This is a genomic window from Acrocarpospora corrugata, assembly GCF_009687845.1.
Lineage (GTDB): Bacteria > Actinomycetota > Actinomycetes > Streptosporangiales > Streptosporangiaceae > Acrocarpospora > Acrocarpospora corrugata.
On sequence record NZ_BLAD01000077.1, the window covers coordinates 30,699 to 73,679 of the forward strand.

Genomic DNA, 42,981 nt, shown 5'->3' on the forward strand with positions numbered 1-42,981 from the left:
AGCTGGCTGAGCGGGAGGGGCGGCGGCTGGTCAGTCCGGCGGATGAGCCGGACATCATCGCGGGGGTGGGGACGCTCTACTACGAGATGCTGACGCGGCAGCCTGAGCTGGATGTGATCGTGGTTCCGGTGGGGAGCGGGACGGGGGCGGCGGCGGCCTGTGTGGTGGCGCGGGCGTTGGCGCCGCGGTGCCGGGTGATCGGGGTGCAGTCGGCGCAGGCGCCGGCGGCGCATGACTCGTGGCGGCTGGGGGAGCTGGTCCGGCGGCCGATGAAGACGACGGTGGACGGGCTGGCCACGGGGTCGGCGTTCGCGTTGCCGCAGCGCATCATGCGGGGTGGGCTGAGCGATTTCGTGCTGGTCTCCGATGACGACTGCCGGGCGGCGCAGCGGGTGCTGGCCGCCGACGCGCACACCCTCGCGGAGGGCGCGGGAGCCGCGGCCCTGGCGGTGCTGCTGACGCGGCCCGCGGAGTTCGAAGGCAAGAAGGTGGGCATCGTGTGCAGCGGCGGCAACGCGGGTCCGGCGGAGATCGCACAGTTGGCCACCGCGCGAAGCTAGCCTGCCGCGCGCGGGCTTGTCGTGCGGGAACAGCTGGCCGCGTGGGAGCAGTCCGGCTGGTGGTTAGAAGTTGGAGATGACTGCCGTGAAGACCTGGTCGATGCTGCCGGATTCGCGGGAGTCGTAGGCGGCGGCGTCGGTGGATTGGGAGATTTGCTGGAGGACGGCGAGGTCGGCGTCTTCGCCGTAGGCGATAGTGAACATGCGGACGGTTTCCTGGCCCTGTTCTTTGCGGAGGTCGGGGAGGAGGTCGTCGAGGGAGAGGGAGGTCTGGTCCTCGTTGCGGCCGTCGGTGAGGAAGACGACGGCGTTGATGGCGTCGTCGGTGTGGCGGGTGAGGACGTGGCGGTAGGAGGCGAGGGCGGTGTCGTACAGGCCGGTGCCGCCGTTGGGGATCAGGTCTCTGATGCGGGCTTTGAGGTCGGACGTGGTGCCACGCTTCATTGGGACGAGTTCGCGGTAGTCGCGGGTGCCCTGCTGTTTGGTGGAGAAGATCCAGAGGCCGACGCGGTCGTTGGGGCCGAACTGGGGGAGGGCGTTGATCGCGGCCTGTTTGGCGAGTTCGAGTTTGGTCTTGCCGGTGCCGGTGACCTCGGCGGACATGGAGCCGGAGACGTCCATGACCATGAGAACGTTGGCGGGTTTGCGGAGGCTGGCCCAGCTTTTCAGGACCTGGTCGAGTACGCCGGGTAACGGCACATTGAGCCGTGTTTTCGGCTGTTTCGGGTCCAGGCCGTTGGCGGCGGTGATCAGCTTGCCGGGGGTGCCCTGGTGGGACCGGAAGGCGAACGAGGCGAATTCCGCCTGCTGGGCGTCCTCATGGAGATATTTCAGGAACCCGGCCGCGGCGGCGCGCTTGGTCTCGTCGGCCCAGGAGAGCACGGCGTAAGGGTTGTCGGAGAAGAGCGTGCCCTCCTTCGGGTAGATCGCCACCAGCGGCACCTTCGGCTTGCGATGCTGCCCCAGCGTCTTCGGGTCACCCGTCGGATTGCCCTGGTTGTAATCCCAGACCGACTTCTCCTCCACGGTGACAGCCGATATGTACGACATCGCCGCCCCCGCGTCATCCGCCCGCTGCAGATTCGACAGGAACGTCAGCGTGGTGTCCCCGTAGTGCACGATCGACCGCTCGACCCCTTGGACGAAGTCCCGCGTCTTCTGATCGCTGACGTTCGCCTTCACCAGATCCCCGGACAACCCGGTCGCCGCGAAGTACGCCCCGATCGTCGCGTTCAGCCCGGACGTCGAGAAGTTGGGATTCGTCTTGCCGAGCCGGAACGCCCCCCATTCCGGATGCCCGTACCGCGCCCACCCCTCCGGATCCGACCCCAGCTCCAGGATGTCCGACCAGCCCAGCTTCTTCTTCGGCCAGCCCATCGCCGCCGCCATCGGCTTCGGCATCGCGATCACCAGCGGCGTACTGGCGATGGAGGGATTGTCCGCCCCCACCGGATCGCGCCCCTTGACCCGCTGCCGGAGCAGCGTGATCCACCCGGACCCGGCCGGGGACCAGACGTCCGGCCGGGGCCCGTCGACCTTCTCGTTCCAGCCCCGCGCCAGCGCCTGCATCACGCCACCGGACGCCTTCGCCTGCACGGTGACATCCACGCAGCCGCCGTTGTACCCGTCCGCGATTTGGCGGAGCAGCTCCGCCTTCTCGCTGGAGACCGCCACCACCAGCTTGACCGGCTCACAACCGCCGTACACGGTACGGAAGACGACTACCACCGCGCCCACCAGAATTACCGCCACGATGACCGGGGCGAATCCGCGCCGACGCCGCTGGTTCAAAGGGCCTCCCGGAAATCTCAGCCTTGCCTCTGAGATTTCCGACGAATGGGGGCTCGTGTTAGTTGCAGATCACTGGGCTCCATACGCGGCGAGGAAGAGCGCCTCGGCGGTGGCCACCCGACGGAACTCCTCTAGATCCACTCGCTCGTTCGGCGCGTGGATCGCCGCGTCGTCGTCCTCGGCGCCGTACAGCAGGATCTCGGCGGCCGGGAACTGCCGGGTCAGCGTGGCGACCAGCGGGATCGACCCGCCCTGCCCGACGTCTCTGGGCGCCCGCCCGAAGGCGCGCTTCATCGCCTCGTTCAGCGCCGCTCGCGCCCGCCCCCCGGCCTCGGCCAGATAACCGGACCCCATCACATGCTGCGAGAACGACACCTGCGCCCCCCACGGCGCGACCTGCCGCAGATAATCCTGAACATCGTTCAGCGCCGTCTTCGGATCCCCCGTCGGAGGGATCCGGATGGTCACCCGGGCCCGCGCCACCGCCTGCACCGCGTTGATCGCCCCGGACACCGTCGGCACGTCCAGCCCGGTCACCGTCACCGCGTACGACGCCCAGAGCCGGTCGGCCAGCGATCCGGACCCGACCAGCGACACGCCGTCCAGCACGCCGGCGGTGACCCGGAAGTCCTCCTCCGACGAGCCCTGGCCGCGGAAGGTCCCGCGCGGCAGGCCCGGCACCCGCAGGTCGCCGTTGTCGTCGTGCAGCGCGGTGAGCATGCGCATCAGCGCGGCCAGCGCGTCCGGCGCGGCCCCGCCGAAGGAGCCGCTGTGCACGGCCTCGCGCAGGGTGCGCACCTCGACGGTGAACGCCGCCATGCCGCGCAGCGTGGTCGTCACCGCGGGGTCGCCGACCCTCGGGTTGCCCGCGTCGGCGACCACGATCGCGTCCGCCCTGACCAGGTCGGGGTTGTGCTCGACGAAGGCTTCCAGACGCTCGCCCGCGTACTCCTCCTGACCTTCCAGGATCACCCGGACGCCTACCGGGAACTCGCCGTTGAAGGCGCGGAGCGCGGCGACGTGGATCATGATGCCCGACTTGTCGTCGGCGGCGCCGCGTCCGTAGAGCGCGCCGTCGATCTCGGTCGGCTCGAAGGCCGGCGTCCGCCACAGCGCCGGGTCGCCGGGGGGCTGCACGTCATAGTGCGCGTACAACAGGACGGTGGGCGCGCCGGGCGGCGCGGGCGCCTCCGCGTACACGGCCGGGAAACTGCCCGCCACCGGGATCTGCCGGACGTCGGGGAGGCCCGCCGAGCGCAGCAACTCCACGGCGAGCGCGGCGGCCGCGCGCACCGCTTCTTCGGGATGTCCGGGAAACGCCACGGACGGGATGGACACCAGCCGTTTGAGGTCTTCTACCGCCTGCGGCAGGCCCGCGCGGACGGCGTTCTCGATTTCCTCAGGTGCCACGTCAATCCCTCACTATCTCAGCATTTGGTCAGCCCATTGCATCACAACGCGCGCCGGGGGGCGTGGATGCCCAAGAATCTCCTCACGGATTTCGTTGCTGTTACATGTCGATGTCGCGGAATCCGAAGTCTTTCCAGATTGGAGCCACGTAATCGCTTGGCAAATGCCAATCTGGCGATGCACACTGTGGAGAGCTCAGAGACCCCGAGGGAAGTATCAGATGACGAACGCCGAAGACCTGCAGAAGGCGGCCCAGGATCACCTCTGGATGCACTTCACCCGGCACGGCTCCTACGCCGACGCCGAAGTGCCGATGATCGTCCGGGGCGAAGGCGCCTACATCTACGACATCCACGGCAAGCGCTACCTGGACGGCCTGGCGGGCCTGTTCGTGGTGCAGGTCGGGCACGGCCGGTCCGAGCTGGCGGAGGCCGCCGCCAAGCAGGCCCAGGAGCTGGCGTTCTTCCCACTCTGGTCGTACGCGCATCCGAAGGCGGTCGAACTCGCGGCCCGGCTGGCCGAAGCGGCCCCCGGCGACCTGAACCGGGTCTTCTTCACCACCGGCGGCGGCGAGGCCGTCGAGAGCGCCTGGAAGCTGGCCAAGAACTACTTCAAGCTCACCGGCAAGCCGCTCAAGCACAAGGTGATCAGCCGCCAGATCGCCTACCACGGCACCCCGCACGGCGCGCTCTCGATCACCGGCATCCCGCCGTTCAAGCAGGTCTTCGAGCCGCTGGTGCCCGGTTCCGTCCGGGTGCCGAACACCAACTACTACCGGTCCGAGGAGATCAGCGGCTTCGCCGGGCTGACCCCCGAGCAGTACGGGCTGTGGGCCGCCGACCGGGTCGCCGCCGCCATCGAGATGGAGGGCCCCGACACGGTGGCCGCCGTCTTCGTCGAGCCGGTGCAGAACGCGGGCGGCTGCTTCCCGCCCCCGCCCGGCTACTTCCAGCGCCTGCGCGAGATCTGCGACCGCTACGACGTGCTGCTCGTCTCCGACGAGGTCATCTGTGCGTACGGCCGGCTCGGCACCATGTTCGGCGGCCAGAAGTTCGACTACGTCCCCGACATCATCACCTCGGCCAAGGGCCTGACCAGCGGCTACTCCCCGCTGGGCGCGATGATCTGCACCGATCGGCTGTTCGAGCCGTTCGCTCACGGCACCGAGATGTTCGCGCACGGTTTCACTTTCGGCGGACATCCGGTCTCGGCCGCGGTGGCCCTCGCCAACCTCGATCTGTTCGAGCGGGAAGACCTTCTGGGCCACGTGACCCGCAACGAACCGATCTTCAGGAGCACCCTGGAGCGCCTCTACGATCTGCCCATTGTTGGCGATGTGCGAGGTTCCGGGTACTTTTGGGGTATTGAACTGGTCAAAGACAAGAACACCAAGGAGACGTTCTCGGCCGAAGAGTCCGAGCGGCTGCTCCGCGGGTTCCTCTCCAAGGCCCTGTTCGATGCCGGTCTGTACTGCCGCGCGGACGACCGCGGCGACCCGGTCATCCAGCTCGCCCCCCCGCTGATCGCCGGTCCCCAGGAGTTCGACGAGATCGAGTCGATCCTCCGTTCCGTCCTGACCGAGGCATGGCGCCGGCTTTAGTCCAATCAAACTGGCTGGGCGCGCCTGCGTCTGGACTGAGGAACGCAGGTCGCGAAGCGGCCGGAGCGACGAGGGAAGACGCAGGCTGGGGGCGCCCAGCCCGCCGAGCCGGAGGCTCGGCCATATCACTGAAAGGACCCAATCAATGAAGATCGGCGTGCCTGCCGAGGTAAAGAACCACGAGTACCGCGTCGCCGCTACCCCGGCGGGCGTGCACGAGCTGGTCAAGCACGGGCATGAGGTGCACGTGCAGCGTGGGGCGGGGCTCGGATCGCACATCACCGACGAGGAGTACCTCGCGGCGGGTGCCAAGATCCTGGACACGGCCGACGCCGTGTGGGACGAGTCCGAGATGGTGCTCAAGGTCAAGGAGCCCATCGCGTCGGAGTACCACCGGCTGCGCCGGGACCAGGTCCTGTTCACCTACCTGCACCTGGCCGCGTCCCGGCCGTGCACGGACGCGCTGCTCACCAGCGGAACCACCGCCATCGCGTACGAGACCGTCCAGATCGGGAACACGCTGCCGCTGCTGGCCCCCATGTCGGAAGTGGCCGGGCGGCTCGCGCCGCAGGTCGGGGCCTACAACCTGATGCGGTTCAACGGCGGGCGCGGCGTGCTGCCCGGCGGGGTGCCCGGGGTGGCCCCCGCGAAGATCGTGGTGATCGGCGGCGGTGTCTCCGGGCTGCACGCGGCGCAGATCGCGGTCGGCATGGGGGCGGACGTCACCATCCTGGACGTCAACGTCGACCGGCTCCGGTTCATCGACGCGATCTACCAGGGGCGGCTGAAGACCCTGGTCTCCACCGCGTACGCGATCGAGCAGGCCGTGCTGGAGGCCGACCTGGTGATTGGCGCGGTGCTGATCCCCGGCGCGAAGGCCCCGACGCTGGTCTCCAACGAGCTGGTGTCCCGGATGAAGCCGGGTTCGGTGCTGGTGGACATCGCCATCGACCAGGGCGGCTGCTTCGAGGACTCCCGGCCGACCACGCACGCGGAGCCGACCTTCCCGGTGCACAACTCGATCTTCTACTGCGTCGCGAACATGCCCGGCTCGGTGGCCAACACCTCCACCTACGCGCTGACCAACGCCACCCTGCCGTACGCGCTCAAGCTGGCCGATCTCGGCTGGCAGGCCGCGCTGCGCGGTGACGCGGGGCTGGCGCTGGGGCTCAACGCGCACGCGGGGACGATCACCTCCCAGCCGGTGGCGGTGGCGCACGGCCTGCCGTACGTGCCGGTCGCCCAGCTGCTGGCGGCCTAGCTCAGGCCCAGCCGTTTGCGCAGGTCGCGGGCGGTGGCCAGGACACGTTCGATCTCGGTCGGGGTCGGCCAGGGGGCCGTGCCCGGCCGGATCAGGGTGGCCCGGACCGAGCTCAGGTGCTCGACGGCGGAGGCGTGCAGGCAGGACTTCTCGGTCAGCCAGGTGACCGGGTCCAGCGGTTCGCGCAGCCGCCGGGTGAGCACGTCCCAGGTGCCGAGGATCTCGGTCAGGTCGGCCACGGTGAGCGTCGTGCCGCCCCGGCGTCCGGACGCGGCCACGGCCAGTTCGGCCCTGGCCGCCAGCTCCGGTTCCGCGCTCCGGTCCCAGCAGGGCGCGGGCGGCGCGGACAGCCACTGCTCGGCCTCCGCGGCTTTCCCGGTGACCGACAGCAGCGTGCCCAGTTCCAGCGCGGCCCGGTAGTGCCCGGCCGCCGCGGCCTGCCGGAACCAGTGCTCGCCGCCGTTCAGATCGGCGTGCTCGGCGATCAGCAGCAGCCCGAAGTTGTACGCCGACTCGCTGTCCCCGCTGGCCGCCGCCCGCCCGAACCAGTGGCTGGCGGCAGCGGAGTCCTCCAGCTCCACGCAGACGAACCCGGCCATGCGCTGGTCCTCGACCCTGCCCGCCCGCGCGGCCCGCTCGAACCAGGCCCGCGCGGTCCGCAGGTCCCGCCGGGCCAGCGCGATCGCGCCCAGCTGGGAGGCGGCCCCGGCATGCTCGTGCTGGGCGGCCAGCCGGTAGAGCACCTCGGCGCTCTCCGGGTCGCGGAGCGCGTGCATCAGCAGGCCCAGATGGTAGGCCGCCTTGGCGTGGCCGCCGCGCGCGGCGAACTCCCACCAGTGCCTGGCCTCGCCTTCCTCACCGGCCGCGTAGCCGAGGAAGCCCAGGTCGTGGGCGGAGGCGAGGTCGCCGTCCAGCCCGGCGCGGCGGTGCCAGTCGCGGGCTTTGCCGAGTTCGCCGGCGTCCTCGCAGAGCAGGGCCAGCCGGCGGGCGGCCTGCCGGGAGCCTGCGGCGGCGGCCGTCTCGTACCACTGCCGCGCGCCTGGGGCGTCGCCCTTCTGCTCCAGCAGCAGGGTGGCCAGGTTGGCGGCGGCTTCGGCGTCACCGGTGCCGGCGGCCAGCTCGTACCAGCTGATGGCTTCGTCGAGGGTGCCGTGCTTCTCGTGCCACATGCCGAGGTTGAAGGCGCTGTCCACGTTGCCGGCCCCGGCCGCGCGCTCCCACCAGTGGCGGGCGGCGGCGCGGTCGCCGCGCTGCGCGTACAGGCGGCCGAGCCGGTGCGCGGCCAGGGCGTCACCCGCCTGCGCGGCGCCGAGAAGGTCGGCCTCGCCCTCCCCAGCAGAGGGCTGCCGGGGGATGGGTGGTGGCGCGGTCGCCACCTCCGGCCAGATTGTCATGCCGGACAGGGTGGCATGTGATCGCGTTGTGACGGACCGTAATTGCCACTTCCTTACGCGGCCGGGGTCATTGAATGCGGATGAATCCGGCATACATCCCCATTCCACAGCTGTAGTGCAGGGTTCCGGCCGGCTGGGCCGGGACGTGGACGCTGACCTGGCCGGTCTCCGGCAGGACCAGGTCATGGCCGTCGATGGCGAGCGTGCGGGTGCAGCCCCTGTTGTTCTTCGTCCGGAATGTGATCTCGATCGGGCGGTTCGGTTCGGCGGCGGCCAGGCCGGGCCGGAACCCGTCGGCGGTGGCCCAAACGGTCAGCGTCTGGGTGTCGCCGGGGCCGGGGGCGGCGGCGACGGCGGGGGTGCCGAACTCGGGTAACCAGCCGCCCAGGCGGAGCCCGGAGAAGATCGTGAAGACACCCGCGACCAGGGCGACCACGGCGACGAGTTTGGTGGCGAGCCGGCGGACGAGCAGGCCGAGCAGCACGAATCCGGGCGCGGAACCCACCACGAACCCCGCCATCACGGCCGCGCCCTCCCAGGCCGATCCGGTGGAGACGGCGACGATCTCCATGCTCAGGGTCACCCCGCACGGCACCAGCACGGTCGCCAGCCCGAGCACCAGGCCGCCGCGTTTTCTGGTGTGGCAGGGCGGCGGCTGGCTCAGCCGGCGAATCCCGAAGAAGATCAGCACCAGCCCGGCCAGGATCAGCAGGATCGTCCGGACCCCGGGCCCGATCTGGACCGCCGAGCCGACCAGCCCGAGCGCGGCTCCCACGGCGGCGTGACCGGCCAGCCGCCCGGCCAGGAACGCCCACACAGAGGAACCCCCGGTGAGGAATCCGCCCTGCACCGCCGTGCAGGAAGCCGATCCGGCCACCAGCCCGGCGGCCAGACCACTGAGGAACAGCGTGCCCACGCTCATCGTCAGCAACGTAACGTGGTCGTCCGGACGCCACCAGTAACAGTTTACTGTCGGCTGGACGTGCTTGACTGGCTGAGTCATGCTGGGTGATCGCTTATGTGGTGGAGGTGGCAAATGGGACGTATCACCGGAACGCTGTTCGGTGCCGTGGTGACCGTGGGCCTGGTCGCGGCCCCCGCGCACGCGGACCTGGTCAAAGAACCGGTCGCGGAGGGGTACGGCGGAGCCGTCGCCACCGTGGACCTGGACGCCAGCAAGGCCGCGCTCAGTGTGCTCAAACAGGGCGGCAACGCCATGGACGCGGCCATCGCCGGCGCGGCCACGCTCGGCGTCACCGAGCCCTACTCGGCGGGCCTGGCCGGCGGCGGATTCCTGGTCTACTACGACGCCAAACGCGGCCGGGTCGTCAGCATCGACGGCCGTGAGACCGCGCCCGCCGCGATGACATCGTCCACCTTCGAGGGCATCCCGTTCGCCGACGCCGTCACCAGCGGCCTGTCGGTCGGCGTGCCCGGCAGCGTCGCCCAGTGGGACCTCGCGCTCCGCAAATACGGCACGTTATCGCTCCGCCAGGCGCTCAAACCCGCGATCGACGTGGCCACCAAGGGCTTCGTCGTCGACCAGACGTTCGTCGACCAGACCGCCGCCAACGCGGCCAGGTTCGCCGATTTCACCTCCACCGCCGCCCTCTACCTGCCCGGCGGCCAGCCGCCCGCGGTCGGTTCGGTCTTCCGCAACCCCGACCTGGCCCGCACCTACCGCGAACTCGGCGACCGCGGCCCCGCCTGGCTGTACGGCGGCAAGCTCGGCCAGGAGATCGTCTCCACCGTCAAGGCCCCGCCGGTCACCCCCGGCTCGCCCAGGGTCGTCCGCCCCGGCCTGATGGAACTCGCCGACCTGCGCGCCTACCGCGCCCTCACCCCCGAACCCACCCACGTCCGCTACCACGGCCTCGACGTGTACGGCATGGCCCCGCCCTCCTCCGGCGGCTCCACCGTGGGCGAGGCGCTCAACATCCTGTCCGCCGCCGGAGACGTCACCCTGCACGAGTACCTGGACGCCTCCCGCCTGGCCTTCGCCGACCGCAACGCCTACGTCGGCGACCCCGCGTTCGTGAACGTGCCGCTGCGGGAACTCCTGTCGGCGCGGTTCGGCAAGGAGCGCGCCTGCCTGCTGGGCGAGACCGCGCTGCCGAACCCGGCCGCCCCCGGTTCCCCCGACGGCTCGTACGGCCCCTGCCCGCAGCCGGTCCCCGCCACCGGCACGAAGGAGCAGGCGGAAGGTCCGGAAACCACCCATCTGGTGGTGTCCGACCAGTGGGGCAACGTCGCCGCGTACAACATCACCATCGAGCAGACCGGCGGCAGCGGGATCGTCGTGCCCGGCCGGGGCATCCTGCTCAACAACGAGCTGACCGACTTCACCTTCGGGCCGGCCCCCGGCGACCCCAACCTGCCCGCGCCCGGCAAGCGCCCGCGCTCGTCGATGGCGCCGACGATCGTGCTCAAGCACGGCAAGCCGCTGCTGGCGGTGGGTTCGCCCGGCGGCGCGACGATCATCACCACCGTGCTGCAGATCCTGGTCAACCGCCTCGACTTCGGCATGACCCTGCCGCAGGCGCTGGCCGCGCCGCGCGCATCGCAGCGCAACATCCCGGCGACGCAGGCCGAACAGGCCTTCATCGATCAGCACGGTGCGGCGCTGCAAGCCCGTGGGCATGTGTTCGCGGTGACGCCGGAGATCGGCGCGGCGACCGGGCTGGAGTTCCTCGGCCGGGGCAAGGTCCAGGCCGTCGCGGAGCCGACCCGGCGCGGTGGCGGTAGCGCTTTGGTCGTCAGGAACCGATGAGCCGGTAGGCGTCCGGCTTCACCTTGCGGGTTCTGGCCCAGTACTCGAAGGTGAAGCCGGGCCAGAGTGTGCGGTTCTTGCCGTGTTCGTCCAGGTACCAGCTCTGGCAGCCGCCTTCTGACCAGACCAGGCGCTTCAGGCGTTGCTGGAGGCGGTCGTTGTAGGCGCGGGACGCCGCGGGGGTTACGTCTATGGCGGCGGCTTTTGTGTGGGAGAGCAGGCGCAGGCAGCTCATGATGTAGCGGACCTGCGCCTCGATCATGAAGACCACCGAAGTGTGGCCGAGGCCGGTGTTGGGGCCCAGCAGGAAGAACAGGTTCGGGAAGCCGGGCGTGCTGACGCCGTGGTACGCCTCGACGCCGTGCCGCCAGGCGTCCTGGATTTTCAAGCCGCCACGGCCGATGATGCGCTGATCCTGGAGTGCGTCGACGACCTTGAACCCGGTGCCGTAGATGATCACGTCGACGGGGGTCTCGCGACCGCCCGCGACGATCGAGTGGTCCCGGATCGTCGTGATCCCGTCGGTGATCAGTTCGACGTTGGGCCTGTTCAGAGCCGGATAGTAGTCATTGGAGAGCAGGATGCGCTTGCAGCCGATGGTGTAGTCGGGGGTCAGCCGGGCGCGCAGGTCCGGGTCGGTGATCTGCCCGGCCAGGTGGCGTTCGGCGAGGACGCGGTGGACCTTCATGAGTCTGGGGTCCAGGGCGAAGCCGAGCGCGCGGGTCTCCAGGAGCCAGTAGATCGTGTTGCGGAAGGCGCGGGTGGCGCCGGGGAGGCGCAGGGCGCGGCGCAGGCGGTCGGGGACGGGGATGTCGGGTTTGGGCTGGATCCAGGGGGCGGTGCGCTGGAAGACGTGCAGGCTGGCGACCTGTTCGGCGATCTTGGGGATGAACTGGATCGCGGAGGCGCCGGTCCCGATGACGGCGACACGCTTGCCCCTGAGTTCAACGGAGTGATCCCATTTGGCCGAATGAAACGCCGCCCCCACAAACGACTCGCGTCCCGAAATTTCGGGATATGACGGGATGTGGAGGGCGCCGATTCCGGAGATCACCGCGTTGGTACGGAACGTGGTTCCGGCCGCCGTGGTGACCTGCCACTGGTTGGCGCTGTCGTCGTACTCCAGGCCGGTGACCTCCGTACCGAACCGGAAGTGTTTCCCGAGGTCGTATTTTTCGACGCATCGGCGTAGGTAGGCCCAGATTTCCTCTTGCGGGGAGAACATCCTGGTCCAGCCGGGGTTGAGCTCGAATGAGTACGAGTAGAAATGGGACGGCACGTCGCACGCGCAGCCGGGATAGGTGTTGTCCCGCCACGTCCCGCCCAGCTCGGCGGCTTTCTCCAGGATCACGAAATCGTGGTAACCCGCAGCCTTCAGCTTGATCGCCATGCCGATCCCGGCGAAGCCCGAGCCGATGATCGTTATCCCCACTGACTCTCCCGGAACTCCCGATGCGCGGCCGACACCGCGATGTAGTCGAGCGCCTGCCGGATGTCGCCCTCGTGCCGGGGATGGAACCCCGGCCGCAGGTATCGCGGCATGGCCAGCACCAGCGACCGCAGCGTCGGCACTCTGCCCTGACGCGCCCGCACGTAGAAGTGGGTCCACCGCCCGCGTACCCCCGGGCCGCCCACCACCGGATCGTTGGCCAGCAGGAACGTCACCCCCTTGCGCAGCAGGTAGAACAGCGCCGGGGCGACCAGCGCCATCGCGCGCGCCCGCCGGACGTACGAGCCGTCCAGGTGAATGAACAAGTCATAGGCGACATTGCGATGCTCCACCTCCTCCGCGCCGTGCCAGCGCAGCAGGTCCATCATGACCGCGTCCGCCCCGGCTTCGTCCAGGGGGCGGGCGTCCAGCACCCACTGCCCGAGCACGGCGGTGAAGTGCTCGATGGCCGCGACGATGGCGACCCGCTCGGTCAGCCAGAACCGCGCGGCCGACGGCGGGAGGGTGTGGTCGCCCAGTAATCGCTCGAAGAGCCACTCCACGTCCTCGACATACGCGGACGGGTCGAGGCCCTGGTCGCGCATGTGTTCCAGCACCCGCTGGTGGGCGACCGCGTGGGTGCCCTCCTGGCCCATGAAGCCCTTCACCTGGTCGTACAGGACCTGGTCGGTGATCAGGGGGAGGGTCTGTTTGAACACGTGCACGAACCAGCGCTCCCCGGCCGGGAGCAGCATGTGCAGGACGTTGATCAGATGCGTGCTGAACGGGTCGCCGGGCACCCAGTGCAGGGGGGTCTGCTCCCAGGAGAACCGCACCCGGCGCGGCGTGATTCGCGTCTCGGTATCCATCGCGCCTCTTTTATTGGACGTCGAGTCCAATGTAGTCGGTCACGATCTGCTGTCAAGGCATGACAAAACCGCCGACGGGCGCGGTCGTCGGCGGTTTGCTTTATGAGGTTGTCAGCCGATCGCGAAGTACGCGGCGACGGCGATCACGACAAGAAGCGCGACGCCGACGGCGATCCAGATCGGAAGCCGGGACGGCGGTTCCTGGGCGGACGCCGTCTCCTGCTCACGGGCGAATGCCTTGAACTGCTGCGTGTTCCCGGCTGGGTCAACCTGAGGGTCGGACATGAAACGAACTCTAGCGACACACCCTGCGCACATGACACCTGTTTGTCGGAATTGCGAAAGGTCAGCGGGTGCCCGTGGCGGGACTGCCGAGGTCGCCGGATACCGTGTAAGCCATGCTGCGCACCCTGTTCTCCCCCCGGCTGGTGGGCCCCCACCTCCTGGTGGTCGGAGTTCTGGTGGCCTTCACCCTGCTCGGCCGCTGGCAGCTGGCCGTCTTCGAGGAGTCCGGCCGCCCGGCCGCCGCCGCCGACCCCGGCCCGGTGGCCGTCGAGTCGGTCAGCCGGGTCGGGCAGCGGCTCACCAGCGAACTCGCGGGACGTCAGGTGCGCGCGGAAGGCGTCTACGGCGAAGGGCAACTCCTGGTCGCCGACCGGCTTCCCGATGTGGAGGCGCCGGGCGGGCGGGCCGACCAGGGCGCCGGTTTCTGGCTGCTCACCCCGTTGCGGCTCAAGGACGGGAGCACGCTGCCCGTCGTCCGAGGGTGGGTGGCCACGCCGCAGGATCCGGCGGCAGCCGTACCGGCCGGGCCGGTGGCCGTGACCGGGCGGTTGCGTCCCCCCGACCAGAGCGACGCGGTGCAGCGCGCCGGCGCGCTCCCGGAGGGCCAGGTGGCGACCGTCTCCACCGCACAACTGATCAACCTGTGGGACGGGCGGCTGCACGACGGCTTCCTGGTCGCGGCCACCCAGACCCCGCCGCTCGCGGCGACGCCCGTGGCCGTCCCCCCACCCACCCAGGGCGCGGCGCTTACCTGGCGCAACCTCGCCTACGCCGCGCAGTGGTGGATCTTCGCGCTGTTCGCCGTCTTCATGTGGTGGCACTTCGTGCGGGACGCCGTACGGGCCGCCAGGACGGCGCGAGTATCGTTGACCGACCCCGCCCCCGAACCCGTGAGCAGGTAGAACCGTGGACTCCGCCCTCAAGCCGTTCCGAATCATGGCCTACGTCGTCGGCGTCATGCTGCTGGTGCTGACCACCTGCATCGTCCTGCGCTACGGCTTCGACATCGAGGGCCCTTCCAAGATCGTGTCCCCGATCCACGGCTTCCTCTACATGGTCTATCTGGTCGCCGCTGTGAATCTGGGCATGAAGGCCCGCTGGTCCTGGGGCTACATCCTGGGCGTGATGCTCGCCGGCACGGTCCCGTTCCTGTCGTTCGTCTTCGAACGCAAGGTCACCGACCGGGTGCACCGCGAGCTCGCCGCCCAGGCCGCCGCCTGACCGGTCAGCTCCCGATGCCCTTCCTGCGGATCCGCCGCAGCCGCTTGCGCTGCGACTCGTCGAGCATGAAATAGGCCACGGCGGGCGCGGCCAGCAGGCCGATCACCACCAGCCAGGAGATCAGCCCTGGCAACAGCCAGAGGGCGAGCAGCGAGCCAACGCCCGCACCGACGTAGTACTTCCCGAGTGGCGACATGCCGGCCCCTTCGTTTCGCGATACATCTCAATACTGCCCGATGGATGCCCGCGCCGCGCGTCAGGTGCTTCGCCACGTGGTGTAGTCGATGGTCAGGACGGGATCCGGGGAGGCGGCCTGGATCCGTACGAGTGCCGGTCTGCACGCACAGCCGCGATCCCGCGGGGAACTCGCGCAACGGGATCCTGGCCACCCGGCGAGCGTCGTCCGCGAGAACGCTCAGGCAGTGTTTGCTCCAAAGTTTCGCCAATTCGTGCCTGCCCGAAAATACGGCGCCCACAATGGCGCGGCCACTCCAGAACGGCAATGGCGACAAGGCCCTGGACGGCAAGTCCTTCCTGGAACAGTGGCAGGTGGGGTTCAACGGCCGGCTGTCCGGCGCGCTCTACTTCGACAAGATCGCGCTGTGGACGCTCGTCTGCCTCGGCGTCCTGCTCGTGGTCTCGCTGGTCCAGGCCATGCTCCGGTGGCAGGCCGACCGGGCCGCGAACCTGGAGCAGGAGGATCTGCTCGCCCGGCTCGCCGCCGCGCTGACCGCGGCCGAGTTCCGGCTCACCGAGTACCGGACGACCGACACCGCGCAACTCGCCGTCGGCGCCCAGGACCTGCTCAACGCCGCCAAGGAGATCCAGCGGGCGAGCGACTCCGCCCGGGTCACCCAGCTGGAGGCCCACGAAGGCCTCAAAGAGGTCCGGGACACCATCGACAACCTGCGCCTGGCGGTCGACACCCTGCTCGCGGGCGCCACCTCGGTACGGGCCGCCGCGGACCGGATCGGCGACGCCGCACAGGGGGTGGGCGTCAAGCTGGCCGAGATCTCCGCCGCGAGCACGTCGGTGGCCGGCGCCACCTCGGCGCTGACCAGGTCGTCGGCCTCGGACAGCGCCCTCATCCGCACGACCGTCGCCGAGAGCCAGCGGGAACTCGGGGCCGGCATCGGCGGCGCCCTCGCGCACACCGGGGACGCGATCCGGCAGGCTCTGGACGAGTGGCGTACGGAGGGCGCGATCTACGCGCACCGGAACGAGACCACGGCCGACCAGCTCGGCCTCATCGTCAGCTCCATCGAGCAGACGATCAGTTCGATGGACCGGCTGCCCGAGTCCATCCAGCGCCTGGACGGCCAGTCCGTGCTGACGGCGCAGCGCCTGGAACAGGCGATGACCGACGCGGTGAAGGGACTCCACCGGGAACTCGATCGCTTCATGATCGGCCTTCCGGACGCGACGGCCAGGACTGAGCTGGTGATCAACGAGCTGGCCGCGGTGCGCCGATCCGTGGACCTCCTCTGCGCGCGGCTCGGCACCGTGGGCCCGAAGAAGCGGAAAGCCGGTCGGCTGCGCGCCTGGTGGTCCCGGTGAATCCCAGGATCGCGGTGCCGGCCATCGCCGGCTGGCTCTTCGCGGACCTGCTGCTGGCGTTCTCGATCGTGGTGCTCGGCACCCAGGAGCCGCCGCCGCTTCCCGTGGTCGAGCCGACCGTCTCCCCGTCACTCAATCCGAAACCGACGCGGCTGGCACTGGAGCGTCGCTACATCAAGGTCTCACTCAGAGTCGATCCGAGAAAGGGCTCACGTTCGGCGATTGGGGCGCTGAGACGGGCCATCAAATCTCATCCCGAACTCAAGGACCGCACGGCCGGAATCGTCCTGACGTTCGGCGCCGTGGTCAGCGGGGGCGAGGACTTCGCCAAGTCGGTCAACAAACTGCTCCCCAGAGTCGACCGCGAACTGTTCCGCGATGTCGCCACCCGCGATTTCCAGCTCATCGGCGGAACCGATGGCGCGGTGGAGCTGCAGATCTATCTCTTCTTCAACAAATAAGCCCTGGAGGCATGTCAATGAGCCAGCAGGTCCTGCCTTTCTATCTCGTGTGCGACGAGTCCTCGTCCATGAACGGGGCCCCGATCGACGCGATCAACAAGTCGTTGCCCGAACTCCATCAGGAGATCGGGGGCAACCCGGTGGTCGCGGACAAGACCCGCTTCGCGCTGATCAGCTTCAACCACCAGGCCCAGGTGCTGCTGCCGCTCTCGGATCTGAGCAACGTCTCCTCCGTACCCGGACTGAACGCTTCTGGTGGCACGAACTACAAGGAGGCGTTCGACCTGGTCCGCGACACGATCACGCAGGATGTGGCGAAGCTGAAGGCCGACGGCCACCAGGTTCTCCGGCCCGCGGTGTTCTTCCTGACCGACGGCCACCCCAATGACAATGCCGAATGGCCGGCCGCCTACCAGCGGCTGACCGACCCCGGCTGGGGTCCGCGCCCCAACATCCTCGCTTTTGGATTCGGGCAGGGCGGACACCACGATCATTCAGCAGGTGGCCACGGTGCGCGGATTCGTCGCCGATGGCTCGCTCAGCCCGGCGAAGGCGCTGCAGGAGTTCGCCCAGTCCCTGATCAGGTCCATCGTCAACTCCGGGACCTCGGCCAACGCCACGGGCGCCATGAGTCTCGCGATGCCCGACACGGTCCCCGGTTTCACCACCATCCCCGCCGATGTCATATGAAGTTCTCGAAGATGCAGGAGCCCGCTCCCGCGGTGGACTTCGTGCCGAAGAAAGAGGTTCCGGAGAGCCCCGAGTTCGCCGGCCCGGTGAACTACGGGAATCCGCACGTGAAAGCGGGGATCCCCCGTGGGCTTCCGGCGACCTGGAAAGGGGGTCAGGACACCGTCATCGACGGCGCCGACTTTCCCGGCCTGACCGTGCGGGGGGCGTCCATCCGCGGTGACGATCACCGTTACCAGAAGGAGGTCCGGCAGGACGCGATGGGGATGTGGACCCTCTCCGGTCCCGGAACCTCCGAGGTGCTGCTGGTCTGTGCCGCCGACGGCGTGGGGAGCCAGCCCTTCTCGCACCGAGGGTCGATGCTGGCGTGCCGGACTCTGCACGAGGAGATCGGGCAGCACATCGAACCGATGCTCACCGAAGGCCAGGGGAGCGAGGCCGCCCAGAAGCTTTTCGAAAGCATCGCGCACCGGATGACCGTGCTGGCCCAGAACTGGGGCATGGAGCCGAAGGCCCTCTCCACCACCCTGGTCGCCGCCCTCGTCGAACTGACGCCGCCCGGCGCGCCGCGCCGCTGCCTGGCGTTCGGGGTGGGCGACAGCGCCGCCCTGCTGCTCCGGGACGAGACCTTCACCGGCCTCTGGGACGACAGCCATGACACAGGGCCCATCTCGGACACGGCGACCGCCGCGCTGCCCACCCATTTCTCCTCGGTGGCCAGTGCGGAAGTCCAGCTCGGCGCCGAGGACGTCCTGGTCGTGTGTACGGACGGCCTGGTGAATCCCATGCGCAACGAGGACGTGCGAGCCCAGATGTCCAGCTGGTGGCGGCGCGAAGCGGTGCCCGGCCTGCTGGAGTTCGCCTGGCAGCTCAGTTTCCGGGCCAAGTCCTTCGGCGACGACCGGACGGCCGTCTGCGTCTGGGGCAGGTGAGCGCATTGGCATGGCCCGACGGATCGGACCTACCGGTGAGCTCGCTGTCTCTCGGGGCGAAATTGGGCGTCGGCGGACAAGGCGCGGTCCATGAACTGAAGAAGCACGGCGCGGGCTTCGTCTACAAGGAGTACCTCTCCCCGGCGGCGGTGAACGCGGCGGCGCTCGCCGATCTGGTGGCACTACCGGGACGGTTGCCGCCCAGCGAGCGGGAGCGGCTGCTACGGCAGGCCGCCTGGCCATTGGCCCGAGTAGTGGACGGCAGCGGCGTCAAAGGCTTCATCATGGCCCGGGTCCGGCCCCCCTTCATGGGCAAACAGGCGGCCGGACTCAAACTCCGTGAAGCGCAGTTCCTGATGTATCCACCCAAGCCGCTCTGGGAGAGCATCGTCCCGCTCGACGCGACCGGGCGGCTCGAAGTCGCCCGCCAGATCGCGTCCCTGTTCCAGCTCCTGCACGCCAAAAGCCTGGTCGTCGGCGACATCTCCATGAACAACCTGCTCTGGTCGGAGACCCCGGTCGGCATTTTCCTGCTCGACTGCGACGGCGTGCGTATTCAAGGCCGCCGACCGGTCATGGTCCAACCGGCCACGCCGGACTGGGACGACCCCCGGCAACCGCCGACCGGACCCGATCAGGACACCGATCGCTACAAGCTCGCTCTCCTGATCACCCGGATCCTGACCCGCTCGCCCGACATCCGGCCGGGCGATCCGCTGAGTTTCGTCCCCGGCCTCCCGGACCGGGTCATCGCGGAGGTCGCGAAGAGGTTCGCGGACGCCGCGTGCCCGTGCGGCACCCGCCCGGACGCGGGCCACTGGGCGATGGCGCTGAGCGACCGCGGGACGATCGACCTGCCGCCGCTCGGCCCGGTCCGCCGGCCGCCCAGCCTGCCGACGGCACCACTGGACCGTCCCGCTCAGCGCCCGATAATCCAGCTGAACCCGCCCAGCTGAGCTCAGCCGCCCAGCGGGGCGAGGGCACGCAGTGTGCGGACTCCGCCGGGGTCGTGGTCGGTGCTCGCCGGGACCAGGGCCACCTCGTCCACGCCGGCGTTGGCGTATTCGGCCAGCCGGGACTCGATGGCAGCGCGGTCGCCGAGCAGGGCGACGGACTCGATGAGTTTGTCGGGGACGGCCGTGAGGAGTTCGCGGGGGTGGGGGCGGGTTCTGGCGTACTCGACGATGTCGCCGAAGCCCGCCTCGGCGAACATCTCGCCGTAGCCGGGGGCGGCGAGGTAGCCGACGACGGCGCGGCGGATCTGTTCGATGGCGGACCGGTCGGGGTCGGCCGCGGCCGTCACCCAGGCGGCCACCCGGGTGGCGCCGGTGACGGCGCGGAGGTCGGCGACCAGGCGGGCGGCCGAGGCGGGGGTGATCAGGTTGAGGACCATGCGGTCGGCGCGGGACGCGATGCGGACGGCGGCGGGGCCGAAGGCGGCGACCGTCAGCTCCGAGTGGGGGGCCGGGAGGCGCAGGCGGTAGCCCTGGCTGCGCGGATGGTCGGATTTCACGCCGTCCAGGAGGGGGCGCAGCGCGTCGACGGCCTCGGACAGGGCTCTGGTGGAGCCGGCGTGGGGGCGGCCGTGCCAGCGTTCGACCACCACAGGGCTGGAGGTGCCCAGGGCGACCCCGACCGGGCGGCCGGTGAGGGCGGCGACCGAGGCCGCGCCCATGGCGATCATCATGGGGTCGCGGACGGCGACGGCCAGCGGGCCGATGGTCAAAGGGATCCTGGCGGTGGCCGCGCCGATGGCGGTGGCCAGGGCGAAGGCATCGTAGGTGGCCATCTCGCCGACCCACAGCCCGGGGTAACCGAGTTCGTCGGCGGCCCGCGCGGTCATCAGCGCCTCCTCGGGGGGCCGGTCCTGCCAGAGGCCGAGGGAGACGGTCAGCTTCATGGGGTCGTCCGGTACTGGTCGGCGCGGACCCACGTGGCGTGGAAGCCGAGCGGCACCCGCTGGGGCAGCAGGACCCTGGCGATCGGGCCCTTGGCGATGTCCGCCGCGTCCAGGATCTGGACCTCGGAGGAGCCTTCACGTTCGTCGGTGACGAAACTGACCAGGTAGCCGTCGTCCTCGCCGGTCGAGCCGTCGCGGGGGGCGAAGGGGGCCTCGCTGCCGTAACGGTGCTCGCCGTAGTAGTACTCCTGCTTGGCCCCGGTCACGTTGTCGTACTTGACCAGGCCGTCGAACAGGTTGGTGTCGGCGTCGGCGACGGAGACGTTGTAGGAGTAGCGGCTCTGGCGACCGGTTCTGCGGACGTCGATGCTGGGGAACTCGGTGTTGTGGTCGCCGTCCAGGTAACCTTCGCTGGTCCGGCCGGTGACCAGGTTGAAGCGGTACCGGTAGAGCCGGGCGTCCAGCTTCAGGTAGGAGATCATGCGGGCCAGCGGGCCGCCGTCGCCCTTGGGGGCCGGGCGGCTGACCCGGCAGACGTCCAGGATGATCTCCTCGCCGCTCTCCCACGAGTTGACCACGTGGTAGATGTAGCACGGCCGCGCGTCGAACCAGCGGATCTGGCCGGCCGCGCCGCGCCGGGGGATCACCCCGAACCGGGACGGCAATTCCCGGTTGAAGGTCAGCTTGTACCGGCCCTGCCGGGCGGCGTCCATGTCCTGGTAGAGCGGCAGGTCCATCAGGATCGAATAGTTCTCGGTGATGGACATGTCGTGCGGCAGCCGCGCGCCCGGGATCTCCAGCTCCACGCAGTGCTCCACCGCGCCGCCCGCGCCGACCACCCCATACCGCAGATACGGCCGGCGCGGCCCGTAGTCGAACCAGAACAGCTCCCCGGTCCGCTCGTCCACCTTCGGGTGCGCCATGAAGTCGCCGGTCAGCGTGTCGAGGAAGGTCTCCACCCCGAGCGTCTCCAGCGACAGCGGATCCAGCCGGTACGGCGACCCGCACAGATACCAGGTCGCCAGCACGTTGCCCCGGTGGTAGACCAGGTCGGTATTGGCGGAGTCCTTGAGGTTAAGCCCGCGGGTGTTCCCGAACGGATTGCCCTTGGGGTTCTCCATCACCCCGGTCCACAATGACCGGTCGGTCTCGGCCTGGAAGGCCTTGGTGCGCACATACCGGTTTCGATATCGAGCCCGGCCGTCCTCGAAGTGCATCGCGTGCACCATGCCGTCGCCGTCGAACCAGTGGTACCGCCCCCGCATGGGGAACCGCGCGTTCGGGCCGTTGCGCAGGTAGACGCCGTTGAGGTCGGCCGGGATCGCCCCGATGACCTTGAGGTCAGCAGCGGTGACCTCGTCCTGGACCGGTGCGTACACGCCGAGGAGATACGGGTTCGGCTCGCCGGACTCGTCCATGATCACCATGGGTTGTGCCATGATAGGACACTACGATAACAAAAGTCAGCTAGTCAATAAGCCTTTAGAGTGGACTCTTTCCACCCGAGTTCAGAAAGACCGGAGTTCCCATGCCGGGCGTACAGACCACGACCGCCGTAGCCGAGCGAACGACACCGGTAGAACTCAGTGCGATCGGGCAGGCCCTGGCCATACTCGGTGATCGTTGGGTCCTGCTGATCCTGCAACGCGCCTTCCTGCTCCGGGTGCGCACCTTCGCCGGCTGGCGGGACGAACTGGGTATCTCCGAGTCGGTGCTGGCCTCCCGGCTGAAGGAACTCCTGGCTCACGGGATCCTCACCACGGCCGCCTACCGGAACGGCCGCACCCGCAACGAATACCGGCTCACCGACCGGGGGCTCGACCTGTGGTCGCTGCTGGTCGCCATCCACTCCTGGGAGCGGGACTGGACCGATCGGCCGCTGCCGCCGCTCGTGCACGACGTCTGCGGCCGGGACGTGCGGGCCTACCTGGCCTGCGGCGGCTGCCGGGAGGGTATGACAGCGCGCGACACCCGGACCGTGCGGGGGCCGCTGGCCACCTTCGCCCGGGTCGGGCTGCCCCGGCAGCACCGCAGGACGATCGCCACCAGGACCGATTTCATCGGCTACTGCCCGGACTCGATGGAGATACTCGGCGACCGCTGGAGCACCAGCGTGCTGGCCGCCGCCTTCCTCGGCGCGCGCCGGTTCGGCGACTTCCAGACCGAGCTGGGCATCGCGCCCTCGGTGCTCACCGACCGGCTGCGCCGCTTCGTCGAACTGGGCGTCTTCCAGCTCGGCGGCGGCAACTACCGGCTCACCGAGCGCGGCCTGGCCTTCTTCAAGGTCTTCGCGTTCCTGGTCTCCTGGGCGCAGCGCGAGCTGCCCGCGCCGGCCGGTTCCGAGCTCACCATCACCCACCACTCGTGCGGCGCGGCCCTCACCCCGGTGCTGCTCTGCTCGGACTGCGGCGGCAAGCTGGAACGCCGCGAGGTCCACTTCATCACCTGATTTCGCCTTATAGGTCGGCATATGTTGACCGTGGGCGGTGGCTTTCGTAGGGTCGCGGGAAATCGAGCGCGGGAGTCGCGATGAGGCTGCACCCGAAAGACCACGTGGAGCGTTACACCGGCGAAGGCTGGTGGACCGGCGACACGATCGACGAGCTGTTACGGGCGCGGGTGGCTGAGCGGCCCGACGCGGTCGCGGTGGTCGACCCGCCCAACAAGCCCGCCCTGATGGGCGGCGTCGCCAAACGGCTGACCTGGGCCGAGCTGGACGCCGAAGTGGACCGGGTGGCCGGGGTGCTGCTCGGGCAGGGCGTCGGCGTGGACGACGTGGTGGCGGTCCAGCTGCCCAACAGCGTCGAACTGACGGTGACCCTGCTGGCCGGGGTCAGGATCGGCGCCATCCTCACCCCGTTCCCGGTGCAGTACCGGCAGTATGAGCTCACCCAGCTCGGTGAGCTCGCCAATGTGAGCGTGTTCGTCACCGCCGCCGATCGGGCGCCGGGCATCCTGGAGCTGGCCGTACCGTCCCTGCGGTCGGTGCTGGCCTGGGGCGGTGAGCTGGAGAGCGCGACCGCGGACCCGGCCGCGCTGGACGCGCACCTGAAGACCTTCGAGCGGGACCCCAACGACTGCGTCACGATCTGCTGGACCTCCGGCACCGAGGCCACCCCGAAGGGGGTGCCGCGCTGCCACTACGACTGGCTCGCGGTCGGCTGGACCTGCGCGGAGGCGGTTCAGCTCACCGCCGACGACGTGATACTCAACCCGTTCCCGATGGTCAACATGGCCGGCATCGGCGGGGTCTTCCTGCCCTGGCTGCGTACCGGCTGCACGTTGGTCCAGCACCAGCCGTTCGAGCTGCCCGTCTATCTCACCCAGATCGCCGCCGAGCGGGTCACCTACACGCTCGCGCCGCCCGCGCTGCTCACCCTGCTGCTGCACAAGCCCGAGGTCCTGGCCCAGTTCGACATCTCCTCGCTGACCAGGATCGGCTCGGGCTCGGCCCCGCTGCCGCCGCCGATGGTGCGCGGCTGGCAGGAGAAGCACGGCATCGCGATCATCAACTTCTTCGGCTCGAACGAGGGCATCGCGCTGCTGTCGGACCCGGCGACCATGCCCGACCCGGACGACCGGGCCCGGTTCTTCCCCCGCCCGGACGCGCCGGACACCAGCTGGCCGGGCACCCTGGGCGGCACCAAGGTCAGACTGGTCGCCGCCGACGGCACCGAGGTCACCGGCGAGGGCGTGCCCGGCGAACTCCGCCTGTCCGGCCCGACGGTCTTCGCCGGTTATCTGGCCGGTACGGCTGACGCGGACCCGTTCGACGACGAGGGCTACCTGATCACCGGGGACGTCTTCGAGCTGGCCGGCGACCGTTACCTCCGGTATGTGGATCGGACCAAGGATCTGGTCATTCGCGGCGGCATGAACATCGCCCCGGCCGAGCTGGAGGCCCTGCTGGCCGGGCACCCCGCCGTGGCCGAGTCCGCTGTGATCGGCTACCCCGACGAGGTGCTCGGCGAGCGGGTCTGCGCGCTGGTGGTGACCAAGCCGGACACCGAGATCACGCTGGAGTCCGTGGTCGAGTTCCTCCGGGCCGCCGGCATCGCCTCCTACAAGCTGCCGGAGCGGCTGGAGATCGTGGACGGGCTGCCGCGCAACGCGGTGGGCAAAATCCTCAAACGCGAGCTCCGGGAGACGCTCTGAGCGCGTCCAAGACGAAGGCGTAGATCTCCGCTTCGTAGGCGAGGTGGGCGTATCGGCCAGTCGGCCCGCTATGCCCACCCTCCTCGACTTCGACCCGGAACAGCACGTTCGCTCCGTGGGCGCGGAGTTTGGCCACCCATTTGGCGGGCTCGCGGACGAGGACGCGGGGATCGTTGACGGCACCGGTGACCAGCAGCGGGGTGTCGGTCTTGGGGATGTTGTCGTACGGACTGTAGGCGAGCATGTACGCGAAGTCCGCGGGTTTGCGAGGATCGCCCCACTCCTCCCACTCGTTGACGGTGAGCGGGATCGTGTCGTCGAGCATCGTGGTGACCACGTCCACATACGGGACCTCGGCGATGACGGCGGACCAGGGGCGCATGCCGTACACGGCGCCCATCAGGAGGCCGCCCGCGGAGAGGCCGCGGGTGGCGATCGCGCTGACCTTGTCCTCCAGCCAGGAGGCCACCGCGACGTGGTCGGAGAAGGTGGCGGGCTTGGCGGCCAGGCGGCCGGCCTGCCACCAGGCGCGGCCCAGTTCGCCGCCGCCGCGGATGTGGGCGTGGGCGAAGACGCCGCCTTCGTCCAGGAAGACGGAGAGCGGGGCGTCCCAGACGAAGTCGAAGACGGCTTCGTAGGCGCCGTAGCCGTACAGCAGGCAGGGGGCGGTGCCGTCGAGGGGGACGTCGCGGCGGCGGACGACGGTGACCGGGATGAGGACGCCGTCCTGGGCGGGGGCCCAGTGGCGTTCGCTGACGTAGTCGGCCGGGTCGTAGCCGGGGGTTTCAGCGGTTTTGCGTACCTCGCGTTCGCGGGTGGCGAGGTTGACCGTCGACCAGCGGGTGGGCTCGCTGTAGGAGCCCGTCTCGATGAGGATCTCGGTCGCGTCGTAGTCGTGGTTGTGCACGAGTTCGATCCGGCCGGCCGTGGTCTCCGGGTGAATCTCCCACGGCCCGGTCCCGTCGAGCGGGACCACGCGGAGCAGCGGCTCCCCGCCCCTGCGCAACGTTATGACGATATATCCGGCGAAGCAGTCGGTCTTGTAGACGCGTTCGCCCTCGTTGGGGGCGATCAGGTCGTCGTCGCCGGCCAGCACCCGGAACTCCGCCCAGCCGTCGTCCGTGGTGATGATCAGGCGGTCGTTGGTCGCGTCGTGGTCCACCCGGTACTCGACCCGCGGACGGCGGCCACGCACCGAGCGCGGCTCGGCCTCCGGGGTCGCGGCCGGGACCAGCCAGACCTCGGTGGTGTCCCGGTTGGCGGCGGTGATCAACACGTACGCCCCCGAGCGGGTGGCCTCCACCGTCACCTCGAACCGCCGATCCGGCTCGGTCAGGACGACGGCCTCCTCGGTCCCCCCGAGCACGTGCCGCCGCACCTCGTAGGGCCGGTAACAGTCATCCACCACCGTGTAGAAGAAACTGGACGAATCCGCAGACCACGCCCCCGTGTAGTACGTCCCGGGCACCCGATCCGGAAGATCATCGCCGGTGTCCAGGTCACGGAACCGCAGCTCGTAGACTTCGTCTCCGCTCGTATCCACCGAATAGGCCAGGAACCGCCCGCACGGGCTCACCTCCCGGACCCCCAACTCCACGTAGCCCGCCGCTGCCAGCTCGTCGAGATTCAGCAGCACAGAACCAGGGTCGGAACCATCACGCTTTCGAAAGAAGTCACCAAACTCCCTTCCAGTTTCAATCTGGGTGTAGTAGACAAATGCCCCATGACGCCAACTGACTGAAGACTCAGTCTCAGGCGTCCGTCCAGCCATTTTGGCCGTGAGAACCTGCTGAAAGGGGGCCAGATGGGCGGTCTCCGCCGCATAATGCCGCCGTTCGGCGAGCAACGTCTCGCGCGCCGCCTCCGGGTCCCGCATCCAGTCGTAGTCGTCGATTCGCTCGATACCGTGCAACCGGTGCACCACCGGTATACGGGGGGCGATGGGTGGCTGTGTCATGGCAGGACAGTACAAACCCCACCGACTGATTGACCAGTCAATGTCACGGATCGACTCCCGCCCCCGGAGGACGATATGCACCACCTCGTCAGAAGAGCTCTGAGCGTCGCGATCGCCGCCGGGCTGCTGGCGGCCCCGGCCGCCACCGCACTCGCCCAGGCGCCGGCCCCCGCGCAGGGCAAAGTCACCTTCACCGTCGGGATCCAGTCCGATGTGGACTCGACGAATCCGTTCACCGGCATCGTGGTCGAGGCGTACGAGTCCTACGCCCTGATGTACGACTACCTGGTCAGCTCCAAGCCCGAGGACGTCTCGCCGATGCCCAGCCTGGCGGAGTCGTACCAGGAGGCGCCCGACAAGAAGAGCTGGACCTACAAGATCCGCGCCGGGGTGAAATGGTCGGACGGGCAGCCGCTGACCGCCCGGGACGCCGCCTACACCTACAACCGGGTCATCAAGGGCGACTTCGAGCAGACCAACTACGGCAACTACGTCACCAACATCGAGCGGGCCGAGGCCACCGATGACACGACCCTGGTGCTGTACGTGAAGAAGCCGACGCCGATCATGGAACGGCTGGCCATCCCGATCCTGCCGGAGCACATCTGGAAGGACATCGACGGCACCGAGGTCAAATCCTTCGCCAACGAGCCCGAGAACGGCCAGCCGATCGTCGGCTCCGGCCCGTTCCGGCTGGTCGAGCGGCGTAAGGGGCAGTTCCTCCGGTTCGAGGCGAACAAGGAGTACTGGCGCGGCGCGCCCAAGATCGACGAGCTGGTCTTCCGGGTCTTCCTCAACGCCGACGCCGAAGCCCAGGCGCTCACCCGGGGCGAGATCGACTTCGCGTACGACCTGCAGAGCAACGTCTACGAATCGCTGAAGAACAAGCCCGGCATCACCACCAGAAGCTCCCAGTACCCCGGCTTCAACGAGATCGCCTTCAATAACGGCGCCGCCCTCGCCGACGGCACCCCCATCGGCGACGGCCACCCCGCGCTCAAGGACAAGCAGGTCCGCCTCGCCATCTCGCAGGCCATCGACCGCGACGTCCTGGTCGAGCGCGTGCTGCAGGGCCACGGCTCGCCCGCCGACACCTTCATCCCGCCGATGTACCCGGCCCTGCACCTCGACCCCGCCACCAAGCAGACCTTCGACCCGGCCAAGGCCAACCAGATCCTGGACGCGGCCGGCTACCCGAAGGGCGCCGACGGCGTCCGCGCCAAGGACGGCAAGAAGCTGGAGCTGCGGCTGTTCGTCCGGGAGGGCGCCGAGTCGGAGGCCACCGGCGAGTTCGTGAAAACCTGGCTCAAGGACATCGGCATCGAGGTCAACGTCAAGGTCATGTCCGAGGACGCGCTCACCGAGATCATCGGCCAGGGCGAGTACGACATGTTCGAGTGGGGCTGGGTGGTCGAACCCGACCCCGACTACCAGATGTCGGTCTTCACCTGCGGCAAGCGCAGCTACAAGGACGGCGACTCGATCTTCGCCGACCTGTCCGACTCGTTCTACTGCAACCCCGAGTACGACAAACTCTACGAGCAGCAGGCCGGCGAGACCGACCCCGCCAAGCGGGCCGAACTCGCCAAGCGCATGCAGCAGATGGTCTACGACGACGCCGCGTACGCGATGACCTACTACTACAACGACATGGTCGCCTACCGCAGCGACAAGTGGACCGGCTTCGTCCCGCAGCCTGCCCCCGACGGCTCACTGCTGTTCCAGTACGGCATCCACTCCTACCTCACCATCGAGCCCGTCAAGGCCACCTCCCCGGCCGCGGCCGCGGCGGCCGAGGACGGCGGCATGAGCCCCGCCCTGATCGCCGTGGTCGTCGGCGGCCTCGCGGTGGTGGCGGTGGCCGGAGTGCTGGTGGCCCGCCGCCGCCGTACGGCTGACGCGGACGAGCGGGAATAGCCGATGGCGACCGCCACGGTGTCTTCACCGGACCCGGGTCCGGTGAAGACACCGTTCCTCACCGGAACCCGGGGCTACGTGATCAGGAAGATCAGCTGGTCGCTCGGCACCCTGCTGTTCGTGCTGGTCTTCAACTTCTTCCTGTTCCGGCTGCTGCCCGGCGACCCCATCGGCCTCTACTCCCGGGGCCGCAACATGGCCCCCGAGCAGCTGGTCAAACTGCGCGCCCAGCTCAACCGGCCGGTCGGCGCCCAGTTCCTGGAATACCTGTCCAACCCGTTCGCCAGCACCATCAACTCGGTCCGGTTCAACCGCCCGGTCTGGGAGCTGGTCGGCGAGCGGGTCTGGCCGACCGTGCTGCTGGTCGGCACCTCGATCCTGATCGCCTCGGTGGCCGGGGTCTGGCTGGGCATCCGCAGCGGCTGGCGGCGCGGCGGCACCTTCGACCGGTGGACCACCGGCACCACCAACACCCTTTACGCGATGCCGGAGTTCTGGGTCGGCATGGTCCTGCTGATCGCGCTCCCGTTCTTCCCGAGCGGCGGCATCTCCACCCCGGGCGTGACCGGATTGCTGGACACGATTCTGGACACCGCCTGGCACATGGTGCTGCCGGTGACCGCGCTGGCCATCGTCTACCTGGCCGAATACACCTCGATCATGCGAGCCTCCCTGGTGGACGAGCTCCGGCAGGACTACCTGCAACTCGCCCGCGCCAAAGGGCTGCGCGAGGACCTGGTCCGGCGGCGGCACGCGGTCCCCAACGCGCTGCTGCCGACCATGACCCTGATCTTCCTCAACCTGGGCTTCGTGATCGGCGGCGCGATCACCGTCGAGACCGTCTACTCCTGGCCCGGCCTCGGGCTGCTCTCCTACGAGGCGCTGCGCGGGCCCGACATCCCCCTCCTCCAGGCCGTCTTCCTGCTGTTCTCCATCGGGGTGGTCGTGTTCACGCTGTTCGCCGACCTGCTGTACGCGGTGCTCGACCCGAGGGTGAGCTCCCAATGACGACCCCCACCTCGGCCAGGTCGATCACCTGGGCCCGCCGCCGGAGCACCCTCGCCCGGTTCTGGCGGGACTTCCGCTCCCACAACACCGCCATCGCCGGCCTCGCCATCCTGGCCGTGTTCGCGCTGATCGCGATCTTCGCGCCGCTGCTGGCCGACCCGGACGGGCTCAACGTGGCCAAGGCCACCGCCAAGGGCCACCAGCCGCCGTCGGCCGACTACTGGCTCGGCACCGACCAGAACGGCCTGTCCATCCTGACCCTGCTGGTGCACGGCACCCGGGTGTCGCTGATCGTCGGCCTGTCCGCGACCGCGATCGCCATCGTGATCGGCACCCTGGTCGGCATCATGGCAGGGTTCTACGGCGGCTGGGCGCGCTCGCTGCTGATGGGGTTCACCGACTGGTTCCTGGTGATCCCGTTCCTGCCGCTGGCCATCGTGCTGGCGACCGTGCTGGGCGCGTCCCTGGTCAACATCATCATCGTGATCGGGGTCACCTCCTGGCCCGGTACGGCCCGGCTGGTGTGCGCGCAGACGTTGAGCGTGCGGTCCCGGCCGTACATGGAACGGGCGAAGGCGCTCGGGGCCGGGGACTGGCATCAGATGACGCGGCATGTGCTGCCGAACGTGATGCCGGTCGTGGTCGCGCACGTCGTGCTGACCGTGTCGATCGCGATCCTGTCCGAGACCACGTTGTCGTTTCTCGGGCTCGGCGATCCGACCCAGCAGTCGTGGGGGAACATTCTCGACAGCGCGTACGGGACCGGGGCGATGTCCAACGGCGAATGGTGGTTCGTGCTGCCGCCCGGGATCTGCGTGGTGCTGGTCGTGCTGGCGTTCACCCTGGTCGGGCGGGCGCTCGAAGTCGTGCTCAACCCGCGTCTGAAGGAGGGCTGATGAGTCTTCTGGAGCTGAAGGGCCTGCGGGTCACCTACGGCGGGGACGTGCCCGCCGTGCGCGGCGTCGACCTGTCGGTGTCGCCCGGGGAGGTGCTCGGCATCGCCGGGGAGTCCGGCTGCGGCAAGTCCACGATCACGAACGCGGCCCTGCGGCTGCTGCCGAGATCGGCCAAGGTCGAGGGGCAGGTGCTGCTCGACGGCGAGGACGTGTACGGGATGTCGTTCGGGCGGCTCCGGGCAATACGGTGGGCCGAGGCGTCGATCGTGTTCCAAGGGGCGCTGCATTCGCTGAACGCGGTGCAGAACATCGGGCGGCAGATCGCCGAGCCGATCCTGCTGCACGAGCCGAAGACCTCCAGGCGGGAGGCCGACCGGCGGGTGGGTGAGCTGCTCGAACAGGTCGGGTTGCCGGCGCGGCGGGCCCGCGACTATCCGCACCAGCTGTCTGGCGGGCAGCGGCAGCGGGTGATGATCGCGCTGGCGCTGGCGTGCAGACCCCGGCTGGTGATCGCGGACGAGCCGACGACCGCGCTGGACGTGATGGTCCAGGCGCAGGTGCTGGAGCTGCTGTCCGGGCTGGTCCGGGATCTGGGGCTGGCGCTGGTGCTGATCTCGCATGATCTGTCGGTGCTGGGGACGACGTGTGACCGGGTCGCGGTCATGTACGCCGGGCGGGTGATCGAGCAGGGGCCGGCTTCGGCGGTGTTCGATGATTCGCGGCATCCGTACAGTGCGGCGCTGGCCGGGGCCTTTCCCCGGGTTGGGGATGAGCGGTTCCGGTACGCGCCGCGAGGGCTGCCGGGGGATCCGCCGTTTCCTGGAGATCTGCCGGGCGGGTGCGAGTTCCATCCGCGGTGTCCGGTCGCGCTGGATGGGTGCGCGACTACTGAGGTGGCTTTGTCGGAGCTGTCCCCCGATCGGAGCGCCGCCTGCGTGCGTGCCGGGGAGACCGGCCTGGATCTGCGAGGTGCCCGATGAGCTCGGCTTCGGTTTCGCCGGATGTGGCGCTGGCGGCGCGTGGGGTTTGCGTGCGGTTCGGGGCGGCTCGGGCGGTGGACGGGGTGGATCTGGAGATCGGCGCCGGGGAGATCGTGGCGCTGGTCGGGGAGTCGGGGTGCGGGAAGACCACGCTGGCGCGGAGCCTGCTCGGGCTGGTGAAGCCCGCCGCGGGGAAGGTCGAGTACGGCGCCCGGCCGCTCGGGTATTCGCGGGGGGATCTGAAGGAGTTCCGGCGGCATGTGCAGCTGGTGCTGCAGGATCCGAGCGGGTCGCTGAATCCCCGGCACACCGTGTATGAGGCGGTGGCGGAGGGGTTGCGGATCCACGGCGTCTCCGACGGGGAGGAAGTGCGGGTGGCCGAGGCGCTGTCGAAGGCCGGCCTCCGCCCGCCCGAGCGATTTTTCATGAAATATCCGCATGAGTTGTCTGGGGGGCAGCGGCAGCGCGTGGTCATCGCGGGTGCGCTCGTCCTCGAACCCGACGTGCTCGTCGCCGATGAGCCGGTTTCCTCCCTCGATGCGTCCGTACGTGGGGAGATCCTGGCGTTGCTGTTGAAACTGCGCGACGAACTCGGGTTGTCGGTCCTGGTCGTCACCCATGACCTGGGGCTTGCCTGGAACATCGCCGATCGGGTCGCCGTCATGTATCTCGGCCGGATCGTCGAGACGGGCGACACCGCCGAAGTGCTGATGGCCCCGCGTCATCCGTACACGAAAGCGCTGCTCTCCGTGGTGCCCGAAGTGGCACGGCAAGCCCCCATCGTCCTCGTCGGGGAGACGCCCGACCCGTCCCGCATCCCCACCGGCTGCCGGTTCCGCCCGCGCTGCCCTGTTTATGCCGCCGGGCTGCCTGCCGAAGTCGCCGCCCGCTGCGAGAAGGAGCCCCAGCCCGTGCTGCCCCCCGACCGCGGCCACCACGCCGCCTGTGTGCTCGCATGAACATCGGCACCATCTGCTCCGACCTGATCAGGATCGACACCACCAACGAAGGTGACAACCGGGGGCGGGGCGAGCGCGCCGCCGCCGAGTACGTCGCCACCCTGCTCTCGGACTGCGGCGTCGAAGCCCAGATCCTGGAAAGCTCGAAAGGCCGCTCCAACGTGGTCGCCCGCGTCCCGGGGACGGGATCCGGTGATCCGTTCCTGATCCACGGGCACCTGGACGTGGTTCCCGCCGCCGCCGAAGACTGGGCGATCCACCCGTTCTCCGGCGAGATCGTGGACGGCGTCGTCTGGGGTCGCGGCGCGGTCGACATGAAGGGCACCTGCGCGATGACCCTCGCCATGGTGGCCGACTGGGCGCGCGCCGGGGTCCGCCCCGACCGCGACCTCGTCCTCGCCTTCACCGCCGACGAGGAAGCCACCGGCGAGTACGGCTCCTACTACCTGGCCCGACAGCATCCCGACCTGTTCACCGGCGTCCGCGAAGCGATCAGCGAGGACGGCGGCTACAGCGTCGTCCACGACGGCAAACGCCTCTACCCCGTCGCCGTCGGGGAGCAGGGCATGGCCTGGATGCGCCTGCGCGCCCGCGGCATCGCCCAGCACGGCTCCCTCCGCGCCACCGACAACGCCGTCGCCGAGATCTGCCACGCGATGTCCCGCCTGGCCTCCCACGAATGGCCCCTGCAACTCACGCCCGGCGTGCGCAGCATGCTCGACGGCATCTCCGCCGCCCTCGGCCGCCCACTCGACCTCACCGACCTCGACGCAGAAGCAGAGCGCCTCGGCAAAGTCGGCGAACTCTTCAAACACGTCCTCCGCAACTCGGCCAACGTCACCATGCTCAACGCCGGCTACAAGGTCAACGTCATCCCCGGCTCCGCCGAAGCCCAGGTCGACGGCCGCTTCCTCCCCGGCTCCCGCGACGAATTCCTGACCACCATCGACAAACTCCTCGGCCCCAAAATCACCCGCGAATTCGTCTGCTTCGAAGACGCCCCAGAAGCCGACCCTGGCGGCCCCACTTTCGACGCACTCTGCGCCTCCCTCATCGCCGAAGACCCCGAAGCCCTCCCCATCCCGTACGTCATGAGCGGCGGCACCGACGCCAAAGCCTTCAACGAACTATCCATCGTCACCTACGGCTTCGCCCCCTTGGCCCTCCCTGCCGACTTCGACTACAACGCCATGTTCCACGGCATCAACGAACGCGTCCCCGTCAACGCCCTCGAATTCGGCGCCCGCGTCCTCGACCGCTTCTTCCGCCCATCCGCCCACGAGGGGCCGTCATGACAACGTGCCACGCCTGGCCGGGGGATCGGCTTGTCCGCGTCATGACGATTCGCTCCGCGCGGCTGGGGGATTGGCGCGTCCGCTCATCGGGTCAAGGGAGGTCCTCGTCGTGACGATTCGCTACTCGGCTGGGGGATTGGCGCGTCCGCCCATCGGGCCAAGCGAGGTCGCGGTCATGACGACCAGCTACGCACGGCCGGGGGATCGGCGATTGCGGCCATCTGGCCAAGAGGCGTTGGAGTCATGACGACGGCGATTTGGTCGCCCGAAACGCTGGCGCATATGCCGGGGGCGGAAATCTGGATCGGTGTGCGGACGCCTGGGACCGAGGTCGCCGAACGGGTCACCGTGATCCGCGACACGCTGGCGGCGGACGGGATCCCGATCGTGGAGGCGGTCGCGCATGACGACAAGGCCCTGCTCGCCGTTCACCGGCCGGAGTTCGTCGCGCACCTCCGGGAGATCTGGCAGAAGTGGGACGACGGCGGATACCACCCGGATTACGGCGCTGACCGCGTCGTGCCCTACGTGTTCCCGACCGAGGCGATGCTCGCCGGAATGCCCGCCCACGACCCGGTCGCCACCCACGCCCGCGCCGGGCTCTACTGCTACGACACGATGACCCTGGTCGGCCCCGGCACCTGGCCGGCGGCCCGGGCCGCCGTCGACGCCGCGCTCACCGCCGCCGACCTGGTCGCCGCCGGCGAACGCGTGGCGTACGCGCTCTGCCGTCCCCCCGGCCACCACGCCACCCCCGCCGGCTACGGCGGCTCCTGCTACCTCAACAACGCCGCCATCGCCGCCCAAGCCCTCCGCGACCACGGCTACGCCAAAGTCGCGATCATCGACATCGACGCCCACCACGGCAACGGCACCCAGGCCATCTTCTGGAACCGCCCCGACGTCTTCTATGGCTCCGCCCACATCGACCCCGCCGCAGGCTGGTTCCCCCACTATTTCGGCTTCGCCGACGAAACCGGTACCGGCCCCGCCCGCGGCACTACCCTCAACATCCCTCTCGCCCCCGAATCCGCCGACCCCACCTGGCTCGCCGCCCTCACCCGCCTCCGCGACGCCACCGAATCCTTCGCCCCCGAAGCCCTGGTCGTCTCCCTCGGCGTAGACGCCGCCGCCGACGACCCAGAAAGCCCCCTCCGCATCACCCCCTCCGGCTACCACCAAACCGGCACAATCCTCGCCTCCCTCAACCTCCCCACCGTCGCCATCCAAGAGGGCGGCTACCACCTCCCCTCCCTAGGCACCCTGGTAACCGAAACCCTCCACGGCCTGTCCACCTGACTGGCGCGCCGAATAGCCGCCCCTGTCGGCCCCACCGTCGCCGTCCAGGAGGGCGGCTACCACCTTCCCTCCCTGGGCACCCGAACCCTCCCGACCAGGGGCACCTGACAATGGCGCCGGATAAGCGGCTCCTTCGGCCTCCCGGTCGTCGCCGTCCAGAGGGCCGGTGCTACTTCCCAGCCCTCGGGACCCTGGTCACCCGAACTTCCCCGACGGATGTATCTGACACTGGCACCGGGTAGCGGCTCGTCTCCTTCTGCCGGGCGCCTTTGGATACCGTTCAGTCATGGAAATTCAGCGGTACGTGGCGTTCAGCAGTGATCCTGCGGGCGGGAATCCGGCCGGTGTCGTGCTGGACGCCGCGGGACTCGATGATTCCGTGATGTTGGCGACAGCCGAGGAAGTCGGCTATTCCGAGACCGCGTTCGTGTCGGCCCGCGCGGACGGAAGTTTTGACGTCAGGTATTTCAGTCCGCTCATCGAAGTGCCTTTCTGCGGCCACGCGACGATCGCGACAGCAGTGGCTTACGCGGACCGGCATGGAGTGGGAGAGCTGTTGTTCCACACCAAAGCCGGTCCTGTATCCGTTCGGACCACGCGAACGGCAGACGATTCGATCGCGGCCACGCTGGTAAGCGTTCCGCCCCGATCCGTGCCGATCACTCCAGCGGATCTGATCGAACTCCTCGCCGCGCTCCGGTGGACCGCCGACGACCTCGACCCCGCATTCCCGCCCCGCGCTGCTTTCGCCGGCGCCTGGCACCCGATCATCGCAGCCGCCACCCGAACCCGCCTGGCGGACCTCGCCTACGACATGCCCGCCCTCACCGAGCTGATGCTGCGCAACGACTGGACCACCATCGACCTGGTGTGGCGAGAATCCCCATCGACCTACCACGTCCGCAACCCGTTCCCACCCGGCGGCGTCACAGAGGACCCAGCCACCGGAGCAGCCGCCGCCGCCCTCGGCGGCTACTTGCGAGAAACAGGACTCGTACAACCCCCCACAACTCTGACCATCCACCAAGGCCATGACATGGGCCGCCCCAGCACCATCACCGTGACCGTCCCCACCGACCCCAGCACTGGCATCGCCGTCTCCGGAGCAGCCGTCAAGATCTGACTCCAGCCGCACCGTTCGGAGAATCTCAGTGATCTTCATTCCTGATTCACCGGCAGCTGCCCCGGCGGACCGGGGTCTTACATTGCCTCCACAGGCGTTTAGCGTCTCCGGGGAACTGCCCGGCGACGTCGATTAAGCTGCTTGCTGCTCGAGGTTCATCGCGGCCAGCAGGTTCCGGGCAGCGTTGACGTCCCGGTCATGCTCGAGCCCGCAGCCACATATCCATGCGCGGTCGGTGAGCGTCAGACCGATGTTGACCGCACCGCAGCCGCCACACAGGCGCGACGACGGGAACCAGCGGTCGGCCGCCCACACGCTCGAGCCGTACCAAGCGCTCTTGTACTCGAGGTGGCGGAAGAACTCCCCGAACCCGAGGTCGCTGATCGCGTCTGCGGTTCTTGACCATTCCGGCGACGTTCAGGGTTTCCACGGCGATGGCCCGCTTGGTTCTCGCGAGCCTCGTCGTGGTCTTGTGCAGGAAGTCGCCCCGCTGGCTGGCGATCTCGAGGTGGACTTTCCCGAGCCGCTTCACGGCTTCGGCCCGATTGCTGGAGCCGTGGGCCTTTCTCGAGAGAGCCTTGTTCGCCTTCCGCAGCTTCCGCAACGCGGTCTTGAGCGGCTTGGGCGCGTAGATCTCGGTAACGGTCCCGTCGTCATCCACGATCGTGGCGAACCTCTTCACGCCCACGTCGATGCCGCATGCGGGTGCATCACTCGCGACCGTGCGCCGCCGGCCGATGTCACTGCGGTCGATCTCAAGCTGGAAGGACACCCACCAACGGCCCGCGACCTCCTTGACGGTGGCACCCAGCAGCCGAGCCCGTCCGTCCGCGATGCGCCCGGTCAGCCACGACATGCCCTCCAGGGCGCGGACCTTGCCGATTCCCGGCAGGCGGACAAGCCGGTCCGATTCGGGACGGGCGCGGTCCGCGTCGTACCGGAACCTCGAGCCGTGCTTGCGCTTGCGCCAGTCCGGGAACCCGGCCTTCTTGCCTTTGCGCTTTCCGTTCCTGGAGTCGAAGAAGTTCTTGAACCCGGCAGCGCGGACCCGGCACGCCTCCTTCGGCACCCTGGAGGACAAGCCCTCATCGAGAAACCACGGGTAACGGTCTGGGTGAGCGGCCCGCCACGCCCGTTCGAGCGCGGGGGCCGACCACGGAACCGGCGCCAGGTCCTTGTCGGCCACGCCGTAGGACTTCTCAGCTTCCCGCTGGTCGAGAGCGGCCTTGACCCTCTCCAGGCAGAAGTTCTCCACCACCCGCGACAGTCCGGCGTGCCGGCCGAGCCGTCGCCGCTGTTCGGGCGTCGGCGCGAGTGCCACACGGAAACCCTGACGGAGACTCTGGCGATCGCTCACGTCGCCTCCCGGGCGGCATCCAGGGCGGCTTTGGCTCGCCGGGAAGCGGAGCGGTGGCCGTACAGGCGGGCGCAGAAGGAGGTGAGGATCTCGGTCATATCCCGCACTAGATCATTGTCAACCTCGGCGTCGTCGATGACGACGATGCGGCGGCCGGTCGCCGCCAGGGCTGCCGACAGGTGCTCGATCCCGAACCGGGTGAGCCGGTCACGATGCTCGACCACGATCACCGACACCAACGGGTCACCCAGCAGGCGGGCCAGCTTCGCCCGCTTGCCGTTCAGGCCGGAGCCGACCTCGGTCACGACTTCGGCGATCGTCAATCCCCATGCCGGTGGCGGCGGTGACGACTCGCCCGGCTTGCCGCTCAAGGTCGCCCTTCTGGTCGGCGCTGGAGACGCGGCAGTACGCCACGGTCCGGCCCTGTCCGTCGGCGGCCTGCTCGAGCACGAGATACCGGCCCGTGGCGGTCTTGACCACCGGGACCGGCATCGTCCCGTTCTTCGCCCACTGCCAGGCGGTCTGGTGGTGGACGCCATTCCGCCGCCCACTCGGAGAGCTTCCCATGCTGATGATCGAAGATGAAAACTGAAGAACGCTGATGATTTCACTAACAGCAGACAACCACTCGACCTCTGCTGTGAAGCCGAGCGCGCCAGTGGGGCCGACGTGGTCGTGGGGCCGAGCGTGCTGTGGAGCCGAGCGGTGGTTGCTGCGTGGATCGCCCTAAACCGCCCGCCTTTCAAGGCTGCTCTGCTTGGCGGAGAGGCGGGATTGGTCGGCGTCCCGCAGGCTCAGCTTGCCGTGCCGGAGATTCCCTCGATATCCGGCGGTGTGGCTGTCGTGAACCCCCCGCTACGGACGCGGGCACTCGAACTGCTTAGAACTCCTCGCGGGAGGGGTCGCGCTTCCTGGGCGCCGGTGCGTGAGGACTATTACCTGCGTGAACGTCGCCGGACACGGTGAGTAGCCCGGCGGCCGGCTCATTAGCCACGAGTTTCAGCGAGCGCGCTTGGGTTCCCCTGGCGAGAGGCGCAGGCCGTTTACATTCCGGGGTTGTGTAGCCGGTTATGAGGTCTTTGTGGTTAGCCATTTTTCGTGGGCGGTCCAGAGGCGGGGCCAGAGGTGGGTGAGTTCCTGGCGGGTGATGGTGAGGCCGAAGATGTCGGCCAGGGCTTCGGAGAAGTCTGTTTCGCGGTCGAGGAGGGTGGTGGTGTCGTGGTGGCCGAGGCGGCGGAGGGAGAGGCCGGTGAGGGTGTCGATGCCGTTGGGGTCGCGGCGTTGGATTGCGCTGGTGCGGACGAAGGAGGAGTCGGGGGAGGTGCTGAGGTGTTTGTGCATGTTTTCGAAGGTGTCCATGGTGACGGGGCCAGGGCGGAGGTCCATGCCGTGGAAGCTGCCGCGGGGGTCGTGGTCGAGGCGCCAGCCGCCGGGTTCGGCTTCGGAGGGGCGTAAGCCGTATACGAACGGGCCCTGGTGGTAGGTGCCGGGGATGAGGGGGATGGGGTCGTGGATGGCGTCGCCCAGGCCCGCGTCGACCAGCCATTCGCCGGTGGGGTTGTCGGGGGTGGGCAGGCCGGTGACCGTGAGGACCAGGTGGTTGCCGATGGAGCCGGCGGGTGAGGCGGGGGAGCCCTGGACGCTGCCGAAGTGGCGGGTGACCTGGTAGCCGAGGGCGTTCAGTAATGCGGAGAACGCGCCGTTGAGGTGGAAGCAGTAGCCGCCGCGGCCGGCGACGATGCGTCCGGCCGATTCGGCCGGGTCCACGGTGGTGGGCTGGTCGAGCCAGATCGCCAGGTTCTCGTAAGCCACTCGCTCGACATGGGCGCGCTGCAGCGAGAAGAGACCGGCCACGCTCGGCGGGCCGTCGTGGAGCAACCGCAGCCGTCGCAAATACCCCTCAACATCGATCACAACCAACACGGTAACCTCCGCCACCGACAATCTCGCGAGCGGGCCGCGTGCACCATTTCTGCACATAGGTGGGTAACTCCTCTGCACGTCAGGCCTCTACGCTGCCGACATGGCATCTCCTCAGCAACGACGGGTCCTCCTGGTCGAGGATGACGAGACCATCGCGAAGGCGGTACTGAACCGGCTGGTGGCGGAGGGGTTCGAGGTGCGGGTCGCGAGCGATGGCGAGGGTGCGCTCGCGGCCTATGCGAAGTCGGAGCCCGATCTGGTGGTGCTCGATCGGCTGCTGCCGGGGCTGGACGGGCTGGAGGTCTGCCGGCGGATGCAGGCGGCCCGGCCGGTGCCGGTGCTGATGCTCACCGCGCTCGCGGAGGAGACCGATGTGCTGGTGGGGCTCGGGGTGGGGGCCGACGACTACATCACCAAGCCGTTCAGCATGCGGGAACTGGTCGCCAGGATTCACGCGCTGCTGCGGCGGGTCGAGCGGGCCAGCCAGCTCGCGGCCGAGGACACCGTGATCAGGGTCGGCCCGGTGGAGATCAACACCGCCGAGCGGCGGGTGTTCGTCCGGGGGGTCGAGGCGCAGCTCACGCGGACCGAGTTCGACCTGCTCAGAAGGCTGGCAGAACGGCCGGGGCAGGTGTTCGAGCGGGAACGCCTGCTGTCGGACATCTGGGGGTTCTCCGAGGCGGCGGCCACCCGGACGGTGGACAGTCATGTCCGGGCGTTACGCCGAAAGCTCGGTTCCGAGGTGGTCAGGACGGTGCACGGCATCGGGTACGCCCTGGTTCGCCCATGATTTCGGTGAACTTTTCCCGGCGGACCAGGGTCCAACCGGTCATGCATGGCATCGGATCCCCGGTCTGGCTGGCCGGATTCGCACCGGCCAGCGGACCAAGCTTGATCGGGCCGGACCCCGGTATCGGGCCGGACTTCAGTGCGTCGGCCCGCCGATGAGGCCGCTGGACTTTCTCGGGCGGATCAAGGTCAAGCTGGGGCTGGTGATCGTGCTGGCGGTCGTGACCGCCTTCGTGGTCAACGAGCTTGGTCTGGGCGCGGACCTTCCCGGCAACCTGCGCATCGCGATCGCCGTCGTCCTTGCGGTGATCATGGTGCAGTTCCTGGCCAGGGGGATGACGAAGCCACTTCGCGAAATGGCCGCCGCCGCCCAGACCATCGCCAAAGGCCAGTACGGCCTGCGCGTCTCCACCACCTCCCGCGACGAGGTCGGCGAACTCGCCCGCGCCTTCAACGCGATGGCCGCCGACCTCGGCGAAGTCGACCGCCAGCGCCGCGAACTGGTCGCCAACGTGAGCCACGAGCTGCGTACCCCGATCACCGGGCTGCAGGCCGTGCTGGAGAACGTGGTCGACGGCGTCTCCCCGCCCGACCGGGAGACCCTCGGCACCGCCCTCGCCCAGACCCAGCGCCTCGGCCGCCTGGTCGCCCAGCTTCTCGACCTGTCCCGCCTCGACTCCGGCACCCGCACGATCGAGGCCGAACGCTTCGACCTCGACTCGCTCTGCGGCCAGGCCGCCCGCGAAGCCGGCCTGGCCACCGACAGCGTCACCGTCCGCAGCGACGTCACCCCCGGCCTGCACCTGGAAGCCGACCCCGCCCTGCTCGCCCAGGTCCTCGCCAACCTGCTCGACAACGCGGTAAGGCACAGCCCGCCCGGCGCCACCGTCCGCCTCGAAGGCCGCACCGTCGGCGCCAAGGTCGAGCTCAGCGTGCACGACGAAGGCCCCGGCATCCCCGCCTCAGAACGCGCCCGCGTCTTCGAACGCTTCTCCCGCCTCGACGCCGCCCGCGCCGCCGACGCCGGCGGCGCCGGCCTCGGCCTGGCCATCGTCAAGGAGATCGTCGAACTCCACGGCGGCACCATCCGCGTCGCCGACCAGCCGTACGGCTGCCGCATGCTCGTCCAACTCCCAGGGAGAATCCAGATGCCCGGCACCCGGCCCGACCCCGACCCCATCGAGCCGCTCGGCCGCACGGACCCCCGCCCCCAGCCGACCACCGAGAACCCGGTGATTCGCGCGTCCGAGCCCGCCGGACCCGACGGGAAGGGGAGCCGGACGGATCCCTGCGCGGAGGCGGCCACTGCATCGGCGATGGCCCCCGGCTGGGACGCGACCGCTGCATCGGTGATGGCCCCCGGCGCGGACGCGACCGCGGCGTCGGTGATGGCTTTCGGCTCGGGCGTGGCCGCTGCGGCGACGATGCCCCCCGGATCGGGAGTGACCGGCGCGTCGGCGGAGGGTCCCGGCTTGGGGGGCATTGAGTCGACGGGGGCTCCCGGCCTGGGTTCCGGCACGCCGATGGTGGTTTCCGGCTCGGGGGGTGTCGCGCCGACAGTGGCTCCCAGTTCGGGGGCCGCCACGCCGACGGCGGGTCCCGGTTCGGCGGGTGTGGTGCCGATGGCGGCTCCGGGGTCGGGGGCTGTCACGCCGATGGCGGCTTCGAGTTCGGGGGCCGCCACGCCGACGGTGGGTCTCGGTTCGGCGGGCGTGGTGCCGATGGCGGCTCCAATTTCGGGGACCGCCACGCCAGCGGCGGCTCCGAGTTCAGGGGTGACCGTCCCGTCGACGGTGACCGTGGCGGCGACGGCAGTTCCCAGATCGGCGGTGAGGGTCGCGTCGAAGGCGGGTACTTCTAGCCCTCACGCGGAGGAACTGGTGTCCGCGGAACAGCCGGTTGGGGAGGGTCTGCCGGGTACGCAGCCCCAGGCCACCATGGATAACCCATCCGGACCCGGCTACAGTTGGCCGCCGCCTCCGGGCAGCCCCTACTACCTGCCGCCTTCCAGAGCCTCGATACGGGCCGGTCTCGGCGCGGGGGTCGGCATGCTGGTCGGCTTCATGGTCGGGCTCTTCGTGGCGTTCTTGTTCGGTGTGTGGGTCAACGGCCTGCTCGGAGTGGTCTTCCTGCTCGCGCTCACCTTCGGCGGAGCCGTGCTGGGCGCGGTGATCGGCGCCAACTCCGGGAGATCCTCGTTCACGACTTACGGCCTCTACCCTCCCAACCAGTGGGTCGTGCCGCCCACCCCGGGCTCCTCCTATCCCGACGTAACCGACGCCCCCACGCAGGCATCCCCAGGGGATCACCGCCACGAAGCGGAGCATGCGTCGCCCGCTACCGTGCCTGACGCCGAGGCGGCAACCGCTTCTACTCGGGTTGGCGTGGCGGAGCCTGCCGTCGTGGCTTCAGACGCTAAGGCAGCGATGACTCCGACTGAAGCTGAAGTGCGTCAGCCTGCCGCGACGACCTCAGAAGTTCAGGGGGCGACAACACTTCCTCGTCCCGACGTGACGCCGGATGCGGAGATGGCAGTGGTTCAGACGGACGGGCATGATCCTGCGGGTGCGGGTGCGGGTGCGGGTGCGGGTGCGGGTGCGGGTGCGGGTGCGGGTGCGGGTGCGGGTGCGGGTGCCGGTGCCGGTGCCGGTGCCGGTGCCGGTGCGACAGCTCAGGCTGAGGTGCCGCAGCTTGCTGTGATGTCGGATGCGGAGAGAGCAGTGGCCCAGGCGGGCGCGCATGATCCTGCGGGTGTGGCGTCGGATGTTGAGGGGGCGGCAGCGCTGCCTCGGGCTGAGGTGCCGCCGGCCGCTGTGACGTCAGATGCTGTGACTTCAGATGCGGAAAGGGCAGCGGCCCAGGTGGACGCGCATGATCCTGCGGGTGTGGCGTCGGATGGTGAGGCGGTGGCGGTTCTGCCTCAGGTTGAGGGGTCGCGCCTTGCATCTGCGGCGGTGGTTAGTCCTGGGATGCCGCCTGCTACTGCGGCGACGGCCGCTCCCCAGGCGGAGGGGTCGCAGCCTGCTGTCTTGGTGTCGGACGTTGGGGCGGTGGCGGCGTTGCCCGAGATTGAGCGGGTGTCGGCTGTCGGGGCCGGTCGGGGTGGGAGTGTGGGGGCCGATCGGGGTGCGTCGTATCGGGGGATGCCGCCTTCGGCGGAGGGGCGGCTGAGTGGTTCGGCGCGTGTTGGGGG

Annotated in this window: 36 protein-coding genes and 3 pseudogenes; 24 read left to right on the forward strand and 15 right to left on the reverse strand. The window is 69.2% G+C overall.

The window, feature by feature from the left end; translation table 11 throughout:
- The coding region (locus Acor_RS30575; protein WP_155340272.1) for a pyridoxal-phosphate dependent enzyme at positions 1-560 on the forward strand (560 nt) is incomplete at its 5' end.
- A gap of 63 nt (positions 561-623) precedes the next feature.
- Here the strand turns inward: Acor_RS30575 and Acor_RS30580 are convergent.
- Together Acor_RS30580 and Acor_RS30585 are read right to left on the reverse strand one after the other, a co-directional pair.
- Positions 624-2,351 (reverse strand): substrate-binding and VWA domain-containing protein, encoded by a 1,728-nt coding sequence (locus Acor_RS30580; RefSeq protein WP_155340237.1) that lies wholly within the window; start codon positions 2,349-2,351, stop codon positions 624-626.
- A 69-nt stretch (positions 2,352-2,420) separates the two neighbouring features.
- A complete protein-coding gene (locus Acor_RS30585) occupies positions 2,421-3,761 on the reverse strand; it encodes a M20/M25/M40 family metallo-hydrolase (RefSeq protein WP_155340238.1) in 1,341 nt (446 codons plus the stop codon).
- Between the two features lie 220 nt (positions 3,762-3,981).
- Here Acor_RS30585 and Acor_RS30590 point away from each other — a divergent pair, with 220 nt between their 5' ends.
- Both Acor_RS30590 and ald read left to right on the forward strand, forming a co-directional pair.
- The gene (locus Acor_RS30590) at positions 3,982-5,361 is read left to right on the forward strand and encodes an aspartate aminotransferase family protein (RefSeq protein WP_155340239.1); all 1,380 of its coding nucleotides are present in this window, start codon (positions 3,982-3,984) and stop codon (positions 5,359-5,361) included.
- Positions 5,362-5,506: 145 nt separating this feature from the next.
- Positions 5,507-6,622 carry an alanine dehydrogenase gene (gene ald / locus Acor_RS30595; protein ID WP_155340240.1) on the forward strand — a complete coding sequence of 372 codons (1,116 nt, stop codon included), beginning with the start codon at positions 5,507-5,509 and terminating at the stop codon, positions 6,620-6,622.
- Here ald and Acor_RS30600 read toward each other — a convergent pair.
- Positions 6,619-8,016, reverse strand: a complete 1,398-nt coding sequence (locus Acor_RS30600; RefSeq protein ID WP_155340241.1) for an SEL1-like repeat protein — start codon at positions 8,014-8,016, stop codon at positions 6,619-6,621. The genes ald and Acor_RS30600 overlap by 4 nt on opposite strands.
- A gap of 67 nt (positions 8,017-8,083) precedes the next feature.
- Complete coding sequence (locus tag Acor_RS30605; RefSeq protein WP_170317143.1) at positions 8,084-8,938, reverse strand: sulfite exporter TauE/SafE family protein; 855 nt, start codon at positions 8,936-8,938, stop codon at positions 8,084-8,086.
- 114 nt (positions 8,939-9,052) lie between these two features.
- Here Acor_RS30605 and ggt point away from each other — a divergent pair, with 114 nt between their 5' ends.
- Positions 9,053-10,786 (forward strand): gamma-glutamyltransferase, encoded by a 1,734-nt coding sequence (gene ggt / locus Acor_RS30610; protein WP_170317144.1) that lies wholly within the window; start codon positions 9,053-9,055, stop codon positions 10,784-10,786.
- On the opposite strand, the gene Acor_RS30615 is transcribed toward ggt, so the two are convergent.
- The 3 genes from Acor_RS30615 to Acor_RS42410 all read right to left on the reverse strand — a co-directional run bounded on the left by Acor_RS30615 (position 10,773) and on the right by Acor_RS42410 (position 13,369).
- On the reverse strand, positions 10,773-12,218 hold the full coding sequence (locus Acor_RS30615; RefSeq protein ID WP_281353279.1) for a flavin-containing monooxygenase: 1,446 nt from the start codon (positions 12,216-12,218) through the stop codon (positions 10,773-10,775). The two genes, ggt and Acor_RS30615, sit on opposite strands and share 14 nt — an antisense overlap.
- Positions 12,209-13,084, reverse strand: a complete 876-nt coding sequence (locus Acor_RS30620) for a metal-dependent hydrolase (RefSeq protein ID WP_155340244.1) — start codon at positions 13,082-13,084, stop codon at positions 12,209-12,211. The genes Acor_RS30615 and Acor_RS30620 overlap by 10 nt, the downstream gene beginning before the upstream one ends.
- A gap of 111 nt (positions 13,085-13,195) precedes the next feature.
- A complete protein-coding gene (locus tag Acor_RS42410; protein WP_170317146.1) occupies positions 13,196-13,369 on the reverse strand; it encodes a hypothetical protein in 174 nt (57 codons plus the stop codon).
- 113 nt (positions 13,370-13,482) lie between these two features.
- Between Acor_RS42410 and Acor_RS30625 the strand changes: the two genes are divergently transcribed.
- Entirely contained in the window at positions 13,483-14,271 is a 789-nt protein-coding gene (locus Acor_RS30625) for an SURF1 family protein (RefSeq protein ID WP_155340245.1), read from the forward strand.
- Positions 14,272-14,275: 4 nt separating this feature from the next.
- On the forward strand, positions 14,276-14,590 hold the full coding sequence (locus Acor_RS30630) for a DUF3817 domain-containing protein (protein ID WP_155340246.1): 315 nt from the start codon (positions 14,276-14,278) through the stop codon (positions 14,588-14,590).
- 4 nt (positions 14,591-14,594) lie between these two features.
- Here Acor_RS30630 and Acor_RS30635 read toward each other — a convergent pair whose 3' ends face one another.
- On the reverse strand, positions 14,595-14,786 hold the full coding sequence (locus Acor_RS30635) for a hypothetical protein (RefSeq protein ID WP_155340247.1): 192 nt from the start codon (positions 14,784-14,786) through the stop codon (positions 14,595-14,597).
- 281 nt (positions 14,787-15,067) lie between these two features.
- Here Acor_RS30635 and Acor_RS30640 point away from each other — a divergent pair, with 281 nt between their 5' ends.
- The 6 genes and pseudogenes from Acor_RS30640 to Acor_RS30660 all read left to right on the forward strand — a co-directional run bounded on the left by Acor_RS30640 (position 15,068) and on the right by Acor_RS30660 (position 19,186).
- Positions 15,068-16,147, forward strand: a complete 1,080-nt coding sequence (locus tag Acor_RS30640; RefSeq protein ID WP_155340248.1) for a hypothetical protein — start codon at positions 15,068-15,070, stop codon at positions 16,145-16,147.
- A 14-nt stretch (positions 16,148-16,161) separates the two neighbouring features.
- Positions 16,162-16,608, forward strand: a complete 447-nt coding sequence (locus tag Acor_RS30645; protein ID WP_155340249.1) for a hypothetical protein — start codon at positions 16,162-16,164, stop codon at positions 16,606-16,608.
- A 68-nt stretch (positions 16,609-16,676) separates the two neighbouring features.
- Positions 16,677-17,021: pseudogene (locus Acor_RS44850) on the forward strand (vWA domain-containing protein); the annotation flags it as partial.
- A gap of 88 nt (positions 17,022-17,109) precedes the next feature.
- Positions 17,110-17,298: a hypothetical protein gene (locus Acor_RS44855; RefSeq protein WP_246239354.1), complete on the forward strand. Its 189-nt coding sequence runs from the start codon at positions 17,110-17,112 to the stop codon at positions 17,296-17,298.
- Positions 17,299-17,309: 11 nt separating this feature from the next.
- Positions 17,310-18,230, forward strand: coding sequence for a protein phosphatase 2C domain-containing protein (locus Acor_RS30655; RefSeq protein WP_170317147.1), 921 nt, complete (start codon positions 17,310-17,312; stop codon positions 18,228-18,230).
- A gap of 35 nt (positions 18,231-18,265) precedes the next feature.
- Complete coding sequence (locus Acor_RS30660) at positions 18,266-19,186, forward strand: hypothetical protein (protein WP_155340251.1); 921 nt, start codon at positions 18,266-18,268, stop codon at positions 19,184-19,186.
- A gap of 2 nt (positions 19,187-19,188) precedes the next feature.
- Here the strand turns inward: Acor_RS30660 and Acor_RS30665 are convergent, their stop codons facing one another.
- Complete coding sequence (locus Acor_RS30665; RefSeq protein ID WP_155340252.1) at positions 19,189-20,130, reverse strand: LLM class F420-dependent oxidoreductase; 942 nt, start codon at positions 20,128-20,130, stop codon at positions 19,189-19,191.
- Positions 20,127-21,569 carry a carotenoid oxygenase family protein gene (locus Acor_RS30670; RefSeq protein ID WP_155340253.1) on the reverse strand — a complete coding sequence of 481 codons (1,443 nt, stop codon included), beginning with the start codon at positions 21,567-21,569 and terminating at the stop codon, positions 20,127-20,129. The genes Acor_RS30665 and Acor_RS30670 overlap by 4 nt, the downstream gene beginning before the upstream one ends.
- Positions 21,570-21,658: 89 nt before the next feature.
- Between Acor_RS30670 and Acor_RS30675 the strand changes: the two genes are divergently transcribed.
- Together Acor_RS30675 and Acor_RS30680 are read left to right on the forward strand one after the other, a co-directional pair.
- Positions 21,659-22,579 carry a winged helix-turn-helix transcriptional regulator gene (locus Acor_RS30675; RefSeq protein ID WP_155340254.1) on the forward strand — a complete coding sequence of 307 codons (921 nt, stop codon included), beginning with the start codon at positions 21,659-21,661 and terminating at the stop codon, positions 22,577-22,579.
- Positions 22,580-22,659: 80 nt separating this feature from the next.
- A complete protein-coding gene (locus Acor_RS30680; protein WP_155340255.1) occupies positions 22,660-24,285 on the forward strand; it encodes a class I adenylate-forming enzyme family protein in 1,626 nt (541 codons plus the stop codon).
- On the opposite strand, the gene Acor_RS30685 is transcribed toward Acor_RS30680, so the two are convergent.
- Positions 24,257-26,242 carry a S9 family peptidase gene (locus tag Acor_RS30685; RefSeq protein WP_155340256.1) on the reverse strand — a complete coding sequence of 662 codons (1,986 nt, stop codon included), beginning with the start codon at positions 26,240-26,242 and terminating at the stop codon, positions 24,257-24,259. The two genes, Acor_RS30680 and Acor_RS30685, sit on opposite strands and share 29 nt — an antisense overlap.
- A gap of 75 nt (positions 26,243-26,317) precedes the next feature.
- Here Acor_RS30685 and Acor_RS30690 point away from each other — a divergent pair, with 75 nt between their 5' ends.
- The 8 genes from Acor_RS30690 to Acor_RS30725 all read left to right on the forward strand — a co-directional run bounded on the left by Acor_RS30690 (position 26,318) and on the right by Acor_RS30725 (position 35,719).
- Positions 26,318-28,159, forward strand: coding sequence for an ABC transporter substrate-binding protein (locus Acor_RS30690; protein ID WP_155340257.1), 1,842 nt, complete (start codon positions 26,318-26,320; stop codon positions 28,157-28,159).
- A 42-nt stretch (positions 28,160-28,201) separates the two neighbouring features.
- Positions 28,202-29,167 carry an ABC transporter permease gene (locus Acor_RS30695; protein WP_218034579.1) on the forward strand — a complete coding sequence of 322 codons (966 nt, stop codon included), beginning with the start codon at positions 28,202-28,204 and terminating at the stop codon, positions 29,165-29,167.
- Positions 29,164-30,063 carry an ABC transporter permease gene (locus Acor_RS30700; RefSeq protein WP_155340259.1) on the forward strand — a complete coding sequence of 300 codons (900 nt, stop codon included), beginning with the start codon at positions 29,164-29,166 and terminating at the stop codon, positions 30,061-30,063. The genes Acor_RS30695 and Acor_RS30700 overlap by 4 nt, the downstream gene beginning before the upstream one ends.
- Positions 30,060-31,043 (forward strand): ABC transporter ATP-binding protein, encoded by a 984-nt coding sequence (locus Acor_RS30705; protein ID WP_218034582.1) that lies wholly within the window; start codon positions 30,060-30,062, stop codon positions 31,041-31,043. The genes Acor_RS30700 and Acor_RS30705 overlap by 4 nt, the downstream gene beginning before the upstream one ends.
- Positions 31,040-32,002, forward strand: a complete 963-nt coding sequence (locus Acor_RS30710) for an ABC transporter ATP-binding protein (protein WP_155340261.1) — start codon at positions 31,040-31,042, stop codon at positions 32,000-32,002. The genes Acor_RS30705 and Acor_RS30710 overlap by 4 nt, the downstream gene beginning before the upstream one ends.
- Entirely contained in the window at positions 31,999-33,297 is a 1,299-nt protein-coding gene (locus tag Acor_RS30715; RefSeq protein WP_155340262.1) for a M20/M25/M40 family metallo-hydrolase, read from the forward strand. Before Acor_RS30710 ends, Acor_RS30715 begins: the two co-directional genes overlap by 4 nt.
- A gap of 243 nt (positions 33,298-33,540) precedes the next feature.
- Positions 33,541-34,596 carry a histone deacetylase family protein gene (locus Acor_RS30720; RefSeq protein WP_155340263.1) on the forward strand — a complete coding sequence of 352 codons (1,056 nt, stop codon included), beginning with the start codon at positions 33,541-33,543 and terminating at the stop codon, positions 34,594-34,596.
- Positions 34,597-34,882: 286 nt separating this feature from the next.
- Complete coding sequence (locus tag Acor_RS30725; RefSeq protein WP_155340264.1) at positions 34,883-35,719, forward strand: PhzF family phenazine biosynthesis protein; 837 nt, start codon at positions 34,883-34,885, stop codon at positions 35,717-35,719.
- 132 nt (positions 35,720-35,851) lie between these two features.
- On the opposite strand, the gene Acor_RS44860 is transcribed toward Acor_RS30725, so the two are convergent.
- The 4 genes and pseudogenes from Acor_RS44860 to Acor_RS30740 form a co-directional block, all read right to left on the reverse strand.
- Entirely contained in the window at positions 35,852-36,034 is a 183-nt protein-coding gene (locus Acor_RS44860; protein WP_246239351.1) for a zinc ribbon domain-containing protein, read from the reverse strand.
- A 133-nt stretch (positions 36,035-36,167) separates the two neighbouring features.
- A pseudogene (locus tag Acor_RS30730) lies at positions 36,168-37,076 on the reverse strand (RNA-guided endonuclease InsQ/TnpB family protein); the annotation flags it as partial.
- A pseudogene (locus Acor_RS30735) lies at positions 37,073-37,643 on the reverse strand (IS607 family transposase). The pseudogenes Acor_RS30735 and Acor_RS30730, both read right to left, overlap by 4 nt.
- A gap of 501 nt (positions 37,644-38,144) precedes the next feature.
- Positions 38,145-38,990 (reverse strand): arylamine N-acetyltransferase family protein, encoded by an 846-nt coding sequence (locus Acor_RS30740; RefSeq protein ID WP_218034580.1) that lies wholly within the window; start codon positions 38,988-38,990, stop codon positions 38,145-38,147.
- Between the two features lie 109 nt (positions 38,991-39,099).
- Here Acor_RS30740 and Acor_RS30745 point away from each other — a divergent pair, with 109 nt between their 5' ends.
- Positions 39,100-39,789 (forward strand): response regulator transcription factor, encoded by a 690-nt coding sequence (locus Acor_RS30745; protein ID WP_155340266.1) that lies wholly within the window; start codon positions 39,100-39,102, stop codon positions 39,787-39,789.
- Positions 39,790-39,943: 154 nt separating this feature from the next.
- A partial coding sequence (locus tag Acor_RS45640; RefSeq protein ID WP_281353280.1) for an ATP-binding protein occupies positions 39,944-42,981 on the forward strand: 3,038 nt, incomplete at its 3' end.

Coding starts and splice junctions, on each gene's coding strand:
- Acor_RS30590 (WP_155340239.1), top strand. CDS start 3,982: ATGACGAACGCCGAAGACCTGCAGAAGGCGGCCCAGGATCACCTCTGG.
- ald (WP_155340240.1), top strand. CDS start 5,507: ATGAAGATCGGCGTGCCTGCCGAGGTAAAGAACCACGAGTACCGCGTC.
- Acor_RS30600 (WP_155340241.1), bottom strand. CDS start 8,016: ATGACAATCTGGCCGGAGGTGGCGACCGCGCCACCACCCATCCCCCGG.
- Acor_RS30605 (WP_170317143.1), bottom strand. CDS start 8,938: ATGAGCGTGGGCACGCTGTTCCTCAGTGGTCTGGCCGCCGGGCTGGTG.
- ggt (WP_170317144.1), top strand. CDS start 9,053: ATGGGACGTATCACCGGAACGCTGTTCGGTGCCGTGGTGACCGTGGGC.
- Acor_RS30620 (WP_155340244.1), bottom strand. CDS start 13,084: ATGGATACCGAGACGCGAATCACGCCGCGCCGGGTGCGGTTCTCCTGG.
- Acor_RS42410 (WP_170317146.1), bottom strand. CDS start 13,369: ATGTCCGACCCTCAGGTTGACCCAGCCGGGAACACGCAGCAGTTCAAG.
- Acor_RS30625 (WP_155340245.1), top strand. CDS start 13,483: ATGCTGCGCACCCTGTTCTCCCCCCGGCTGGTGGGCCCCCACCTCCTG.
- Acor_RS30635 (WP_155340247.1), bottom strand. CDS start 14,786: ATGTCGCCACTCGGGAAGTACTACGTCGGTGCGGGCGTTGGCTCGCTG.
- Acor_RS30640 (WP_155340248.1), top strand. CDS start 15,068: ATGGCGCGGCCACTCCAGAACGGCAATGGCGACAAGGCCCTGGACGGC.
- Acor_RS30655 (WP_170317147.1), top strand. CDS start 17,310: ATGCAGGAGCCCGCTCCCGCGGTGGACTTCGTGCCGAAGAAAGAGGTT.
- Acor_RS30665 (WP_155340252.1), bottom strand. CDS start 20,130: ATGAAGCTGACCGTCTCCCTCGGCCTCTGGCAGGACCGGCCCCCCGAG.
- Acor_RS30670 (WP_155340253.1), bottom strand. CDS start 21,569: ATGGCACAACCCATGGTGATCATGGACGAGTCCGGCGAGCCGAACCCG.
- Acor_RS30675 (WP_155340254.1), top strand. CDS start 21,659: ATGCCGGGCGTACAGACCACGACCGCCGTAGCCGAGCGAACGACACCG.
- Acor_RS30680 (WP_155340255.1), top strand. CDS start 22,660: ATGAGGCTGCACCCGAAAGACCACGTGGAGCGTTACACCGGCGAAGGC.
- Acor_RS30685 (WP_155340256.1), bottom strand. CDS start 26,242: ATGACACAGCCACCCATCGCCCCCCGTATACCGGTGGTGCACCGGTTG.
- Acor_RS30690 (WP_155340257.1), top strand. CDS start 26,318: ATGCACCACCTCGTCAGAAGAGCTCTGAGCGTCGCGATCGCCGCCGGG.
- Acor_RS30700 (WP_155340259.1), top strand. CDS start 29,164: ATGACGACCCCCACCTCGGCCAGGTCGATCACCTGGGCCCGCCGCCGG.
- Acor_RS30710 (WP_155340261.1), top strand. CDS start 31,040: ATGAGCTCGGCTTCGGTTTCGCCGGATGTGGCGCTGGCGGCGCGTGGG.
- Acor_RS30715 (WP_155340262.1), top strand. CDS start 31,999: ATGAACATCGGCACCATCTGCTCCGACCTGATCAGGATCGACACCACC.
- Acor_RS30720 (WP_155340263.1), top strand. CDS start 33,541: ATGACGACGGCGATTTGGTCGCCCGAAACGCTGGCGCATATGCCGGGG.
- Acor_RS30725 (WP_155340264.1), top strand. CDS start 34,883: ATGGAAATTCAGCGGTACGTGGCGTTCAGCAGTGATCCTGCGGGCGGG.
- Acor_RS30745 (WP_155340266.1), top strand. CDS start 39,100: ATGGCATCTCCTCAGCAACGACGGGTCCTCCTGGTCGAGGATGACGAG.